Below are 56,672 nucleotides of genomic sequence, written 5' to 3' on the forward strand. Positions count from 1 at the left end.
TTTAAAGAAAGCGTAATAGCTCACTAGTCGAGTCGGCCTGCGCGGAAGATGTAACGGGGCTCAAACCATGCACCGAAGCTACGGGTGTCATCTTAGGATGACGCGGTAGAGGAGCGTTCTGTAAGCCTGTGAAGGTGAGTTGAGAAGCTTGCTGGAGGTATCAGAAGTGCGAATGCTGACATGAGTAACGACAATGCGAGTGAAAAACTCGCACGCCGAAAGACCAAGGTTTCCTGCGCAACGTTAATCGACGCAGGGTTAGTCGGTCCCTAAGGCGAGGCTGAAAAGCGTAGTCGATGGAAAACAGGTTAATATTCCTGTACTTCCAGTTATTGCGATGGAGGGACGGAGAAGGTTAGGCCAGCCTGGCGTTGGTTGTCCAGGTTTAAGGTGGTAGGCTGAAATCTTAGGCAAATCCGGGATTTCAAGGCCGAGAGCTGATGACGAGTTGCCGTTAGGCGACGAAGTGGTTGATACCATGCTTCCAAGAAAAGCTCCTAAGCTTCAGATAACTGGGAACCGTACCCCAAACCGACACAGGTGGTTAGGTAGAGAATACCAAGGCGCTTGAGAGAACTCGGGTGAAGGAACTAGGCAAAATGGCACCGTAACTTCGGGAGAAGGTGCGCCGGCGAGGGTGAAGGACTTGCTCCGTAAGCCCATGCCGGTCGAAGATACCAGGCCGCTGCGACTGTTTATTAAAAACACAGCACTCTGCAAACACGAAAGTGGACGTATAGGGTGTGACGCCTGCCCGGTGCCGGAAGGTTAATTGATGGGGTTAGCGCAAGCGAAGCTCTTGATCGAAGCCCCGGTAAACGGCGGCCGTAACTATAACGGTCCTAAGGTAGCGAAATTCCTTGTCGGGTAAGTTCCGACCTGCACGAATGGCGTAACGATGGCGGCGCTGTCTCCACCCGAGACTCAGTGAAATTGAAATCGCTGTGAAGATGCAGTGTATCCGCGGCTAGACGGAAAGACCCCGTGAACCTTTACTATAGCTTTGCACTGGACTTTGAATTTGCTTGTGTAGGATAGGTGGGAGGCTTTGAAGTGGGGACGCCAGTTCTCATGGAGCCATCCTTGAAATACCACCCTGGCAACTTTGAGGTTCTAACTCAGGTCCGTTATCCGGATCGAGGACAGTGTATGGTGGGTAGTTTGACTGGGGCGGTCTCCTCCCAAAGAGTAACGGAGGAGTACGAAGGTGCGCTCAGACCGGTCGGAAATCGGTCGTAGAGTATAAAGGCAAAAGCGCGCTTGACTGCGAGACAAACACGTCGAGCAGGTACGAAAGTAGGTCTTAGTGATCCGGTGGTTCTGTATGGAAGGGCCATCGCTCAACGGATAAAAGGTACTCCGGGGATAACAGGCTGATACCGCCCAAGAGTTCATATCGACGGCGGTGTTTGGCACCTCGATGTCGGCTCATCACATCCTGGGGCTGAAGCCGGTCCCAAGGGTATGGCTGTTCGCCATTTAAAGTGGTACGCGAGCTGGGTTTAGAACGTCGTGAGACAGTTCGGTCCCTATCTGCCGTGGACGTTTGAGATTTGAGAGGGGCTGCTCCTAGTACGAGAGGACCGGAGTGGACGAACCTCTGGTGTTCCGGTTGTCACGCCAGTGGCATTGCCGGGTAGCTATGTTCGGAAGAGATAACCGCTGAAAGCATCTAAGCGGGAAACTTGCCTCAAGATGAGATCTCACTGGGATCTTGAATCCCCTGAAGGGCCGTCGAAGACTACGACGTTGATAGGTTGGGTGTGTAAGCGCTGTGAGGCGTTGAGCTAACCAATACTAATTGCCCGTGAGGCTTGACCATATAACACCCAAGCAATTTGCGCACGAAAGCCAAATTGCGGTGGTGAAGACGAAAGAACCGAAAGTTCGCAACATCACAAATATCGCATATCCGAATTCGCTGGGCTGTCCATCTGGACATTCTGGCAACAGAATTTCTTGACGACCATAGAGCATTGGAACCACCTGATCCCATCCCGAACTCAGCAGTGAAACGATGCATCGCCGATGGTAGTGTGGGGTTTCCCCATGTGAGAGTAGGTCATCGTCAAGATTCATTTCGCAAAACCCCTATCTGCGCATGCAGGTAGGGGTTTTGTCTTTGTGGCGCAAAAATTTCCGGGCATACGCGATCCCTTGTGGGAGCGGGCGCGCCCGCGAAACAGGCGACGCGGTGTATGGCACCGGCTTCGCCGGTGTTCGCGGCAAGCGTGCGCGACGCCTCGACTCGCCCGCCCCCACAACACCCACAACTCCCACAATTCGAGCCAGAACACTAGAATAGGCCCACGCACCTATCCAGAAGCGCTATATGCCCAATCCTGTCGAACCTGAAACCCTGGCCCAGTTGCCGCTGGACGAGCTTGTCGCCTGCCATGAATGCGACCTGCTGCTGCGCAAACCCGTGCTTCAGCATGATGAGAAAGCCCAATGCCCGCGCTGCGGCTACGAGCTCTACGCCCACCGGCACAATGTGGTCAACCGCAGCCTTGCCCTGGTACTCACCGCTTTGCTGCTGTTTGTGCCAGCCAATTTCCTGCCGATCATGCAGCTGCACCTGCTTGGCCAGACATCGGACGATACCGTCTGGAGTGGCGTGCTGGGCCTGTACAACTCGGAAATGCGTGGTGTGGCCGTGGTGGTGTTCCTCTGCAGCATGGCCATACCCCTGGCAAAACTGCTCTGCCAGTTGTTCGTGCTGTTGAGCATCCGCCTGAACATCGGGCGTAACTTCGGCCTGCTGTTCTACCGCATCTATCACCACTTGCGTGACTGGGGCATGCTCGAGGTCTATTTCATGGGCGTGCTGGTGGCCATCGTCAAGCTGGTGGACCTGGCTGAACTGACCGTGGGCCTGGGGCTGTTCTGCTTCATCAGCCTGTTATTGATTCAGGTGTGGCTCGAAGTGGTGATGTCACCGCACCAGATCTGGAGTGCGCTATCAGGGGAGGACCTGCATGCGGGCGATTGATGCAGGCATTCTTGTCTGCAATGAATGTCATGAGCTGAACAGGCAACAGCCAGACAGCACTTCACAAACCTGTACACGCTGCGGTGCCATCGTGCATGCCCGTCGGCCGAACAGCATCGCGCGTACCTGGGCGCTGCTGATTGCCGCGTCGATCCTGTACATCCCGGCCAACATGCTGCCGATCATGACCGTGAGCACCCTGGGCCAAGGCAGCCCCGACACGATCATGTCCGGCGTCATCACCTTGCTCAAGCATGGCATGGTGCCCATTGCTGCCGTGGTGTTCATTGCCAGTATCCTGGTGCCCACGTTCAAGCTGGTGGGCATTGGCTTGCTGTTGTACTCGGTTCAGCGTCGGCAACCGCTTTCGGCGCGGCAGCGGATATTGATGTACCGCTTCATCGAATTCATAGGGCGCTGGTCCATGCTCGATATCTTCGTCATCGCCATTTTGGTGGCGGTGGTGAATTTCGGCCGAATAGCCAGTGTCGAAGCCAATCTGGGCGCTGTCGCCTTTGCAACTGTGGTGATCCTCACAATGCTTGCCGCTTTAACTTTCGATCCCCGACTGATTTGGGATAACACGGAGTCGGATGACGACCATGAGTGACCTGCCAACGGCTAAAACCCGCCCAGCCTCGAACTGGTCGGCCATCTGGATCCTGCCTTTGATCGCCTTGATGATTGGTGGCTGGCTTGCGTGGCAGGCTTACCGTGATGCCGGTGTGGAAATTGAAGTCCGCTTCGAGTCGGGCGAGGGCATCGTCGCCAACAAGACCGAGGTTATCTACAAGGGCATGCCGGTTGGCAAGGTCGTAAGCCTGGTGCTCGACGCCAAGGGTGATAACCAGGGGGTGATCGCCACCATCGAGATGAACAAGGCTGCCGAGCCTCATCTGACCAAAGGTACGCGTTTCTGGCTGGTGAAGCCGAGCGTCAGCCTGGCAGGTATTTCCGGCCTTGAAACACTGGTGTCAGGCAACTACATCGCCGTCAGCCCGGGGGAAGGGGAGCGCACCAAGCGCTTTACCGCCTTGAAAGTGGCGCCGCCGCTGTCGGACACCGAGCCGGGCCTGCACCTGACCCTTAAAGCCGAACGGCTGGGCTCGCTCAACCGCGACAGCCCGGTGTTCTACAAGCAGATCCAGGTTGGCCGGGTTAAAAGCTACCGCCTGTCCGAGGACCAGAGCACCGTCGAGATCAAAGTCTTCATCGAGCCGGCCTATGCCAGCCTGGTGCGCAAGCACACGCGTTTCTGGAACGCCAGCGGCGTCAGCATCGATGCCTCGCTTTCGGGCGTGAAAGTGCGTAGCGAGTCGCTGTCGAGCATTGTCGCCGGTGGTATCGCCTTTGCCACGCCGGAGCACCGCAAGGACAGCCCACCCACCGACTCGAACCTGCCGTTCCGTCTGTATGAGGACTTCGACGCGGCCCAGGCCGGTATCCGGGTAAAGGTGAAGCTGAGCGATTACGAGGGCCTGCAGGCGGGCCGTACACCAGTCATGTACAAGGGCATCCAGGTGGGCTCGCTGAAAGCCCTGACGATGGCTGACAACCTGGCCAGTGCATCGGCCGAGCTGACGCTGGACCCGCTGGCCGAGGATTATCTGGTCGAGGGCACGCAGTTCTGGGTGGTCAAGCCGTCGATTTCCCTGGCGGGTATCACCGGCCTGGAAGCGCTGGTCAAAGGTAACTACATCGCCATTCGCCCCGGTGAGAAGGGAGCGCGGCCCGAGCGTGAGTTCGAGGCCCGCGCCAAGGCGCCGCCGCTCGACCTCAAGGCGCCGGGCCTGCACATGGTGTTGTTCGCCGACACCCTGGGCTCGCTGGAGGTCGGTAGCCCGGTGATGTACCGCCAGGTGAAGGTGGGTAGCGTGCAGAGCTACCAGTTCGCCCGCCACAGCAACCGCATCCTGATCGGTGTGCATATCGAGAAGGAATACGAAAAACTGGTCAATGGTTCGTCGCGCTTCTGGAACGTCAGTGGTATCACCCTGACGGGCGGCCTGTCGGGCATCAAGATCAAGAGTGAATCACTGCAAACCTTGATGGCAGGTGGTATCGCATTCGACACGCCGCGGCCCGATGTGCAGCTCAAACGCCACATTCCACGCTTCCGTCTGCATGACAGCCAGGAGGCGGCCAACCGCGCAGGGACGTTGATCACCATTCGCGTGGACCGTGCCGATGGCCTTAAGCCGGGCACGGCGATTCGCTTCCGCGGCCTGGATGTGGGCAGCATCGAGAGTGTCGACCTGACCGATGACCTGCAGGCGGTGCTGCTGCGGGCGCGCATTACCGAAGCGGCGGAGCGTATCGCCCGCGTCGGTACGCAGTTCTGGGTGGTCAAGCCAGCCTTTGGCCTGGTGCGCACGCAGAACCTCGACACCCTGGTGGGTGGGCAGTACCTGGAAGTGCAGCCAGCAGCCAAGGACCGCGGCCCGCAGCGCGATTTCATCGCCTTGGCCGACGCTCCGCAGGTGGCTGGGCCGGAAGTCGGCCTGCCGTTGACGCTAAGCGCCCCGCGCCGTGGCTCGATCAAGCCGGGTGTACCGGTGACCTACCGTGAGGTTGCGGTGGGCAAGGTGACGGGCTTCGAGCTGGGCCAGAGCGCTGACCGCGTGTTGATCCATATCCTGATCGAACCGCGCTATGCGGCCCTGGTGCGCAGCGGCAGCCGCTTCTGGAACAGCAGCGGCTTCGGTTTCGACTGGGGGCTGGTCAAGGGGGTTACGGTGCGTACCGAGTCGGTGGAGACCATGATCGACGGCGGTATCGCCTTCGCCACGCCGGACGGCGAGCAGATGGGCAACCCGGCACGGCCGCAGCAGACCTTTGCCTTGTTCGACAAGGCCGAGGATGAATGGCTGCAGTGGGCGCCGAAGATTCAGATTGCCAAGTGATGTGGAGGCAGGGCTGCCAAGTGCAGCCTTGCGCTTTTCCGCAGGAGCAGCCTTGTGCTGCGAATGGACTGCGTAGCAGCCCCGACAATGTCCGCTGCCAGCTGAAGCCTGGGGCTGCTATGCAGCCCATTCGCAGCACAAGGCTGCTCCTACAAAAAGCCGATCGTAATCAACTGGGCGGGATGCTTGCACAAATCGCAGGCAACAAAAAACCGACCCTAGGGTCGGTTTTTCGACTAGCGCGTCGCTTAGGCAGCTGCAGCTTCTTTCAGCGCCTTGATGTGGCCATTCAGACGGCCTTTGTGACGAGCAGCCTTGTTCTTGTGGATGATGCCCTTGTCGGCCATACGGTCGATTACAGGCACAGCCAGAACGTAAGCGGCTTGCGCTTTTTCGGCGTCTTTTGCGTCGATGGCTTTGACTACATTCTTGATGTAGGTGCGGACCATGGAACGCAGGCTGGCGTTGTGGCTGCGACGCTTCTCAGCCTGTTTTGCACGTTTCTTGGCGGAAGGTGTGTTGGCCACCGTCGAGCTCCTCGAAAGACTTTAGGTAAATAGCAAACAAAATAGGCCGCGAATCATGCCGATCAGTCGAACGGATGTCAAGGCCACCTGCAAGGTTCCGCCGAGCGGTGCGCCAACAAGAGGGAAATATTCCTTTCTGCTGCGCGACCTGTAAACTCGGGAATTTTTGGCTCCCCTGCGAAGGCGCGGGAGTATCGCACATTCGGACGCTGTCTGGCAGCGTCCTCTGCCCTTGGCGTGAATCTTTTCGATGAACCTGCTCAAATCCCTGGCTGCGGTAAGCTCGATCACCATGATTTCGCGGGTGCTGGGCTTTGTCCGCGACACCATCCTGGCGCGTGTTTTCGGCGCCGGCATCGCCACCGATGCCTTCTTCATCGCCTTCAAACTGCCCAACCTGCTGCGGCGCATCTTTGCCGAGGGCGCTTTTTCCCAGGCCTTCGTGCCGATCCTGGCCGAATACAAGACCCAGCAAGGCGAGGAGGCGACCCGCACCTTCGTTGCCTATGTCAGCGGTCTGCTGACCCTGGTTCTGGCGCTGGTGACCGCCGTTGGCATCCTGGCGGCGCCCTGGGTGGTGTGGGCGACCGCGCCGGGCTTTGTCGACAGCGCCGAAAAATACGAGCTGACCACCGCCCTGTTGCGGGTGACTTTTCCTTATATATTGCTGATCTCGCTGTCCTCCCTGGCCGGGGCGATCCTCAATACCTGGAACCGTTTCTCGGTGCCGGCCTTTACCCCGACCCTGCTGAACGTGGCGATGATCGCCTTCGCCGTGCTGCTCACGCCGTATTTCGACCCGCCGATCATGGCCCTGGCCTGGGGCGTGCTGGCCGGTGGCCTGGCGCAGTTGCTGTACCAGCTGCCAGCGTTGAAGAAGATCGGCATGCTCGTGCTGCCACGCCTGAACCTGCGCGATGCCGGCGTGTGGCGGGTACTCAAGCAGATGTTGCCGGCGATCCTCGGGGTGTCGGTGAGCCAGATCTCGCTGATCATCAACACCATCTTTGCCTCCTTCCTGGTAGCTGGCTCGGTGTCGTGGATGTACTACGCCGACCGCCTCATGGAGCTGCCTTCCGGCGTGCTGGGCGTTGCCTTGGGTACCATACTGCTGCCGACCCTGGCCAAGACCTACGCCAACAAGGACCGCGAAGAATACTCGCGGATCCTCGACTGGGGCCTGCGCCTGTGCTTCCTGCTGGTGCTGCCCTGCACCCTGGCCCTGGCCATCCTCGCCGAGCCATTGACCGTGGCGCTGTTCCAATACGGCAAGTTCACTGCCGTCGACGCAGCCATGACCCAGCGGGCGCTGATTGCCTATTCCGTGGGCTTGCTGGCGATCATTCTGGTCAAGGTACTGGCACCCGGCTTCTATGCGCAGCAGAATATCCGTACACCGGTGAAGATCGCGGTATTCACCCTGGTCTGCACCCAACTGTTCAACCTGGCCCTGATTGGTCCGCTCGCGCATGCCGGCCTGGCCCTGGCGATCAGCCTGGGGGCCTGCCTTAACGCCGGCCTGCTGTTCTGGAAGCTGCGCAGCCAACAGTTGTTCCAGCCGCAGCCAGGCTGGGCGATGTTCCTGCTCAAGCTGGTGCTGGCAGTGGGGCTGATGTCGGCGGTGCTGCTGGCCGGCATGCATTACCTGCCGGCCTGGGAGCAGGGCAACATGCTTGAGCGCCTGGTGCGTCTGGGGGCTCTGGTGCTGGCAGGCGTCGTGACCTATTTTGGCTGCCTGTACCTGTGCGGCTTCCGGCCTCGGCATTTCGCCCGCAAGGCCTTGCACTGAGGCATCGGGCGGGTCAGGCGTCGGTTTTTCGCATTCCACGCCGCCCTTGGGCGCTGCTGCCTGTCACCGGCGCCCGGGTGTGGTTATAATCGGCCACTTTATGAGCAAGAAGCGCGTTATGCAGCTGGTTCGAGGTCTTCACAACCTGCGCCCCGAGCACCGGGGCTGTGTCGCCACCATTGGCAACTTCGACGGGGTTCACCGCGGCCACCAGGCGATCCTGGCGCGCCTGCGCGAGCGCGGCCAGGCCTTGGGCCTGCCGACCTGCGTGGTGATCTTCGAACCGCAACCACGCGAGTACTTCGCCCCCGACACCGCACCGGCCCGCCTGGCCCGCCTGCGCGACAAGATCGAGCTGCTGGCGGCCGAAGGCATCGACCGGGTGCTGTGCCTGGCGTTCAACCAGCGCCTGAGCAAGCTCAGCGCCGACGCCTTCGTCAAGGCCATCCTGGTCGACGGCCTGGGTGTACGCCACCTCGAAGTGGGCGATGACTTCCGCTTCGGCTGCGACCGCGCCGGCGACTTCGCCTTCCTGGTCGAGGCCGGCAAGCAGTACGGCTTTACCGTCGAGGCCGCCAACACGGTGATTCAGGATGGCCTGCGGGTCAGCAGCACCGAAGTGCGCAAGGCCCTGTCCGAAGGTAACTTCGAGCTGGCCGAGCACCTGTTGGGCCGCCCGTACCGCATCAGCGGTCGCGTGCTGCATGGCCAGAAGCTGGCCCGCCAGCTCGGCACACCTACTGCCAACATCCAGCTCAAGCGCCGCCGCGTGCCGCTGTCCGGGGTCTACCTGGCCAGCATCGAAATCGACGGCAAGGCCTGGCCGGGTGTCGGCAATATCGGCGTGCGCCCCACCGTTGCCGGTGACGGGCGCCCGCACCTGGAAATTCATCTGCTGGACTATGCCGGCGACCTGTATGGCCGGCGCCTGACGGTGGAGTTCCACCACAAGCTGCGTGAAGAGCAGCGATTCGCCTCCCTGGAGGCGCTGAAGTCGGCGATCGATGCGGATATCGCCGCCGCACGTGCACATTGGCACGCTCAACCGCTAACGAAGAGCCTGAAATGACCGACTACAAAGCCACGCTTAACCTTCCGGACACCGCCTTCCCCATGAAGGCCGGCCTGCCTCAGCGCGAACCGCAGATCCTGCAGCGCTGGGACAGCATTGGCCTGTACCAGAAGCTGCGCGAAATTGGCAAGGATCGTCCCAAGTTCGTCCTGCACGACGGCCCGCCCTATGCCAACGGCAAGATTCACATCGGTCATGCGCTGAACAAGATCCTCAAGGACATGATCGTCCGTTCCAAGACCCTGGCCGGCTTCGATGCGCCGTACGTGCCGGGCTGGGACTGCCATGGCCTGCCGATCGAGCACAAGGTCGAGGTCACCCACGGCAAGCACCTGTCCGCCGACCGCACCCGTGAGCTGTGCCGCGAATACGCCGCCGAGCAGATCGAAGGGCAGAAGACCGAGTTCATCCGCCTGGGCGTGCTGGGTGACTGGGACAACCCGTACAAGACCATGAACTTCGCCAACGAGGCCGGCGAAATCCGCGCCCTGGCCGAAATGGTCAAGCAAGGCTTCGTGTTCAAGGGCCTGAAGCCGGTGAACTGGTGCTTCGATTGCGGTTCGGCCCTGGCCGAGGCCGAAGTCGAGTACGCCGACAAGAAATCGCAGACCATCGACGTTGCCTTCCCGGTTGCCGATGAGGCCAAGCTGGCCGCTGCCTTCGGCCTGGCTTCGCTGGCCAAGCCGGCCGCCATCGTGATCTGGACCACCACCCCGTGGACCATCCCGGCCAACCAGGCGCTGAACATCCACCCAGAGTTCAAGTACGCTCTGGTCGATACCGGCGAGCGCCTGCTGGTGCTGGCCGAAGAGCTGGTCGAGTCGTGCCTCAAGCGCTACAGCCTGGAAGGCTCGGTCATCGCCACCGCCCAGGGTTCGGCGCTGGAACTGATCAACTTCCGTCACCCGTTCTACGACCGCCTGTCGCCAGTCTATCTGGCCGACTACGTCGAACTGGGCGCCGGTACCGGCGTGGTGCACTCCTCGCCAGCCTACGGTGAAGACGACTTCGTCACCTGCAAGCGCTACGGCATGGTCAACGACGACATCCTCACCCCGGTGCAGAGCAACGGCGTGTACGTCGAGTCGCTGCCATTCTTCGGCGGCCAGTTCATCTGGAAGGCCAACCCGGCCATCGTCGAGAAGCTGAGCGAAGTCGGCGCGCTGATGCACACCGAAACCATCAGCCACAGCTACATGCACTGCTGGCGCCACAAGACCCCGCTGATCTACCGCGCTACCGCGCAGTGGTTCGTGGGTATGGACAAGCAGCCGACCACTGGCGAGCCGCTGCGTGAGCGCGCGCTGAAAGCCATCGAGGACACCAAGTTCGTCCCGGCCTGGGGCCAGGCGCGCCTGCATTCGATGATCGCCAATCGCCCGGACTGGTGCATCTCGCGTCAGCGCAACTGGGGCGTGCCGATCCCGTTCTTCCTGCACAAGCAGACCGGCGAGCTGCACCCGCGCACCGTCGAGCTGATGGAAGCCGTGGCCAAGCGCGTCGAACAGGAAGGCATCGAGGCCTGGTTCAAGCTGGACGCCGCCGAACTGCTGGGCGCTGAAGCCGAGCAGTACGACAAGATCACCGACACCCTGGACGTGTGGTTCGATTCGGGTACCACCCACTGGCACGTGCTGCGTGGTTCGCACGACATCGGCCACGCCACCGGCCCGCGTGCCGACCTGTACCTGGAAGGTTCCGACCAGCACCGCGGCTGGTTCCACTCGTCCTTGCTGACCGGTTGCGCCATCGACGGCCACGCGCCGTACCGCGAGCTGCTGACCCACGGCTTCACCGTGGACGAGAACGGCCGCAAGATGTCCAAGTCGCTGGGCAACACCATCGAGCCGGAGAAGGTCAACAACACCCTGGGTGCCGACATCCTGCGCCTGTGGGTAGCTGCCACCGACTACTCCGGTGAAATGGCCGTTTCCGAGCAGATCCTGCAGCGCAGCGCCGACGCCTACCGCCGTATCCGCAACACTGCACGCTTCCTGCTGTCCAACCTGTCCGGCTTCGACCCGGCCCGCGACCTGCTGGCCCCGGAAGACATGCTGGCGCTGGACCGCTGGGCGGTGGACCGCACCCTGCTGCTGCAACGCGAGCTGGAAGAGCACTACAGCGAGTACCGTTTCTGGAACGTCTACTCCAAGGTTCACAACTTCTGCGTGCAGGAGCTGGGCGGCTTCTACCTCGACATCATCAAGGACCGCCAGTACACCACCGGCGCCAACAGTGTCGCCCGCCGTTCCTGCCAGACCGCGCTCTACCACATCAGCGAAGCGCTGGTGCGCTGGATCGCGCCAATCCTGGCGTTCACCGCTGACGAAATCTGGCAGTACCTGCCGGGCGAGCGTAACGAGTCGGTAATGCTCAACGGCTGGTACGAAGGCCTGAGCGAGCTGCCGGAAGGCAGCGAACTGGACCGCGCCTACTGGGACCGCGTGATGGCCGTCAAGGCATCGGTCAACAAGGAGCTGGAAAACCAGCGTACCGCCAAGGTCATCGGCGGCAACCTGCAGGCCGAAGTCACCCTGTACGCCGACGAAGGCCTGAGCGCCGACCTGGGCAAGCTGGGCGACGAACTGCGTTTCGTGCTGATCACCTCGGCCGCCAGCGTAGTGCCATTCGCACAGGCACCGGCCGAAGCCGTGGCCACCGAAGTCGAAGGCCTCAAGTTGCAAGTGGTCAAGTCCGGCCATGCCAAGTGCGGCCGCTGCTGGCACTTCCGCGCCGACGTCGGCAGCCACCCGGAGCACCCGGAAATCTGCGGCCGTTGCGTCGACAACCTGAGCGGCTCCGGCGAGGTGCGCCACTATGCCTAACCCTGCAGCGGGGCGCTTCGGGCGCCTTGCATGGCTTTGGCTGAGCCTGGTGGTACTGGTCCTCGACCAGGCCACCAAGCTGTATTTCAACAACGCCCTGACCATGTACCAGCAGATTGTCGTCATCCCTGACTACTTCAGCTGGACCCTGGCCTACAACACTGGCGCGGCCTTCAGCTTCCTGGCGGAAAGCTCCGGCTGGCAGCGCTGGCTGTTCGCCCTGATCGCCGTGGTGGTCAGTGCCGTGCTGGTGGTGTGGCTCAAGCGCCTGGGGCGCAACGAGACCTGGCTGGCCGTCGCGCTGGCGCTGGTGCTGGGTGGCGCGATCGGCAACCTGTACGACCGCGTCGTGCTCGGCCATGTGGTCGACTTCATCCTGGTGCACTGGCAGAACCGCCATTACTTCCCGGCCTTCAACCTGGCCGACAGTGCCATCACCGTTGGTGCGGTGATGCTGGCGCTGGATATGTTCAAGAGCAAGAAGTCCGAGGATCCGGCCCATGACTGACACCCGTATCGGCCAGAACACCGAAGTCACCCTGCACTTCGCGCTGCACCTGGAAAACGGCGACACCGTAGACAGCACGTTCGACAAGGCCCCAGCCACCTTCAAGGTCGGCGATGGCAACCTGCTGCCAGGTTTTGAGAACGCCCTGTTTGGCTTCAAGGGCGGTGACAAGCGCACCGTCGTGGTGGCCCCGGAGAACGCCTTCGGCCAGCCCAACCCGCAGAACGTACAAGTCATGCCGCGGTCCCAGTTCGAGGGCATGGAGTTGTCCGAAGGGCTGTTGATCATCTTCAACGACGCCGCCAACACCGAGCTGCCGGGTGTGGTCAAAGCGTTCGATGACGACCAGGTGACCATCGACTTCAATCACCCATTGGCTGGCAAGACCCTGACCTTCGAGGTGGAGATCCTCGAGGTGAAGGCCCTGTAAGCCTGGAGCCGAGCATGCAAATCAAACTCGCCAACCCTCGCGGCTTCTGCGCGGGGGTCGACCGGGCGATCGAGATCGTCAACCGTGCGCTGGAAGTCTTCGGCCCGCCGATCTATGTGCGTCACGAAGTGGTGCACAACAAGTTCGTGGTGGAAGACCTGCGCAACCGTGGCGCCATCTTCGTCGAAGAGCTGGACCAGGTACCGGACGATGTCATCGTCATCTTCAGTGCCCACGGTGTTTCCCAGGCCGTGCGCCAGGAAGCCGCCGGCCGTGGCCTGAAAGTGTTCGATGCCACCTGCCCGCTGGTGACCAAGGTGCACATCGAAGTGGCCAAGTACAGCCGCGACGGCCGTGAGTGCATTCTCATCGGCCACGAGGGGCACCCGGAAGTCGAAGGCACCATGGGCCAGTATGACGCCAGCAACGGTGGCGCCATCTACCTCGTCGAAGACGAGGAGGATGTTGCCAAGCTGCAGGTGAAAGACCCGGACCACCTGGCATTCGTCACCCAGACCACGCTGTCGATGGACGACACCAGCCGCGTCATCGACGCCCTGCGTGCACGCTTCCCGAACATCGGCGGCCCGCGCAAGGACGACATCTGCTATGCCACCCAGAACCGCCAGGACGCGGTCAAGCAACTGGCGGATGAGTGCGACGTGGTACTGGTGGTCGGCAGCCCGAACAGCTCCAACTCCAACCGCCTGCGCGAGCTGGCCGAGCGCATGGGCACCCCGGCCTACCTGATCGACGGTGCCGAGGACCTGCAACGTGGCTGGTTCGACCAGGCGGCGCGGATCGGCATCACTGCCGGTGCTTCGGCCCCCGAAGTGCTGGTGCGTGGCGTGATCGAGCAGCTCAAGGCCTGGGGCGCCACCGGCGCTGAAGAGCTGGATGGGCGCGAAGAGAACATCACCTTCTCCATGCCCAAAGAGCTACGGGTTCGGTCGCTGATCTGACGCGGCCCGCACCTGGGGGTTGTTTTATGTGGGAGCGGCCTTGTGTCGCGAAGGGGCCGCAAAGCGGCCCCGGCAATATCAGCTCCAACGTTGAAATCCTGGGGCTGCTTTGCAGCCCTTTCGCGACACAAGGCCGCTCCCACAACGACCGCGCATGCTAGCTGAAAGTGCATTGGGAGTTTTTTGGCTCTCCCGTGAGTACCCTGACCCTGCCAGTGGATGCCATCACCACTTGATACTGGCTGGTTGCAGTCAAGCGCTCGCAAACCTCCATCGTTGAAGCAAGCCAATTTTGGTTTTGCCCCAGCGGCACCCCTTGCGCACTGAATTTCAGCTGCACACCGCGATTACTCGTAATTTTCAGCGGCCGTGAAAGACGCTGCTCGCGCAGCACCTGCTGGTTATGCTCCAGCACCACCCGCCAACCATTCCCCCAATTACCGTCCAACGCCTGCACCAGTACCGGCTGGCTTTGCAGCACGGCATGACTGCGCGCACTGCGCAGCGCCTGCGCCAGGTCACGGGCGGCCGCCGCCCTGTGTAGGTCATCGCTCAACCTGGCGTAGGCCGGGATGCCGAGCTGCGTCAGCAATACGGCCACCGCCAAGGCCGACAACATTTGAATCAGTGTTACACCTCGTTGCTTCACCGTGCATTCCTCCCTGGAAGTGCTTGGCTGTAGCTTCACGGTCATTGGACAAGCGGTCCAGTCGCCCGGGTTCAAGGTAATTGCGGGAAAAGTCGCAGGAGGTGCAGGGATGCACGCAAGACAATGGGGCATGACGCTTCTGGAAGTGCTGTTGGCAATGCTGGTCGTGGCTGTGGGCATGTTTGCAGCGGCAGGCCTGCAAGTGCAGGCATTGCAGGCTACCGACAGCGCGCGCCGCGAAGGGCAGGCGGCGCTGGCAACGCACAGTGAGCGTGAACGGAGTGGGCGGTGAGGCGCCTCCAGGGTGGCTTCGGCTTGCTTGAGCTGACGCTGGCGCTGTCCATCGGGTTGATGTTGCTGGCGGCGGCCAGCCAGCTCTTTGCCTCTGCTCACCAGGCTTGGCGCCTGCAGAGTACAGCAGTGCGCATGCAGGATGAGGCGCGGCTGGCATTGCTGCGCATGGCGCAGGATATCCGTATGGCAGGCATGTTTGGTTGCCTGCGGATAGCGCCTGGCGACTTCAAGGCGTCGAGCGCACAGCTGGCTTTCGCCCGCCCGCTGGAAGTTGATACCAGCACCCTGAGCCTGGTGGTGGCGGAGTTGCCCGGGCGGGCTGGCAAGAGTAACTGGCTTTTGCAGACGGACTGTATCGAGAAGGTGGTCGTGCAAGCAGAGCGCGATGAGCGATACCCGTTGGCGTACCCCATCAGCAAGTACGTTTATCAGCTTCAGGGCAATGTGCTGAAGTTCAAGCGAGGAACAAGCTTTCAGCCGTTGGTGGAGAATGTGCGAGCGGCGCGTTTCGAACGTGTGCAAACGTCGCAGGGAGAGCGGGTGGATATCGCCCTTACGTTATACGAGCCCACGCTCCGGCTCGAACAACATCATGAACTGAGCGTGGCGTTGCGCAACCCGGTACCGGGGCCATGAAGCGTCAACGCGGTGTCGTGTTGCTGTTGGCGCTGGTGTTGAGCCTGCTGCTAGGTGTGCTGACGGCCTCGGCCCTGCGCGAAGCCGTGGTTGAAACACGCATGGCCGGCGACATGCACGATGGCCTGCTGGCATTTGAAGAGGCTGAGGCCACCTTGCAGGCAGGGGCGAGCGAGCTTGATCGGGCACCCCCTGATCCATGCACAGCGTGCCTTCCGCCAACCCGACCGCACGATCTGCTGGGGCAGTGGCAGCACACGAAATCCGGTTACTTTCATATACAGCACCTGGGGCCAACCACTCGTGCCGCGCACATGTCGGAAGGGCAGCAGGTCACCCTGTTCCGGATAACTGCCGTCAGCAGGCAAACCCAGTCACGGCATGTGCTGGAAGCGGTCTACGCCGTGGCCGGCGACACAACCCGGCGCATCACCTGGCGGCAAAGATTGCGAGGAGACTGACATGCAGCAAGGCTTGAGCCTGATCGAGTTGTTGATTGTGCTGGCCGTGACCGGCATTCTGGCAGCCATTGCCTACCCCAGTTACAGCGACCAGCTACGGCGAGCCGCGCGCAGCGAAGTGGTTGGCCTGCTGCATGATGCCGCCCTGCGCCTGGAGCGCCACCGCGTACGCACTGGCCAATACGCCGAGGGCGACCCGGCCTTGCCCGACGGTACCCGCTATTACAGCCTGCAGGCCCGGCGCGACAGCGACACCTTCACGCTGCGCGCCCGGCGGCTGCCGAACGGGCTGATGGCGCAGGACCGCTGTGGCGATTTCCAGCTCGACCAGGCCGGCGTGCAGCGCAATCCGGGGGCCGTTGCCGGCAGCGAGCACTGCTGGGGAAGCTGAAGGTTGAATGATGCTCGATGCATCGCGGATTTACTTCAGGTGTTGGATCGACAGATGAGCAAGCAAGTAGTGGTGGTCGGCGGCGGGGTGATCGGCCTGCTGACGGCATTCAACCTGGCGGCGAAGGTCGGGCAGGTGGTGGTGTGTGATCAGGGTGAAGTCGGCCGCGAGTCGTCCTGGGCCGGCGGTGGCATCGTCTCGCCGCTGTACCCGTGGCGCTACAGCCCGGCCGTGACCGCCTTGGCACACTGGTCGCAAGACTTTTATCCACAGCTGGGCGAGCGCTTGTTCGCCAGCACCGGCGTCGACCCCGAAGTGCACACCACCGGCCTGTACTGGCTCGACCTGGACGACGAGGCCGAAGCGCTAGCCTGGGCCGAGCACGAGCAGCGGCCGCTGAGTGCCGTGGATATCTCGGCGGCCTATGACGCGGTGCCGGTGCTGGGCCCGGGCTTCAAACGTGCCATCTACATGGCTGGTGTGGCCAACGTGCGCAACCCGCGCCTGGTGAAGTCGCTCAAGGCGGCATTGCTGGCGTTGCCCAACGTGACCTTGCGTGAGCACTGCCAGGTTACCGGCTTCGCCCAGCAGGAGGGGCGCGTGACTGGTGTGCAGATGGCAGACGGCGTGCTGGCGGCGGATGAAGTGGTGCTCAGTGCCGGCGCCTGGAGTGGCGACCTGCTGCGCACGCTTGGCCTTGAGCTGCCCGTGGAGCCGGTGAAGGGCCAGATGATTTTGTTCAAGTGTGCCGAAGATTTCCTGCCGAGCATGGTGCTGGCCAAGGGGCGCTATGCGATCCCGCGGCGTGACGGGCATATTCTGGTGGGTAGCACGCTGGAGCATGCCGGGTATGACAAGACGCCGACCGAGGATGCATTGCAGAGCCTGAAGGCGTCGGCGGTGGAGCTGTTGCCTGAGCTCGAGGGGGCCACGGTGGTGGCGCATTGGGCCGGGCTGCGGCCGGGGTCTCCGGAAGGTATTCCGTACATCGGGCCGGTGCCGGGGCATGCGGGGTTGTGGCTGAACTGCGGGCATTACCGCAACGGGCTGGTGCTGGCGCCGGCTTCGTGCCAGCTGTTTACCGACCTGCTTACCGGGGCAGCGCCGATCATTGACCCGGCGCCGTATGCGCCAGCCGGGCGGCTGGGCTGAGGGCCTCTTCGCGGGTAAACCCGCTCCCACAGGTGCATCACTGGTTTCGAAAACTGTGCGATCCCTGTGGGAGCGGGTTTACCCGCGAAAGGGCCGGAGCGGCCAGTAGATATTTCAGCCGGTAATCGGAGCCTGCAGGTGCCGGCTTGGGTAATGCTGCTCATACACCTTGCACACCCGCAGTACCTGCTCATCGGCAAAGCGCCCGGCCACCACCTGCAGCCCCACCGGCAACCCCTCGCGGGTGAACCCGCACGGTACCGAAGCCGCCGGCTGCTGGGTCAGGTTGAAGGGATAGCTGAACGGCGTCCATTCCATCCACTGCGTCATCCCCGACCCCGGCGGCACATTGTGCCCGGCCTCGAATGCCACCAGCGGTAGCATCGGCGATACCAGCACGTCATGTCGCTGGTGGAAGGCATTCATCTTCGCGATCAACTCTGCGCGTGCCTCCAGGGCCTGGGTGTATTCGCCAAGGCTGATTCGCGCACCCTGTTCGGCAATCCAGCGCAGCCCTGGGTCAAGCAGCGCCCGCTGTTCATCGCTGAATGCACTGGCCAACCGCGCCGCCCCGGCAAACCACAGGGTATTGAACGTCTCCAGCGGGTCACTGAACCCTGGGTCGACTTCCTCAACCTGTGCGCCCAGCCGTGCCAGGCGCTGCACGGCCTGGGCCACCAGTGCCTGGACCTGTGGGTCGACCTGCACGTAACCGAAGTTGGCACTGTAGGCGATACGCAGGCCGCTCAGGTCCTGTTCCTGGCCCAGCCACGGCGCCTGCCTGGGTGCGCCGGCCAACCCATCACGGGCATCGGGGCGGGCTACGCAGTCGAGCATCAGTACCGAATCGTCGACGGTGCGCGTCATCGGCCCCAGGTGCGACAGCACGGTCATAGCACTGGCCGGCCATTGCGGTACGTAGCCGAAGGTCGGCTTGATGCCGAAGGTGCCGGTAAAGGCGCAAGGGATGCGAATCGAGCCGCCGGCGTCGCTGCCCTGGTGAAGCACGCCCAGGTTCAACGCGGCTGCCGCCGCAGCGCCACCGGACGAGCCGCCGGCGGTCAGCCGGGTATCCCAGGGGTTGCGGGTGATGCCGTACAGCGGGTTGTCGGTCACCCCCTTCCAACCGAACTCTGGCGTGGTGGTCTTGCCCACCAGCACAGCGCCGGCTTCGCGCATGAAGGCTGTGAAGGGCGCATCGACTGCCCACGGGCCGGCGCCCGAGGTGGTGCGCGAGCCCTTGCGTGTGGGCATGCCACGGGTCAGGGTCAGATCCTTGATCGAGGCGGGTACGCCATCCAGCCGGCCGCAGGGCTCGCCACGCTGCCAGCGCTGTTCGCTGGCGCGGGCGGCGAGGCGGGCACCTTCGCCGTCGACATGGCAATAGGCGTTGACTGCCGGGTTGTGCAGGTCGATGCGCGCCAGCACATCGTCGATCACCTCGACCGGTGACAGTTGGCGGAACTGGTACAACTCGAGCAGTTCGACGGCGGTGAACTCGCCAATCGCGGTTTTCTGGGTCATCTCAACGGGCTCCCGGGTTGGCGGCCTGGAACATGGCGCGCAGCAGCACGTCGCAGCCATCGGCCAGGTCCTGTGGCGCGGCATTTTCGATTTCGTTGTGGCTGATGCCGCCTTCGCAGGGCACGAAGATCATCCCGGCCGGGCCCAGTTCGGCGAGGAAGATCGCGTCGTGGCCGGCGCCGCTGACGATATCCATGTGGCTCAGGCCCAGCTCACGCGCGCCTTGGCGCACGGCGTCCACGCACTGCTCGGCGAAGTACAGCGGTGGGAAGTCGGCGGTTGGCGTCAGCTCGTAACTCAACCCGTGCCTTGCCGTGCTGGTTTCAATGGCCGCGCGTACTTCGCTGACCATGGTGGCGAGGTGCTCGGGGTCGAGGTGGCGCAGGTCGATGGTCATCTGCACCTGGCCGGGGATGACATTGCGCGAGCCCGGGTGCAGGCTTAGGCAGCCGACGGTGCCGCAGGCATGCGGCTGGTGGGCGTGGGCCACGCGGTTGACCGCAGCCACCACCTCGGCGGCACCGACCAGGGCATCCTTGCGCAGGTGCATCGGAGTGGGGCCGGCATGGGCCTCGACGCCGGTCAGTACCAGGTCGAACCACTTCTGCCCCAGGCAGCCTTGGACCACGCCAATGGTGGTGCGCTGGTCTTCCAGCACCGGGCCTTGTTCGATATGCGCCTCGAAGTAGGCACCGACGGCATGCCCGGTGGGCACGCGTGGGCCGGCGTAACCGATGCGCTGGAGTTCCGCGCCTACCGACAGGCCCTGGTCGTCGACCTTGGCCAGGGTCTCCTGCAGGCCGAACTTACCGGCGAACACCCCCGAGCCCATCATGCACGGCGGGAAGCGCGAGCCTTCCTCGTTGGTCCATACCACCACTTCCAGCGGGGCTTCGGTGGTCAGGTCCAGGTCGTTCAGGGTGCGCAACACCTCGAGGCCGGCCATGACCCCGTAGCAGCCGTCGAACTTGCCACCGGTGGGTTGGGTGTCGATGTGGCTGCCGGTCATCACTGGCGGCAGGGCCGGGTTGCGCCCGGGGCGGCGGGCGAAGATGTTGCCGATGGCGTCGATGCTGACCGTGCAGCCGGCGTCTTCGCACCAGCGCACGAACAGGTCACGGGCCTGGCGGTCGAGGTCGGTCAGGGCCAGGCGGCATACGCCACCTTTGGCGGTGGCGCCGAGCCGTGCCAGGTCCATCAGCGATTGCCAGAGGCGTTCGCGGTTGACCAGCGGGCCCTGGCCGAGCAGGTGCTGCGAGGGATCGATGCGGGTGTTCATGGTTCATCTCTCCTGAAATGACTGGGTTGCTTGTACTGGCCTCTTCGCGGGCTTGCCCGCTCCCACAGGGACATCACTGCCTTCAGGTGTGGGAGCGGGTTTACCCGCGAAGAGGCCAGTACAGGTAAACGAGGCCTGTATCAGGCACTCAGGGCCAGGTAACGGTTCTTGATGCTCGGGTCCTCGCGGAACTGCGCCGCACTGCCCTGGTAGGCGACGCGGCCCTGTTCCAGCACGTAGTGGCGGTCGGCGAGGGCGTCGCAGACCATCAGGTTCTGCTCCACCAGCAGAATCGACAGGCCTTCGTCCTTGATCCGCCGCAGAATCCTCACCAGTTCGTCGACGATCACCGGGGCCAGGCCTTCGGTGGGCTCGTCAAGGATCAGCAGCTTGGGGCCGTTGAGCAGGGCGCGGGCGATGGCCAGCATCTGCTGCTCGCCGCCGGACAGGGCGAAACCGCCGTTGCGGCGCCGTTCCTTCAGCCGCGGGAACATGCTGTACACGTCTTCCAGCTGCCAGCGGCTGTCCTTGCGAACGGCAATCCTCAGGTTCTCTTCCACACTGAGCTGGCGAAAGATGCCGCGGTGCTCCGGCACCAGGGCAATGCCGAGCCGGGCGATATCGAAGATTTCGCGGCCGACCAACTGCTGGCCGTTGAAGCTGATCTGCCCCTGCCGTGGGCGGACGATGCCGAGGATGCTGCGCAGGGTAGTGGTCTTGCCGGCGCCATTGCGCCCCAGCAGGGTCACCAGTTCGCCAGCTTCGACCTTGAGCGAGACGCCTTCGAGCACATGGCTCTTGTCGTAGTAGGAATGGATCGAATCGACGTTGAGCATCAGGCGGCCTCTCCAAGGTAGGCGGTGCGGACACGCTCGTCGTTGCGCACCTGTTCAGGGGTACCCTCGACCAGGATCTGGCCGTGGCTCATCACCGTGATGCGCTGGCTGATCGACATGACGATACTCATGTTGTGCTCGATCAGCAGCACGGTGTGGTCGCGGCCGAGGTCGCTGATCAGATCGGTCATCACCGGTATGTCGTCGATGCCCATGCCCGAAGTGGGTTCGTCGAGCATCAGCAGGGTGGGTTTGGCGCAGATCGACATACCCACCTCCAGCACCCGTTGCTGGCCGTGCGACAGCTCGCCGGCCAGGGTCTCGGCGCGGGCGGCAAGCTTCAGGCGCTCCAGCACCTGGTCGGCGGTGTCCCAATGGCTGCGCTTGTGCTCGACGCTGCGCCAGAAGTTCAGCGCACCCAGGCCATCGCGGCCCTGGGCGGCCAGGCGCAGGTTCTCGCGCACCGACAGGTTCTGGAACAGGCTGGTGAGCTGGAACGAACGGGCCATGCCCAGCGCCACGCGCCCGTGGGACGGCTTGCGGATGATGTCCTGGCCGTTGAACAGGATCTTGCCCGCAGTGGCCTGGCGCTCGCCGGTCAGGCAGTGGAACAGGCTGGTCTTGCCGGCGCCGTTGGGGCCGATGATGGTGTGGATGGAGCCGGCGCGAACCTTGAGGTCGACACCCGCAACCGCCTTGAACGGCCCGTAGGCCAGCTCCAGCTGGCGGGTTTCCAGGAGGTAGTCGCTCATCACAGGGTCTCCTTGGTCTTGGCCTGGGGTTTGTCATTGGCATTGCGGTTAGCCAGCAGGCGCTTGCCCAGTTCGGCCAGGCCGCCCCACAGCCCGCCACGCATGAACACCACCACCAGGATCAGGATCACCCCCAGCAGCATCAGCCAGCGCGGCCACAGCTCCGACAGCACATCGCCCAGCAGCACGATGGCGCCGGCCCCCAGCAGCGAGCCGAACAGCGAGCCGGTGCCGCCGACGATGGTCATGATCAGGATGTTCTCGCTCATCATCAGGTCGATGTTCGACAGCGGCGCAAAGTGCAGCAGCATGGCGTACAGCGCCCCGGCGATACCGGTGATGGCGCCCGACAGCATGAACACCAGGATCTTGAAGTGGCGGGTGTCGTAGCCGATGGCTGCGGCGCGGGTCTCGTTTTCGCGGATCGCCAGCAGGGTGCTGCCGAATGGCGAGCGGATCACCCGCAGGGCGCCGGCAAAGATCAGCAGGAACAGCACCGCGACGAACACATAGAAGTGCCGTGGGTCGGCCAGGTCGACCAGCACATGGCCGGCGATTTCGATGTTGGGCCGGGGCACATCGAGCAGGCCGTTGTCACCGCCGGTCCAGCCGCTGAGGGTGTAGGCCAGAAAGTAGGCCATCTGGCTGAAGGCCAGGGTCAGCATGACGAAGTAGATACCCGTGCGGCGGATCGCCAGGGCGCCTACCAGCAGCGCCAGGAAGGCACCGAACACGGCTGCGCCAAGTAGCGCGGCGAACATGCCCCACTGCAGGTGGATCATCAGCAGCGCCGCGCCATAGGCGCCTACGCCAAAGAAGATGCCCTGGCCGAACGACAGCAGGCCGGTGTAGCCGAGCAGCAGGTTGCAGGCCAGCGCCGCCAGGGCAAAGATCAGGATCTCGGTGGCCAGGGTGGCCGATGGCAGCAGCAGCGGCAGTGCCACCAGGCTGGCGACCACCAGCAACAGCAGGGCCGGGGCGCGGCCCTTGGCGACCGGCAAAGGGTTTTTCTCACTCATCTCAAGCTCTCCCGAACAGGCCATAGGGGCGGACCAGGATCACTGCGGCCATGGCGCCGTAGATCATCAGGCTGGCGCCTTGCGGCCAGAGGCTGGTCATCATGCTTTGCACCACACCCACCAGCAGGCCGCCGACCAGGGCACCGCCGAACGAGCCCATGCCGCCGATCACCACCACCACGAAGGCGATGCCGAGGATTTCCGGGCCGACGAAGGGCTGGGCGCCACGCAGCGGTGCGAACAGCACGCCCGCCACGCCGGCCAGGCCCACGCCCAGGGCGAAGGTCAGGGAGAACAGGCGGAAGATGTTGGTGCCCAGCAGCGACACGGTTTCGGTGCTTTCGCTGCCGGCCCGCACCAGGGCGCCGAAGCGGGTGCGCTCCAGCAGCAGCCACAGGCCAAGGCCGATCAGCGCGGCGAAACCGATCAGGAACAGCCGGTAGTAGGGGTAGATGAAGTCACCGATGATCAGCACCCCGCGCAACTCCGGCGGCACGGCAATGTTCTTGCCCACCGGGCCCCAGATCAGTACCGAGGCTTCCTGGATGATCAGCGCGATACCGAGGGTGACGAGGATCTGGAAGGTGTGGGGCAGGTGGTAGATGCGCTTGATCAACAGGCGCTCGACCGCCCAGGCCAGCGCCGCCACCACCAGTGGTGCGATCAGCAGGGCCAGCCAGAAGTTGCCGGTAATGGCGACGGCGGTGTAGCACAGGTAGGCGCCCAGCAAGAAGAACGCGCCGTGGGCGAAGTTGACGAAGTTGAGCAGGCCGAAAATGATCGTCAGGCCCACGGCGATGAGGAAGTAGATCATCCCCAGGCCCAGGCCGTTGAGCAGTTGGAACAGGTACAAATCGAGCATGAGCGTGCCCTCGACAGCGCGCGTTGCGGCTGCCTGTACGAGTGTTTGTGACTGACGCCGTGGCTTCAGGCCAGGGCGCAACCGGTGTGGTCGACTTCGACGAACGAGCGGCCCGAGCTGATGACTTCGGCCAGGTCGTCCTCGTCGCGCATCTGCCCCTGGGGCTTGCCGCGCAGCAAGTAGTAATCCTTGAGCACCTGGTGGTCGCCCGGGCGGATCAGTTCTTCGCCGGTAGGGCCCTGGAAGCGCATGCCCTGCAACGCCGCGGATACGGCGGCGCCATCAAGGCTGCCGGCCTTGATGATGGCTTCGAGCATGACCTTGGTGCCTATGTAGTCGGCCGCCAGCGGGTAGTTGGGGTTGATGCCATAGGCCTTGCGGGTGGCAGCGACCAGCTGCTTGTTCAGAGGGGTATCGACCTGGTGCCAGTACTGTGCGCCCAGGTACACGCCTTCGAGCACGTCGCTGCCCAGCTCCTGGAACTGGTCGAGGCCGGCGGACCACACAATCAGCACTTTCATGCGCTCCTTGATGCCGAAGTTCACTGCCTGGCGCAGGGCGTTGGACGCCTGGCTGCCGAAGTTGAGCAGCACCAGCACGTCGGGCCTGGCGGCGATGGCGTTGGTCAGGTAGCCGGAAAACTCCTGCTCCTGCAGCGAGTGGTAGCTGTTGCCGATGTGTTCCACGCCGAGCTCGGCGAACACCTTGCGGGCGTTGTCCAGCAGGGCATCGCCGAACACGTATTGCGGGGTGATGGTGTACCAGCGCTTGGCCTGTGGCAGCTGACGGATCATCGGCACCAGCGTTTCGCGGATGGCGCCGTAGGTGGGCACCGACCAGCGGAAGGTCGAGGCATTGCAGTCCTTGCCGGTGATTTCGTCGGCGCCGACCGGGGTCATGAACACGCCACCGGCCTTGTGGATTTCCTTCGACACCGCCAGAGCCGAGGACGACAGCGTGCAGCCCTGGAAGAAGCGGGCGCCATCCTGGCCGATGGCTTCCTGCACCTTGCGCACCGCCTTGCCGGCGTTGCCTTCGGTATCGATGACCTTGTACTTGAGCGGGTGGCCGAGCAGTTGCGGGTATTCGGCGATGGCCAGGCGCGAGCCCATGTCGGCGTACTTGCCGTAGCTGGCGAAGGCGCCAGACATGGACTTGAGCCCATAGAAGGTCAATGGTTGGTCGGCGAATGCCCGGTGCGCCCCCAGGGGGAGGCTCCCTAAGGCACCCAGGGCAAGGCCTGCCTTGAGCAGGGTACGTCTTTGCATGAGTAACTCCTTGGTTGTGGTTATTAGGCAGGAGTGGCAATGACAAAGCGGGTACGGCCGGGCCTGTGTGCAGGCCTCTTTCCCGGCGGATCAGTGGTGGTGTTCGAACTCCAGCAGGAAGTTGCGGGCAACCTCGCCTTCCAGCGCGGTCATGTGGTGTTCGGCGTCGCACATGTGTTCGTGCATCAGCCGGCGTACGGCGGGCTCGTCGCTGGCGCGCAGGGCGATGAGCAATTGCTTGTGGTAGGCGATGTTGGCAGCGGCGAACTGCTGGCGCTTGGGCAGGTATGCCTTTTTCAGCACCACCAGGTCGCGCAGCAGGTCGTTGAGGAACACCGCCATGAAACGCAGCAACGGGTTGGGGCAGCGGTCGGCCAGCAGGGTGTGGAATTCCAGCTCTGCCAGGCGCTGTTCGCGCTGGCCTTCCTCGCTGTCTTCCGGGGCGCTGCAGAAATCGATGTTGGCCTGCAGCGCGGCGTAGTCGGCTTCGCTCAGCTTGCCCATGACCGATACCGCCAGCTCCACCTCGATGACCTTGCGCAGCTGGTAAACCTGTTCGCCGTCCAGGTGCTGGAAATGCAGGTAGTTACGCAGCGCGCGGCTGGCAGGTTCAGTGCCCACTTCATTGAGGTAGGCGCCGCCGCTCGGGCCGGTGCGGGTGCTGACCAGGCCCTCGACCTCCAGGGCCTTGAGCGCTTCGCGGGCGGTACCCTTGGAGCATTCGAAATGTTCCATCAGCTCACGCTCGGTGGGCAGGCGGTCGCCGGGGTGCAGCGCTTCGGTGACGATCGAGCGTTTTACCGATTCGACGATCACATCGGACAGCTTCTGGCGTTTGCGTTTGGGTTTGAGCATTTCTCTATTTTTCATATTTATGCGGATAAATAGGATTTAGCGAGTTTTGCCGAGGTGGGTCAATGCTGGCGGCGGGGGTGGGGTCGCAAATGGTGCGAAAGGGTCGGGGAGGGATAAGTGAAGTCAGGATTCACCACACAACCTGTGGGAGCGGCTTTAGCCGCGAACACCGGCGCAGCCGGTGCCATGCACCGCGTTGGATTCTTCGCGGCTAAAGCCGCTCCCACAGGGTACGCGGGGCCATCTCCCACAGGGTACTGTGTTCAGTTCTGGCGGCCTGGGCCCTGTTGCAGGTGTGCCTGGCTGCAATACCACTCGTTGCCCTGCTGCAGCGCCCGGTCATTGGGCAGGTGCACGCCACAATGGGCGCAGCGCACCATCTTCAGCGGCGCATCCAGCTTGGCCTCGGGGTGCGACTGTTGGCTGGCTTTGAACTTGCGCCACAGCCAGAACGCGGCGGCGATCAGGGCGATCCAGAAAAGTAGGCGAACCATGGTGTCCAGCTTGTCGGTTGAAGAAGCCGACAGTCTAGGACGCGGCCAATAAAAAAGGGAGGCCCAAGGCCTCCCTTTCATGTACCGCTGCGTATCAGTCGAACAGACCAAAGGTCATGTAGCTGAACCAGGAGCGGTCCTTCTCGGCTTCCTTCGGCCCTTCCGGCACGATCGGATCACCGTTCTCGTCCGTCGGCAGCAGCTCACGCGGCATCTCGTCGCGTGCGTCCTGGAACTGCTTGACCACGTCCTGGTTGGCGCGGGTTTCGCCCGGCGGCAGCGGGGTGTCGGTTTCGATCAGGCCCAGGGTGGCCTTGGACAGCCAGCCACGGCCGTCAGACTCGGTCTGCTTGGGCTGGAACTCGCCATCGACCAGGCTCGGGTGGTCCGGGTAGTTGAGCTTGAGGGTTTCCAGGCTGGTGGCGGCCAGTTCGTCCAGGTGCATCTTCTGGTACGCCTCGACCATCACCGCCAGGCCGTCGCCGACCGATGGGGTTTCCTGGAAGTTCTCCACCACGTAGCGGCCACGGTTGGCAGCGGCTACATAGGCCTGGCGGCTCAGGTAGTAGTCGGCCACATGGATTTCGTACGAGGCCAGCAGGTTGCGCAGGTAGATCATGCGCTGCTTGGCGTCTGGCGCGTAGCGGCTGTTGGGGAAGCGGCTGGTCAGCTGGGCGAACTCGTTGTACGAGTCGCGTGCGGCACCCGGGTCACGCTTGGTCATGTCCAGCGGCAGGAAGCGCGCCACCAGGCCACGGTCCTGGTCGAACGAAGTCAGGCCCTTGAGGTAGTAGGCGTAGTCGACGTTCGGGTGCTGCGGGTGCAGGCGGATGAAGCGCTCGGCGGCCGACTTGGCAGCCTCGGGCTCGGCGTTCTTGTAGTTGGCGTAGATCAGCTCGAGCTGCGCCTGGTCGGCATAGCGGCCGAACGGGTAGCGCGACTCCAGGGCCTTGAGCTTGTTCACGGCACTGGTGTAGCTGGAATTGTCCAGGTCAGCTTGCGCCTGCTGGTACAGCTCGGCCTCGCTGAGGTTCTCGTCAATCACTTCTTTATTGGAGGAACAGGCCGCGGTGAGCCCGAGGATGGCGATCAGCAGCAGGTGTTTCACTTGCATGGCGGCTTGCGTCCCTTTGACGGCCGCTGTCTTGGGCGGTGCCGTCCTGTTATGATGAGCGCCCCGGCCAACCCCGGGACAAAAGAAGTCGTATTTAACCACAAGCTCGCAGCCGAAACCAAAGGCTGTGCGCCCGCCGAATCGAGCATGTCCGAGATCATTCAACTTAGCGCAGAGGTGCCGTCCGAACTGGGCGGTCAACGCCTCGACCAGGTCGCCGCCCAATTGTTCGCCGAGTACTCGCGTTCCCGGCTGACTTCGTGGATCAAAGAAGGCCGCCTGACGGTCGATGGTGCCGTGGTGCGCCCTCGAGACCTCGTCTATGGTGGCTCGCAACTTGTCCTGGAGGCCGAGCAAGAGGCCCAGGGCGAGTGGGTCGCCGAAGATATCGAGCTGGATATCGTCTACGAAGACGACCATATCATGGTGATCAACAAGCCTGCCGGGCTGGTTGTGCACCCGGCCGCCGGGCATGCCAGCGGGACATTGCTCAATGCACTGCTGCACCACGTGCCTGACATCGTCAACGTACCGCGCGCCGGTATCGTCCACCGCCTGGACAAGGACACCACCGGCCTGATGGTAGTGGCCAAGACCTTGCAGGCGCAGACCCGGCTGGTCGAGCAGATGCAGGCGCGCAAGGTCAGCCGCATCTATGAGTGCATCGTGATTGGCGTGGTCACTGCCGGCGGCAAGATCGATGCCCCGATCGGCCGCCACGGCGGCATGCGCCAGCGCATGGCGGTCACCGACGGCGGCAAGCCGGCGGTCAGCCACTACCGTGTGCTCAAGCGCTTCCGCTCGCACACCCACGTGCGGGTCAAGCTGGAAACCGGCCGTACCCACCAGATTCGCGTGCACATGGCTCACGTTGGCTTCCCGTTGGTCGGCGACCAGACCTACGGCGGGCGCTTCCGCATTCCGCCGGCCGCCAGCCCGACCATGGTCGAGGCGGTGAAAACCTTCCCGCGCCAGGCACTGCATGCACGCTTCCTGGCATTGGCTCACCCGATTACCGGTGAAGTCATGAAGTGGGAATCGCCGCTGCCGGATGACTTCGTCTGGTTGCTGTCGCTGCTGAACCAGGACCGCGAGAGCTTTATCGGATGAGTGGCCTGACGCAGTCGCTGCTGTTCCCCGACTGGCCTGCTCCGGCCTCGGTGCGCGCCTGTGTCACCACCCGCCAGGGCGGTATCAGCCTGCCGCCCTATGAAACCTTCAACCTTGGTGACCATGTAGGGGACGACCCTGCCGCGGTGGCCGAGAACCGCCGTCGCCTGAGCGACGAATTCGCCATCCAGCCGGCCTGGCTCAAGCAGGTGCACGGGCTGGTGGTGGCGGATGCCAATCCGGCCGTGGTGGCCGAGGCTGATGCCAGCTGGACCGACCAGCCTGGCATCGCCTGCACCGTGATGACTGCCGATTGCCTGCCTGTGCTGTTCTGCGACCGGGCCGGTACCCGCGTGGCGGCGGCGCATGCTGGCTGGCGTGGGCTGGCCGGTGGTGTGCTGGAAGCCACCCTGGATCGCTTGGCACTGCCGCCCGAAGAGGTACTGGTGTGGTTGGGGCCGGCGATTGGCCCGCAGGCCTTCGAAGTGGGGCTGGAAGTGCGTGACGCCTTTACGGCGGCGCACCCGGAAGCGGGCAGGGCGTTTGTCGATGGTGCCCGGCCGGGCAAGCTGATGGCCGACATCTATGAGCTGGCGCGTATCCGTTTGGCGGCGCGTGGGGTGACTGCTGTTCATGGCGGTGGCTTGTGCACGGTCAGCGATGAGCGGTTCTTCTCCTATCGGCGTACCCCGCAGGGTGGGCGTTTTGCTTCCCTGGTGTGGCTGGAACCGCGCTAGCCCTGTACCGGCCTCTTCGCGGGTAAACCCGCTCCCACAGGCTAATCACAGGCCTTGAGAGCGGTGCAGGACCTGTGGGAGCGGGTTCACCCGCGAATGGCCCGGCGCCAACCCAACAGGTTGACTTCGGTCAACCCCGCTACGCTTGAATCTTCCAGAATCAGCCTTATCTATAAGGTCATCTCAGGCAGGTTTCTTCATAAACAGGCGCTGTCCATCGCTCCGACCTGCCCTTTAAAGGAAGGTACCCCATGCGAATAGACCGTTTGACCAGCAAGCTGCAGCTTGCATTATCCGATGCCCAATCCCTGGCCGTTGGCATGGACCACCCCGCCATCGAGCCCGTGCACCTGTTGCAGGCACTGCTCGAACAGCAGGGCGGTTCGATCAAGCCGCTGCTGATGCAGGTGGGCTTCGACATCAACAGCCTGCGCCAGGCGCTGGTGAAAGAACTCGACCAGCTGCCGAAAATCCAGAACCCCACCGGCGACGTGAACATGTCGCAGGACCTGGCGCGCCTGCTCAACCAGGCCGACCGCCTGGCCCAGCAGAAGGGCGACCAGTTCATTTCCAGCGAGCTGGTGCTGCTGGCCGCCATGGACGAGAACAGCAAGCTCGGCAAGCTGTTGCTGGGCCAGGGCGTGAGCAAGAAAGCCCTGGAAAACGCCATCAACAACCTGCGTGGCGGCGCGGCCGTCAACGACGCCAATGCCGAGGAATCGCGCCAGGCGCTGGACAAGTACACCGTCGACCTGACCAAGCGTGCCGAAGAAGGCAAGCTGGACCCGGTGATCGGCCGTGACGACGAAATCCGCCGTACCGTGCAGGTGCTGCAACGCCGTACCAAGAACAACCCGGTGCTGATCGGTGAGCCAGGCGTAGGTAAAACCGCCATCGCCGAAGGCCTGGCCCAGCGCATCATCAATGGTGAAGTGCCTGACGGCCTGAAGGGCAAGCGCCTGCTGGCGCTGGACATGGGCGCGCTGATTGCCGGTGCCAAGTACCGTGGTGAGTTCGAAGAGCGCCTCAAAGGCCTGCTGAACGAGCTGTCCAAGCAGGAAGGGCAGATCATCCTGTTCATCGACGAACTGCACACCATGGTCGGCGCCGGCAAAGGCGAGGGCGCCATGGACGCTGGCAACATGCTCAAGCCGGCCCTGGCCCGTGGCGAGCTGCACTGCGTTGGTGCCACCACGCTGAACGAGTACCGCCAGTTCATCGAGAAGGACGCAGCCCTGGAGCGCCGCTTCCAGAAGGTGCTGGTCGAAGAGCCGAGCGAGGAAGACACCATTGCCATCCTGCGTGGCCTGAAAGAGCGCTATGAAGTGCACCACAAGGTGGCCATCACCGACGGCGCCATCATCGCTGCGGCCAAGCTCAGCCACCGCTACATCACCGACCGCCAGCTGCCGGACAAGGCCATCGACCTGATCGACGAAGCAGCCAGCCGCATCCGCATGGAGATCGACTCCAAGCCGGAAGTGCTCGACCGCCTCGACCGCCGCCTGATCCAGCTGAAGGTGGAATCGCAGGCGCTGAAGAAGGAAGAAGACGAAGCGGCGAAAAAACGCCTGGAGAAGCTGACCGAGGAAATCGAGCGGCTGGAGCGTGAATACGCCGACCTGGAAGAAATCTGGGCCTCCGAGAAGGCCGAGGTGCAAGGCTCGGCGCAGATCCAGCAAAAGATCGAACAGGCCCGCCAGGAGCTGGAAACCGCCCGTCGCAAAGGCGACCTGAGCCGCATGGCCGAGCTGCAGTACGGGGTGATCCCGGACCTGGAGCGCAGCCTGCAGATGGTCGACCAGCACGGCAAGACCGAGAACCAGTTGCTGCGCAACAAGGTCACCGAGGAAGAAATTGCCGAAGTGGTGTCGAAGTGGACCGGTATTCCGGTGGCCAAGATGCTCGAAGGCGAGCGTGAAAAGCTGCTGAAGATGGAAGAGCTGCTGCACCAGCGCGTGATCGGCCAGAGCGAGGCGGTAACCGCCGTGGCCAACGCCGTGCGCCGTTCGCGTGCCGGGCTGTCCGACCCGAACCGGCCGAGTGGTTCGTTCATGTTCCTTGGCCCGACCGGGGTGGGCAAGACCGAGCTGTGCAAGGCGCTGGCCGAGTTCCTGTTCGACACCGAAGAGGCGATGGTGCGTATCGACATGTCCGAGTTCATGGAGAAGCATTCCGTGGCTCGCCTGATCGGCGCCCCACCAGGCTATGTCGGGTATGAAGAGGGCGGTTACCTGACCGAGGCGGTACGGCGCAAGCCATACTCGGTGGTGCTGCTGGACGAGGTGGAGAAGGCCCACCCGGATGTGTTCAACGTGCTGCTGCAGGTGCTGGAAGACGGCCGCCTGACCGACAGCCACGGGCGCACCGTGGACTTCCGCAACACCGTGATCGTGATGACCTCCAACCTGGGCTCGGCGCAGATCCAGGAACTGGTGGGTGACCGCGAGGCACAGCGTGCGGCGGTGATGGATGCGGTGGGTTCGCACTTCCGTCCGGAGTTCATCAACCGTATCGACGAAGTGGTGGTGTTCGAGCCGCTGGGCCGCGAGCAGATTGCCGGCATTACCGAAATCCAGCTGGGCCGCCTGCGCAGCCGCCTGCTGGAACGCGAACTGTCGCTGAGCCTGAGCCCGGAGGCGTTGGACAAGCTGATTGCCGTGGGTTACGACCCGGTGTACGGCGCACGGCCGCTGAAGCGGGCGATCCAGCGCTGGATCGAAAACCCGTTGGCGCAGTTGATCCTGGCAGGCAAGTTCATGCCGGGGACGGCGATTACCGCCAAGGTGGAAGGCGACGAAATCGTCTTTGGCTGATTTGTTGCACCATGAGCCCCGCATCTGCGGGGCTTTTTTTTGCCTGTGCCGGCCCCTTCGCGGGTAAACCCGCTCCCACAGGATTACCTACCGCTCAAAGGCCTGTGCAGTACCTGTGGGAGCGGGTTTACCCGCGAAGAGGCCGGCACCGCCCCAGCAAATCCGGGTCTTTCCAGCCTTCCTGGATAACCTGCTGAAATTTTTGAAATTTTTGCTTGCATCTAAAAACGAGTGCCCCTAATATACGCCGCGTTGTCAGGCACTAAGCGAATCACCAGCAACATCAGTGACCGCAAAACAACTTACAAATCAGTAAGTTGAATGAAAAAAAGTGGTTGACAAGCAAAACGAAGAATGTAGAATAGCCGGCCTCAGCAGCTGCAACGCGAAAGCGGATAGCCAAAGAGACCGAAGCTAACACAAGCTTCGAAGCTGTAAAGATGTACCGAAGTTCAGTTCCGCGATAGCTCAGTCGGTAGAGCAAATGACTGTTAATCATTGGGTCCCTGGTTCGAGTCCAGGTCGCGGAGCCAATCTCGGGGTGTAGCGCAGTCCGGTAGCGCGCCTGCTTTGGGAGCAGGATGTCAGGAGTTCGAATCCCCTCACCCCGACCATTTTCCGGGTCGTTAGCTCAGTTGGTAGAGCAGTTGGCTTTTAACCAATTGGTCGTAGGTTCGAATCCTACACGACCCACCATGTAAAAAGGGCATCTCAAGCGAGATGCCCTTTTTCTTTAAGTATCACGGGGTGTAGCGCAGTCCGGTAGCGCGCCTGCTTTGGGAGCAGGATGTCAGGAGTTCGAATCCCCTCACCCCGACCATTTTCCGGGTCGTTAGCTCAGTTGGTAGAGCAGTTGGCTTTTAACCAATTGGTCGTAGGTTCGAATCCTACACGACCCACCATGAAAAAAAGGGCATCTCCAATGAGATGCCCTTTTTTTGCCTGCTCCGCACAGCAACACAACCCCTTGTAGGAGCAGCCTTGTGCTGCGAAGGGGTCGGTACGACAAAAGATTTTCTGTGGCGCTAATGGCCTCTTCGCAGCACAAGGCTGCTCCTACAGGGCAGTGCCGTGCCTGTAGGAGCAAGTGCCTGTCAGTGCAATTTCAGGCGCGGCTCGGTACCCCGGCCAATCTTGCTACCCAGCATCATCAACGCCGTGCGGAAGAACCCATACAACGCCATCTGGTGCATCCGGTACAGCGACACATAGAACATCCGCGCCAGCCAGCCCTCCAGCTTCACGCTGCCCATCAGGTTACCCATCAGGTTGCCCACCGCCGAGAAGCGCGACAGCGACACCAGCGAACCGTAGTCCTTGTACTCATAGGTCGGCAGCGGCTTGTTCTCCAGCCGCGCCTTCAAACTCTGCGCCAGCATCGAAGCCTGCTGGTGCGCCGCCTGGGCGCGTGGCGGCACGTTGCGGTCGCTACCTGGTTGCGGGCAGGCGGCGCAGTCACCGAAGGCAAAGATGTTGTCGTCGCGGGTGGTCTGCAGGGTAGGGCGCACCACCAGCTGGTTGATGCGGTTGGTTTCCAGGCCATCGATGTCCTTGAGGAAACCCGGCGCACGGATACCTGCCGCCCACACCTTCAGGCTGGCCTGGATCACTTCACCGTCTTTGGTTTTCAGGCCATCCTCGGTCACTTCACTGACGGCGGCGTTGGTCATCACCTTCACCCCGAGTTTTTCCAGGGTCTTGTGCACCGGCACGCTGATGCGCTCTGGCAGCGCCGGCAAAACGCGCGGGCCCGCCTCGATAATGGTGATGTGCATGTCCTTGGGCTGGATGCGGTCCAGGCCATAGGCCGCCAGTTCGTGGGCCGCGTGGTGCAGTTCGGCTGCCAGTTCCACACCGGTGGCACCGGCACCGACGATGGCCACGCTGATTTTCTCGCTGGCCACATCACCGGCATGGGCACGCAGGTAGTGGTTGAGCAACTGCTGGTGGAAACGCTCGGCCTGCTTGCGGGTGTCGAGGAACAGGCAGTGCTGCGCCGCGCCCAGGGTGCCGAAGTCGTTGGTGTTGGAACCCACGGCAATGACCAGCGTGTCGTAGCCCAGGGTGCGCGCAGGCAGCAGCTCGCGGCCCTCTTCATCGAGGGTGGCGGCCAGTTGAATCTGTTTGCCTTCACGGTCCAGGCCGCTCATGCGCCCCAGCTGGAAGTTGAAGTGGTTCCACTTGGCCTGGGCCACGTAGTTCAGTTCGTCTTCCGAGGAGTTCAGCGAGCCGGCGGCCACTTCGTGCAGCAGCGGTTTCCAGATGTGCGTGAGGTTGGCGTCGACCAGGGTGATTTCGGCCTGCTTGCGCTTGCCCAGGCTTTTACCCAGGCGGGTCGCCAGTTCCAGGCCGCCGGCGCCGCCGCCGACAATCACGATGCGATGAGTCATGGGGATATCTCATAAGGTTTACGGAATTCGTGGCCCCGGGGGCCGGCCGCAAACTGCACGAGGGGAGGGCGAGCGCGAAGCAGCTCATAGCACCAGTCCACTGAGCAGGCGGCTGATGAGACCCAACCCGATGGTCACGGCCACCACCAGCACAAGGAGCAGCCACGGCCGGAAGGGCCTGCGCTCGACTTGGTGCTGGGGGGCTCGCAGATACTCATCGACACGACGCTGATCTTCCGGATTCAGGCGGCTGGTCATGGTGGGGCCTCGTCAGGTAGACGTTTGTGACTGCGTAAACGCTACAGCGTTCACGCAAGCGCTTGAAACAAATGATAAGGCTTTCTATCTCTGGCGCCGAGTGTACGCCATCGCAAACACTCGCTGCAGTGGATCAAAGACTGATGCCCACGTCGAAAACAATGCTGCGGCCCAGGTTGCCACGCAGGAAGTCTGGCGCGTCGGGGTGGGCGAACAGCACCCGGGCAAAGGTCGGCCCAACCAGCGACAGCGAGCGCCAGCCCTGGCGCAGGTATTCGGTGGGCGGCGGGAAGTGGGTATTGAGGTCGAGTACTTCGCGCTTGAGGCTGGCGAAGGCGATGATGTCCAGCTCGTTCAGCTCCAGCCCGCGCTCCCGGTAGTTGTGCGCCTTCTTGCGCAAGGTCGGCGCCAGGCGCCCCAGCAGCTCGGTGGCACTGATGCGCCGCGGGCGCGCTTCGCGGCGTACCAGCTGCGCCAGGGAAAACGCACTGCGCCGACGTTGCAGTTCTTCGCGCCATTCATCGTTGAGCCGGCGGCCCTCGTCGAGCACGAAAAACACCTCGAAAGCCGCGTCGCGGAACAGCACGTCGGGTGGTTCCTGCCCGGCCGGGGTGAAGTCCTCGCTGCGGTAGGGGATGTTCAGCCCCTGTAACAGGCGTTGGCACACCCAACGCTCCCGCTCCCACTTGCGGGCGTTGGAGAGAAAGGCATTGGCTTGCTCCGCCTGGATGGTAAGCAGGCGCAGGTAGTCTGAGTCATCCATGCAGACAAGCTTAGCCGCTAATCGATGACGATAAGATGCTGTTTGTGCGCAGAAATCAGCTCAGCACCGGCCATTGCTGCACCACCCCCAGCAGATGCACCAGGCCAAACCCCAGGCAGATCAGCGAACTGACCACGATGAAACGCCGCGAACGCCCGGTGCCCGCCAGCAACAGGGGCCCCAACAGGCCACGCACCAGGTACACCAAGGTGATCAGGCAGATGGCCGGTAGCAACAGGGGCAGCCGGCCGATGGCCCCGGCAGCTGACAGCGCATAGGCCGACCAGGCCAGCAGCACGCAGGCGATGGCTGCCGTGATCAGCCCCGGGTACCAGCGGCCCTTTTCGGCAGCCACGGCCATGCGCTCACCGGCGCCGAACAACCGGTACCAGCGCGGCCCGACGGCGATGATGGCCAGGTGAAGTACGCCGATGATGGCGTTGAGGGCTGCTGCCAGCAGCAGGGCGAGGTTGATTCCTTCCGGCATGAGCAATGCTTCCTGCATCGTATGAAGGCGCCAGCCTAGCGCAACCGAATGAAACGGAGAATGGGTGTAGACTCGCTTTATCCACATGGCTGCAAGGGGCATTCGTCAGGTGATCAGCGCGCAGGTGTTGTCCGGCACCACCCTTACGCTTGGCTGGCTGGGTTATGTGCCGTTGCTGGTCTGGGCGGTCAGCCGGGTTGGCTGGGTTGAGCTGTTCACTGACCGGCGCCGCCAGCATCTGCTGTTTGGCACGGTGTTCTGCCTGTTTGCGCTGTGGCTGGTGCGGCGCGATTTCGATACCGGGGTGTCGTACCACTTCATCGGCATGACGGCGGTCACGCTGCTGCTGGACTGGCCACTGGCGGTACTGGGTGGGTTCATGGCCCAGCTCGGCTTGCTGGTGCTGGGGCGCCAGGACCTGGCGGCGCTGGGGGTGAATGGCTTGTTGCTGGTTGGCCTGCCGGTGCTGATAGCGGAGGCGTGCGCGATAGCGGTCGAGCGCGCCCAGCCGCGAAACCTGTTTGTGTATATCTTCTGTTCAGGGTTCTTCCCGGCGGCACTGACGGTGCTGGCCTGCCTGTCAGTCGGGCTGGGGCTGTTGTGGCTGGACGGGCGCTTCGCCATGCCGGAGTGGCTCAGCGACTTTGTCGGCTACCTGTGGCTGATGATGTTCCCCGAAGCGTTCATCAACGGCACGGTGATCAGTGCGCTGGTGGTGTTTTGCCCGGAGTGGCTGGAAACCTTCAACCGCACGCGGTATCTGCAGGCGCCGTGGAAGGAGGATGAGCGGTGATTGTGTGGGAGATTACCTAGCCCTTTGGGCTGCGCTGTCGCACAGGGAACAATGTTCGAGAGCTTTCACAGTCCCTTGTGGGAGCGGGCGTGCCCGCGAACACCGGCGGAGCCGGTGCCATACACCGCGTTGGCCGTTTCGCGGGCACGCCCGCTCCCACAAAATTCTGCTAAATCAATGATTTATGTGTTGTTCTATGAGGGCGGGCATGCCCGCGAATAGGCCCGCACAGCCACCTTGCTATCGGCTCAATGCCGCGGCTCCAGGTCCCCTGAATACAGCTCATCCTCGGAGTCTTCCGCCCCCGGAATCTTGTGCTCCTCAGCCGCCCAGGCCCCCAGGTCGATCAGCTTGCAGCGGTCCGAACAGAACGGCCGGAACGGGCTTTTCTCGTGCCATTCCACAGGTGCGCCACAGGTCGGGCAATCGACGGTCAATGGCTGGCTCATGGCTGGCCTCCTCGTAAAGTCAGGTAAAAGTGGTGCAGGCGGTCAATCTGCTCATGCAGCGCGGCAAGGTCGCCGTCATTGACCACCACATCATCGGCATGGCGCAGGCGCTCCTCGCGGGCCAGCTGGGCCTTGAGAATGGCCTGCACCTGCTCGGCGCTGGTGTTGTCACGTGCCAGGGTACGCGCCACCTGCAGCTCCTGCGGCGCATCGATCACCAGCACCCGCTGGGTTTTCTGGTGCTGCCCCGACTCGATCAGCAGCGGCGACACATACACCGCATAGGGCGACTGCGCCTTGGCCAGGTAGCTGAAAATTTCCTGCCCGATCAGCGGGTGCAGCAATTGCTCCAGCCATTTGCGCTGCGCCGGGTCGGCGAAGATCAGCTGGCGCAGGGCGGCACGATCGAGTTGGCCGTCCGCCTGCAGCACGCCGGCACCGAAGCGCTCGACGATGCTGGCCAGGGCCGGGCGGCCAGGCTCGACCACCCAGCGCGCCGCCTGGTCGGCATCGACCAGATGCACGCCAAGCTCGACGAAACGCTCGGCAGCGGCGCTCTTGCCGCTACCAATGCCGCCGGTCAGGCCGAGAATCCAGGGAGTAAAGGCCGCAGTGGTCATCAGAATCCAAGCAGTTGTGTGTATGAAGCGTATATTTCATCACCCCAGAGCACGGCAATCCACCCCGCAATCGCCAGATAAGGGCCGAACGGGATCGCCGTACCCATCGCATGCCGGCGCAGACGCAGCAGGCACAGCCCCGCCAGCGCCCCCACCACTGACGACAGCAGCAGGGTCAACGGCAACACCTGCCAGCCCCCCCAGGCCCCGATCAGCGCCATCAGTTTGAAGTCGCCATAGCCCATGCCTTCCTTGCCGGTAACCAGCTTGAACAGCCAGTACACCGTCCACAGGCTGAGGTACCCGGCCACCGCGCCCCACAGCGCACTGGTCAGCGGAATGTAGAGCCCGAAGGCGTTGACGATCAGCCCCAGCCACAGCGTCGGCAGCACCAGCGCATCCGGCAGCAATTGGTGCTCGGCATCGATCAGGCTCAGGGCCAGCAGGCACCAGGTCAGCGGCAGTGCCAGCAAGGCCTCGGGCGAAGCACCAAAGCGCCAGGCCACCACCAGCGACAGCAGCGCGCTGGCCACCTCCACCAACGGGTAGCGCGGGCTGATGCGGGTTTTGCAGGCTGAGCAACGCCCGCGCAAGGCCAGGTAGCTGATGACCGGAATATTCTCCCACGCGCGAATCCGATGCGCGCAATGCGGGCAGCGCGAGGCGGGTAGCCACAGGTCGAAACGCTCGTGCGGCGTGATCGGCAATTCCAGCATTTCCTGCGCCTCACGCTGCCATTGCCGCTCCAGCATGATCGGCAGGCGGTACACCAGCACATTGAGAAAGCTGCCCACCAGCAGGCCGAGCACGCCGGCCAGGGTGAGGAAGTACGCCGGCTGCTCAGCCAGTAAAGTCCATAGAGTCATGTTCAGATCAAGCTACCCAACTGGAAGATCGGCAGGTACATCGCCACCACCAGGCCGCCCACCAGCAGGCCCAGGACCAGCACGATGGCCGGCTCCAGCAGGCTGGTCAACTGGTCCAGCGCCTGGCTGACCTGTTCCTCGTAATGGCTGGCGGCTTTTTCCAGCATCTGGTCCAGCGTGCCACTGGATTCCCCAATGGCCGTCAGTTGCACCAACAGCGGTGGAAACAGCGGCTCAGCGGCCATCGCCTGGTGCAGCCCCTGCCCATTGGCCATGCCTTGGCGCAGCCGCAACACCGCCTGTTGATGCAGGTCGCCGCCACTGACCCTGGCCACCGTGCCCAGCGCATCCAGCAACGGCACCCCGGCGGCGTAGGACGTCGCCAGGCTACGCGCAAACCGCGCCAGCGCCGCCTGCCCCAGCAGCGTGCCGAACACCGGCAAGCCCAGCACCCGGCGAGATATCCACAGGCGCGCTGGCGCGTGCTGCCGGTAGAGCTGGCGCATGGCAAAACCCAGTACCACGCCCATCACCAGCAACAGCGGCGCAAACCGGCTCAGCCCTGTGGACAAGTCGATCACCCATTGGGTGAAAGCCGGCAACGCCGCGCCCATGCCAGAGAACATACTCTCGAATTTCGGAATCACTTCCAGCAACAAAATCGCCGACACCCCCAGCCCCGTCAGCAACAGCAGCAGCGGGTAGATCATCGCCTTGCGCACCTTCTTGTGCAGCACCCGACGCTGCTCCAGCATGCCCGCCAACTGTTCCAGTTGCCGGTCGAGCGTGCCGGACTGCTCACCCACCCGCACCAGGTTGCAGTACAACGCATCGAACCAACCCGGGTGGCGCTGCAACGCATCCGCCAGCCCCAGGCCCGAGGCCACATCCTGTTTCAATCTCTCCAGCAATGCCGCCAGCGCCGCATCGCAGCCACTGCGCCCCATCACCTCGAACGCCTGCAGCAGCGGCACCCCGGCCTTGAGCAAGGTCGCCAGCTGCCGGCTGAACCCCGCCGGGTCGGCCTTCTCCCGCCGTTTCGGCAAACTGAACGCCAGCCCGCCGGCAGGCCGCAAGCTGGCTACCCTGATGCCCTGGCGGATCAGCCCGGCACGCACATAGGCCGGGCTGTGCCCGGGCGTTTGGCCGCTGACCGGCATACCGTTGGCGTCGGTGCCGTACCAGGTGTAGAGGCGTGTAGATGGGGTCATGCAAAGGTCCTTTTTCTGCCCGTGCGACAAGCCTGGAAACAGCTTGCCGCGTCCATGCAAGGGCGCGCGTCCGTGATGCTCACTAGAGTAGTTCAGCGAAGACGACGCCCAAGCGGGCAGGGGTGACAAAAGGTGTCTGTTCAGGCCTACTGCGCCGCTGCCAGCCGGGGTCGAGCCTGACCTCAACGAGTACGCGTATCAAAAAGGAAAACGTTCATGAAAGGGCAACGCGGTATCACCCTGATCGAACTGATGATCGTCGTCGCGATCATCGGCATTCTGGCGACCATCGCCTTACCGATGTACACCAACCACCAGTCACGCTCCAAGGCCGCGGCCGGGTTGCTGGAGATCAGCGCGCTGAAGACGGCGATGGACCTGCGGTTGAATGACGGCAAGGATGTGGCGGATGTGGCCGCGCTGGGTGGCCAGCCGGCGACGGCGCACTGTGCGATCACGGCTAGTGGCAAGGCGGCGGATGGCAGCGGGAGCATCGTTTGCACGCTGGTGGATGCGCCGGCCACTGTGCTGGGCAAGGCACTGACCCTGACGCGTTCGGCTACCGGGTGGGCGTGTACGACCGACATCGAGGAAGACCTGGCGCCGAAGGGGTGCAAGGCGCCTTGAGGGTAGGGCAATAAGTCAGGGGAAACAGGGGTTTGCGTAACGGGTGCGAGCAATGGTACGTTGCGCTACACGCCGGTGTAGCTCAGTCGGTAGAGCAGCGCACTCGTAACGCGAAGGTCGCAGGTTCGATTCCTGTCTCCGGCACCAGAATCAGTTGGCCTATGGCGATTTCTCGCTACCTGGCACCAATAGAAGCCCGCCTTGCGCGGGCTTTTTTGTTCCCGCTTTTTTCCCCATGGATCTGCGTGTTTTTGACTTCATGGTTCGCAGTTTTCCACTTAGGGTTGCACGCCTTTTTAGATAATGGTTAGCTGTGGTTCAGGTTTTTGCCAGTGTTTACTGGGTGAGAACCGAAATTTTTCTAGATAATGTTTTTCCCGTTTAGAGATAATTTTGAGATGCCCCAGTTTTCTCACCACGACCTGCAGCTACTGAACCCGTCCTTCGACTCGCCGCTGGTTGACGTTCTGGCCGAGCTCGAGTTTCTGCGCCGGCTGAGGCTGGAAGGGGACACTCCACCTCAGGTGTTCTTTCAGTTGAAGGCGCTGTTCCACACCCTGGAGAGCTTGGGGTCTGCTCGAATCGAGGGCAACCACACCACGCTGGCCGACTACATCGACAGCAAGGTCGAAGGGAAAGCCCAGAGCACCGACCAGTTGATGGAAATTGCCAACATCGAGAAGGCGATGGATTACATCGAAGAAGTGATCGAGCCCGGTGCAGACCTGACAGAGCATACGATTCGAGAACTGCACGCCATGACCGTACTTGGGTTGCAGCGTGAGGGCGATAAAACGCCAGGCGCCTACCGGGAAGGGGCGGTCAGGATCGCCCAGGCGGAGCATCTACCTCCGGAAGGTGTGCTGGTGCCGCAGTACATGCAGGAATTGGTCAGTTTCATCAATCGCGACGATTCCCCTAAATACGCGCTGATGAAGGTCGCCCTGGCGCACCACCGTTTCGGTTGGATTCACCCATTCGGCAATGGCAATGGGCGGGTGGTAAGGCTGCTTACCTACGCGCTGTTGATGAAGTACGGCTTCAACGTGAACACGGGTGGTCGGGTACTCAACCCCACAGCGGTGTTCTGCAATGACCGGGACAAGTACTACACCATGCTGGGGCTTGCTGATACTGGCACCACAGCAGGGCTGGAGGCATGGTGTACCTATGTGCTGCAGGGCATCCGTGATGAGTTGGAGAAGGTGGACAAGCTCACCGACTATGGCTACCTCACGAAGTGCATTCTGTTACCGGCGGTGAGTTTTGCACGCAGCCGGGAGTGGATCACCGAGACCGAGGAGCAGATTCTGGTCAGCGTCATAAAGATGAAGGTCGTGAAGTCGAGTGACATTGCCGAGGCACTCCCCACGCTCACGGCTAACCAGCGGACTTATCAGATCAAGAACCTGGTAGAGCAAGGCATGCTTCTGCCAATCAACCCAGGTTCGAGGCAATACACCATTGGCTTTTCCAACAATTATCTGGTGCGTGGCGTCATCAAGGCACTGAGGGAGCAGGGGTTCATTCCAGAGCCTCTCGACAGGCCGTGAATGATTGCAAGATCGGCACTAATTCAGCTTGAAGTCGCCTCGTGAACATTAAGGCCCGAATGTGAGCGCGATGCTCGAATGTTCCCGCCTTTTGTAGGAGCGGCCTTGTGTCGCGAAAGGGCCGCAAGGCGGCCCCGGCAATTCTTGCGCCACCGCTGAACTGTGCCCTGCAACGCAGTTCCCCCTCCCCACGAGTTCTTTTCAAGATACTTCGGAGCAGCTTTTCAAAGCATGCACAGCCGGGCAGTCGGACAGGTATCGCTACCCGGAAAATTACCCCGTACCTGTATGAGCAACTGTCTCGCTCAAATTCTAAAAGCTAGCGCGATCCCTGTGGGAGCGGGCAAGCCCGCGAAGGGCTGCAAAGCAGCCCCAACCCAGCCGGCAAACGTTAACTGAACGGCATTAGTGCTTGCCCGCAAACCGGGCGAAGCCCGTGCCATGCACCGAAATACTGACCAGCCGTAGGCGCGTAGATAAAACAGTGCCAATGCAGTTTTCACCTGCAACCCTGTGATTCGAGCCCTGAAAGCCACGGCAATTATTTTGGCGGTTCTCCCCAAGCGGATAGCTCGCATGTTCACTACCCATTGATGGACACCTATTCCAGTACACCGCTTTGTAAGCGTCTGGTGAACTCATCTTTACCATTAGCCATTGCTGTCGACGTTGGTTGATCCCGTTACCATAGGATCACTTAACCAGAGTAGATCAAGCTATGCCAAGGTTGTCATTCGCCATCCGAGTGTTGTTCGCCTTTTGCCTTTTGATCGCGACCGCCAATCACGTCCGAGCAGATATTCTGCATGGGTTGTTCTGGGACTACGGCTATGGGGACAGTGCCTATTGGGCTAGCCGCGTTTTCTGGGGGGGCTGACTTTTTTTGACCCGCTGGCGGCAGTGCTCCTTTTCATAAAACCAAGGATGGGAATTATCCTCACAGCGACAATTATTTTGGCTGACGTGGCTCATAACACCTATTACGTCGCACTGAAACAGCAGTGGCCGGCGCCGTTCTATCTATCGCAAGTAGCTTTTCTTATTGCGGTGTTTCTACTCTCACCTATCGTCTGGAGGCGGGAACAGTCCGGCGAAGTCACCGTTTGAACGCCAGCATTCAAAGAGAATTGTGCTCGCCCATCATTTTTCATCCCCATCGTAACCACTCTCTCCCTATACTACGGCTGCTAGGCTCTGTACGAAAAGAGATGTCGCAAACAGCGCATGGAACAAGCCAGCGAGACTATGGCGGCGTAGCTTTTCGCGAGCTTGTCAAAACGAGTTACGATTCGACGGTTCTCTTTCAGCCAGCCAAACATGCGCTCGATGATGTTGCTCTGCCGATACTTGGGGCGATCAAACAGTCTGGGTAAGCCAGGCGTGGGCTTGCGCTTCATCGAGCGCATCGGGATGACGGGTTGCATTCGATATTGGTCGCAGTAGCGGCGCAGCGCTTCGGCGTCGTAGCCCTTGTCGGCAAGCAACCACTTGCAGCGTTTTCGCGGGCGGCCACGTTGGCTCGACGGGATGCTGACTTCGTCCAGCAACGATGTCCCGTTGGCGTCGCAGAGCATGTGAACTTTGGTTGTCAGGCCACCGCGATTGCGGCCTAGAGCGTGATCGGCTGGCTCGTCAGGCCCCCTTTTCTCCTGGCGCCAGAAGAGGCTCGGGTTGCGCGTACAGCGGTTGAATCGATCCTCCAAGTTTGCAAATCGATCAAGCCTTGCTCATTAAGTCTCAGGTGCAAGCGTTTGAGCATCTGATCGAATGTGTCCTGGTTTTGCCAACCCCGGAATCGTTGATACACCGTTGACCATGGGCCGAAGCGTTTCGGCATATCTCGCCACGCACCGCTCGAGCAGAGTATCCAGAGCACGCCATCAAGCATCAGGCGGTCGCTCAGGCGGGGCCGCCCCGGCCATGGGATTCAGTGAGGAGATCGGCGACCACAGTCCAGGCCTCATCCGAAAGTTCGTAACGCTTTTCCATCACAGAATGCCTTTCCGTAGATGGCCGGGAACCCTACAGAATTTCAGCTTCCGAAGCGCGCCGATTGGGCTTCTCGGGATTTCGTACAGAGCCTAGGACAATCAGGACTTCGAGTCGGCAACTTTCCCCCGGCACCGCGAGCATTTCGCTAGCCATAGCCTTCGAGGAGTCCGACGCGGAGGCCTTCTGATGAGAGCTATCGACTACCTCCGCGACTGCGGGTTGCGTAGTGTTGCGCGCGCTCTCCTGCCTTTCAAATGCCCCAACAGAGACAACGTAACTCATAAACATCCTGCTGTGATAGTGTTCGTGCAATCTGCAGTGGCCTTGGGCTACTAGCGCCTCCGTTAACCTCCTGTCAGACATAAGACGAGAAATGTCCACACCTACTCAAATAGCTCGATACATTCCGCTCAACGCCCCCGAAACCGCCAACCTAGATGATGAAAGGACTCTGCTTCCGTTGGCTGTATACCAGAGCCTAGCAGGTTTCATCACTAAGGCCCTGCATACAGCCAGTGATCAAAGGGACAGTGTGAAGGTTAATGAGGTTCGTAGCCATAACGCGGTATCGATTGATGGCGAGCGTGGCACTGGCAAGACTTCAGTGTTGGTGAATTTGCGTAAGTATCTTAAAAGTGCACATGAGAGTATCTTGAAGGATATCCATATCCTTGATCCGGTTGATCCGACTTTGCTGGAAGAGCATGAATCACTTTTTCTACATATAATAGTGGCGGCGGTGATTTCGGATGAGGATGTAAAGAAGTCTCAATGTGTTAATCCTGAAGGTTACAAGCAGTTGAATCAAGCGTTGGACAAGCTTGCTCATGCACTGGAGTGTATCGATGTGCAAAAAGAGGAGCGCGGAATGGACAAGCTGCGCGCGCTTTTTGGGAACAAGCATTTGGCCGATCGGGTTCAGGATTTCTTCAGGTCGGTACTAAATTTACTGGGGAAAAAGCTGTTGGTACTGCCGATTGATGATGTTGATATATCACTCAATCGAGCCTTTGAAAATCTGGAAATAGTTCGTCGCTACCTAACCACTCCTTATGTGTTGCCCATCGTCAGTGGAGACCGCGGACTGTACCGTGAAGTGACGTGGCGTGATTTTCACGGTCGTTTAACCGAAGACTCAAGTCACAACACTGAACAGGCATACAACACTGCCATTGAACTTGCCAACGAGTACCAGCGCAAGGTGCTACCATTGCCACGCCGGCTGGTTATGCCTCCGGTGAGTAAGTACCTGAATGATCGGGAAATATCTCTGGGTTTACCAGCCATCATTTCCCTGCCCAATTTCCATGCTTGGTTGAACATCTTCCTGACTGGACCCGTCAATGGCCGCGAAGGCAGCGACCTGACTCTGCCCATCCCGTCGTTGCGAGCTTTGACCCAGCTTGTAAATAGCTGCTCAGACCTTATACAAGTTCTGCCACAAGCTATCCGCTCGGCAGAGAACCCCTTGCAGGTAATGCGTGTCTGGCAGATGCCAACTGTACATCCAGATTTGATTAAAGAGTTTCATGCCGAGCACCAAAGACTAAATAGGGAAAAGAAGAGGGAGTTCGGCCCGGCATACAGAATATTTGCAGAGCAGCCTCGTGAACAGGCAGGTCTTCTAATCGGCGCACTGGATCAAACGGTGTCCGCCAGTTGGGAACGCACCCTGAGTGATTATTTCCAATACGAGCCGCAGGCTGGCGCCGTATATTTGGTACTCCAAGCCTATCAGTACTGGCAGGGGTTGGCGAATAGTGGCGAAGAGGAGCGCAGGGGTAGTATTTTTGATACTCCACTCTTTCAGCCGCTGCAGCATGATGCGACTGGGTTGGAGCAGTTTGTCAAGGTTATAGACTTTTCTGAATGGAAAGCGCACTTGGGTGATAGATTGCCAGACAGCTGGCTGTCCAGACTAGACTCCCACAAAGCGTTGCTTTCATATCCAGTGCCTGAGGTCGGTATAAACTCGGCAAAGGATTGGAAATATTGGGAGGTGATTTCCGGCGTCCAGGCAGCTGATGAGGTGAAAAGTAAAGCCAGTTTTTTTACTGTCACTACTGACCCAGCATAACTATTACACAAATGCTAAGCGCAGCATGATGCTGAATATTGGTCGTGTTTTCGAATTGCTGATTACTAGCCTTGTCGGACCGGTTAGTTTGCAAATCCTTCAAGATATTGTACAGGACGCACCGTTCCATTCCACTAGCGCCTTGGCACCTACTAAAACCCTCAGCTTAGGCTTCGATGAGGATGATGAACCTATGGAGAGCGGATTGGATGATGTGTTGGAGGGATTGAATCCGCAGCTCGAACAGTTACAAAAAGAAATTGCGAAATGGCGCGCCCGCCATCAACTTGATCAGGTGCGGTTCTCGCCGTGGCTGGTTTATAAGGTGTTCAACAAGGTTTTCAGCCAGATCGCCGGATTTAGGAATGTGCCAAACGGCATGAAGGACATCAGTACTGCACTGGATAAGGTGGGTATGGTGTTCTACGCCACTTGGTCGGCTTTTGGCAGCTTTGAAAAGGGACGGTTATTTGGTCTGCCGGATGTAGTTGCTACCGTCAATCTGAACTCGCCGCACAATTTCGAACAAAATGACCATTTTAAGGTGAATGTGTTGCCTTTTGCGCCGACCAAAGGTCAGCGAGGTCAAGATACTCCCGATTCGATTGCTAAGCGCGAATATGGTGCCAGCACCCGCACAGCAAGTTATTTCCTTGCAGATCATCCAATCAGACTTTGGCTAGATGAAATTTTAGAAATTTCGTGGCCCAAAGAGTCCAGGAAAATTAGTGCAAAAGAATGGCTGTGTGGTCAGTTGGGCGTCGAGCCGCCAGAGCGCCTGACTCTGAAATTTCTAGAGAAAGTGTTGCGTGAAAGAACGGAGGACGAACGCCGGAATGTCATTTCTGAAATGACTCAGCAATATCCTAATGCCAGTGAACTGAGGTCACTGGAGAAGGTGCACAAAGTCTTGCAGGATAATCAAAGCTGATGTTGAACCGTTCTCTTACCGAAAATGCCACCGGCGGCTTCTATGGAAGCGAGCGGCTCGCGGTACGATTGTGGACTGAGTTGGTCACTCCACAGCAGGGCATAGCACAAGACCGATGGCATGGATTGCAAAATGACTGCTATCAGCTGCTAGTGGACACGCTGGACACGCGCTATCCCGGCCGTTATCGCCTGAACGATGTGCGCCGACTTATGGACCGAATGTGTGATGCGAGGCTGTTTGTCGGGCCGGAGTTGCCCTGGCTTGACGGCTTGTTCGGCCAACTGATGCTCCGCAATGGTGACATGATTTGCTATCGCGAGGCCGAGGTCCAAGCCTATGCACGACTAGCGGCGGAGCTGGACCCGACGCTGCTGGTGGCATGGCATCTGAGTGGCTGGCTGAGGGAGAGTTCACCCACACAGGGGAGAGACATATGCCGCGTCGTATCAGCGCAGGCTCCCTTCTTTGCACCCCCGCCCAACCTAGCTTTGCCGCATGCCGAAGGCCATGTCCACCTGGGGGGGATTGCCGCCGATAGTCTCGTTCTGGGTGACTGTTTGCTGAAACCTGAAGGTTTAAGCTGGGCAAGAAACAAACAGTCCGATTGGGTCACGCAGCTGAAGCGTATGCGACAGCTACTGATACTTTTGTTGGAATCCCCACATCGAGAAGGTTGGCCGGTGGAGATTTCAGCGCTACTTAATGACCCGATGGCGAACCAAGAGAGGCTGCCAGATTGGACGCTGTTGGCAGCGAGCCAGACTTCGGCACCAGTGGGGTCTCCTTTATGGGTATGTAGCCAATTTGCCCAGGCCATGATTCGCGGTTGTGCCAACCGCTGGCTCTGGCTGCAGCTATACCTCTGCAGCTTGTATCGTGACGCCCAGCTCGTTCCGCAGTGGCGTGTTGCTGTTCTGTGCTGGCTGCAGACGCTCAATGATTTGCGTCGACGGCTGATCATGGATGGCCAAGGCTTAACTCGTTTCGTTGAACACTATTTTCAGGCCCCTTTGAGGCGCGGCGTCCGGCCTGACTTGCATGAAAATGTGCGCCGGCTACTGGTGGCGAAGGGGGATGTGGCGGAGGTCAAAGCGATGCCGGGGGCATTTTCTCCGAAGGCCGTAGCCAAGCTTTCCGCTGCAGTTGCCAGACAGAGCAAGCAGCATGGAGCCATGCCACCTTATATTTTTGGTGAGCATGAGGTCAGCATCGAGGGGGCCACTGGGCCGTACCTGCAGTCGTTGGAGCGCTGGCAGTTCTGTGGCCATTTCTCTCGCTCTCAAGGGCAAAAGCGGGCTTTCGGTAAAGAACCGAGAGCAGATTTGGAAAAGCACTGGAAAATAGCTGATGAATTGCTTGCTAGTTTGTCTCGGCAGTCGGGTTGGAACCAACCAGAGTTTCTGGGCGGCCGCCTAAATCAAAATTTCCGTTTCCAGCCCGCACGCTGGTTTCGCGGATTAGACGTGGCTGGTGACGAAAATGACCTACGTATCGAGTGGTTTGCGCCTATGTTGCGCTGGTTGCGTCGGGGTTTTGTGTCGCGCCCCGACGGCGAGCACGCCAGCAGTGGCTTTCATCTGAGCATCCACGCAGGCGAGGACTACGCACATCCTTTGTCTGGTATGCGTCATGTCGACGAAACGGTACGCTTTTGTGAAATGCGCGATGGTGACCGACTAGGGCATGCCCTAGCTCTTGGGATTGAACCTGCACAGTGGGTTGAGCGACAGGGCGAGATGATGCTCCCTCTAGATGAGCATCTGGACAATCTGGTTTGGCTTTGGCACTACGCCACGACACTCAGTGGCCGTTTGCCTCTGGCACAACAGGTGCTGCCTATCATTGAGCGTCGTATTGCGCGTATCTTCCCCTTCACACTTTGGCTTGAGCCACCTGAACTGGATAGAAATTACCAAGTAGACGGGAAGCCACGGGCTCGTCTAGAGTCGGTGCCTCCTTCGGAGCTTTATCGTGCCTGGTGCCTACGCCGTAACTGTCACCATCTTTGGCAAAAACTGCACGATGATGAGCCAAGAAGTGAGCGGGAACTGTGCGCGGTGCCGGATGCCGTAATGATAAACAGACTGTCAGATACAGCGGCGCGTATTTACCGTTACCGCCACCAACATTTGGCGGCATCGAGCAAGCTTCCATTGGTGGTAATAAGAATAGGCAGTGAGTGGGACGGGCAGGCGCTATATGGAGAGCATGCCAACCCGGTGCGTGAAATTATCGATGACGTAGATACGGTCCCGGAATTAGAATTCATGCATGCCCTGCAGGATTACCTGCTAGATCAATATGACCAGATGGGGCTGATCATCGAGACCAATCCTACGTCGAATGTTTACATAGCTCGACTTGAGAGCCATAGCGAGCACCCGATCTTTCGCTGGAGTCCGCCAGATGAGTCAGTGCTAGAAACTGGCGGTAGGTATAACAAATTTGGTTTGCGGCGTGGGGCGATTAGGGTTTTGGTCAATACCGATGATCCGGGAATTATGCCAACTACCTTGAGAACAGAGTTTTCATTGTTGCGCGAGGCTGCCATCGCGCTAGGGGTGGCTAGGACAGTGGCGGAAGAGTGGTTGGATAAATTAAGGCGCTATGGAGTTGAACAATTCCATAGAAATCATGTCGCTGTATTCGAAAGGGAGAGCGATGACATCGATTTTTAGCAAAAAATAGTTTTGGGTTGGCTGTTTGGTTAAGATGTAGCAATGCATTTTGCTTTGTCTATTAACTGAGCTTCATGTCTTTATGAAGTTGATGGTTGCAACTGGTAAATGGTTCAAGGATTTACTTTTTATCGTGTAACGTAGTCTGGGTAGTTGGCGTCGCTCGATTGAGCCATTCGGGAGGGGGAGATCAAAAGCTTGTACCGTCCGTCTCAAAGACCGGCAGCTGTCCGTTTCATTCATAGGAAAGTCATGGTCTTAGGCGGGCAAAAGGGAGTGCTTGGAGTTGATGTGTAAAATGCTTGGGGTTCGCAGTTTCGGGCCTCGCGCCCTATGCTCTGTACGAAATCCCGCGAAACCGAATCGCGGCCCCTCGACCGCTGAGATTTTGTAGAGTCCCTCGCCATCAATGGAAAGGAATTCTGTGATGGCAAAGCGTTACGAACTCTCGGATGATGCCTGGACTGCGGTTGCCGATCTCTTCACTGAAACCCATGGTCGGGGGCGGCCCCACCTGAGTGATCGGCTGATGCTCGATGGCGTGCTCTGGGTGCTCTGCTTGGGTACTGCGTGGCGAGATATGCGGGAGCGATTTGGCCTGTGGTCAACGGTGTATAAACGGTTTCGGGGCTAGCGAAACCAAGGGACGTTCGATCAGATGCTCAAACGCTTGCACCCGAGATTAAATGAGCAAGGCTTAATCGATCTGCAAACCTGGAGGATCGACCCAACCGCTGTACGCATAACCCGAGCCGCACCGGGAAAAAAGGGGACCTGACGAGCCTGCCGATCACGTTTTAGGCCGCAGTCGTGGTGGCCTGAAAACCAAAGTCCACATGCTCTGCGACGCCAACGGGACACCGTTGCGCTTCCTCCTCTCTGGTGGTCAAGCCAGTGACATCAGCTACACCCAACCCCTGTTGGATGAAATCTGCATTCCCTCGAGCCAACGTGGCCGCCCGCGTAAACGCTGCAAATGGTTGTTTGCCGACAAGGGCTATGACGCCGAAGCGCTCCGGCGCTACTGCGACCAGTATCGAATGCAACCCGTCATCCCGATGCGCTCGATGAAGCGCAAACCCAAGCCTGGCTTACCCAGGCTGTTTGATCGGCCCAAGTACCGACAGCGCAATATCATCGAACGCATGTTTGGCTGGCTGAAAGAGAACCACCGCATCGTGACACGCTTCGACAAGCTAGTGAAAAGCTATTTCGCCATGGTCTCGCTGGCTTGTTCCATGCGGTGTTTGCGACATTTCTTATCGTACAGAGCCTAAGGGTCCCTGATGGCCATCTTCCTACGAAACGCGCAGGCCTTTCCGACTCTTGGAAACTTGCGAAAACAGCCACTCGGGAATAAAGTCTCCCCGTCACCGAAGCATCGGTGATGCGACCTTGGCCGGTCGGAATCGAAAGGCGCATCAGCGCCCAGTCTTCATCGCAGGCGCTTTTTTTGTGCCCGCGATGTCGCGTCATGGCGGTGGTGCGCGGGACACCTTCGGGTGTGCCGGGCTCCTTTCGTCCCGGTCGGCCAACCCGCGTACTGCTGCCACCTTAACTTGCTTGGCCGCGAGCGGTGGCAGTTCCATCACGAAAGGAACTCATGCATGACCACCGTAAATCCGCTAAAGATCCTCGTATCCGTTCTCCACCGTCGTACCTCGGCGGCCTTCAACGATCTCACCCCCAGTCAATCTCGCTTTGTCTCTGCAGCAAGGGAGGCACGCCATGACTGACCAAGAACGCCTATCCACCATCCAAAGCTACGCCTGGACTCTCGAACTGCTAGGCGAGGCCCTGGTCCAGCACGACGAAATGCTGGAGTGCGAACACAACCCCCGCCTGAGTTTTCGTAACACGGCCGGTATCCATCAGGCGATCCGGATCATCAGTCGTTTGGCCAGTGAGCAGTGTGGGAAGGTGATGGAGCGAAACGGCCAGGACCCTGTTGGTTAGGCAGGATCATTGATGAATGGCGGGCCAGATATCACCCTTGCGGCTGGCCCTCTGCTAAAGGCCTCCTGGTGGTGTATTCCTGTCGGGTAGGGTTATGGGGCTGCTGCGCAGCCCATCGCAGGCAAGCCAGCTCCTACAGGGACCGCGCTAGTCCCTCCAGCACGACGAAATGCTGGAGTGCGAACACAACCCGCGCCTGAGTTTTCGCAACACGGCCGGTATCCATCAGGCGATCCGGATCATCAGCCGTTTGGCCAGTGAGCAGTGTGGAAAGGTCATGGAACGAAGCGGCCAGGACCCTGAGCGTTAGGCAAGATCATTGATGAATGGCGGGCCAGATATCACCCTTGCGGCTGGCCCTCTGCTAAAGGCCTCCTGGTGGTGTATTCCTGTCGGGTAGGGTTATGGGGCTGCTGCGCAGCCCATCGCAGGCAAGCCAGCTCCTACAGGGACCGCGCTAGTCCCTCCAGCACGGCGAAATGCTGGAATGCGAACACAACCCGCGCCTGAGCTTTTCGCAACACGGCCGGTATCCATCAGGCGATCCGGATCATCAGCCGTTTGGCCAGTGAGCAGTGTGGGAAGGTGATGGAGCGAAGCAGCCAGGCCCCTGAGCGTTAGGCAAGATCCCGTTGTTGCGTGTAATCGCCATGCCGTCGTCAGCCCCGTACCGAATCGGAGGCTGGCAGGCTGCTGTGAGGCGCTTTGGCACGCCTTGCCTGCTCGTCTTGCCCAAGCAAGAAGAACGCCGCACCAGCCGACAACACGGTGAAGCCGATCAGCACCAGCACCAAGGTGCCGAAGCCGTCCAGATACGCGGCCTGCAGCAGCATGGGGTCAACGCCCTGAAGCTGGCTCAGGTCGCCCATCACCAGGCGCTGCGCCAGTTCGCTGTAATCGTCGGCAGGCAGTACGCGCCCGAGACTGTTACCTACCAACGCGGTGAGCAGGGCGATGGTGATCGCCAGGGCGACACCTTCGCCCGCTACCCGGGTGGTGTTGAAGATGCCGGCGGCCATGCCTGCTTGCTCTTTGGGGATCACGCTAACCGCCAGCCCGTCCATCAGGCCCCAAGGGAAACCGGTGCCGATACCAATCACCAGCATTGCCAGCACCAGTTGCTGGTAATCGCCAATAGCGGCATGGGCCAACAGGTACAACCCCGCAGCCGCCACCAGGAAGCCTGCAGCCGACAGCACGCCAGCACTTACCCAGCGGGTCAACCAGGCGGCCAGCAGCGGGACCACCAGCATCGGCGCCGACAGTGCCAGCATGATCAGGCCGCTGTGCATCGGGGCGATGCCTTCTACGCCGATCAAGCGAAACGGAAGCAGTACGATCAGCACGATGTAGCAATAACAGGTGCCGATCGGCAGAATCTGCACCCCGACAAAGCGCGGGTATTTCAGCAGGCTCAGCTCAAGCATCGGCTGCCTGGCGCGCAGCTCGATGGTCACGAACGCCAGCAAGCTCAGTGCCGCGCCGCCGAACAGGCCCAGGATCAGCGGGGAGCGCCAGCCGGCCTGCGGCCCCAGGATGATCGCAGTGGTAAACAGTGCGAGCATGCTCGAGAAGGCAAGCACACCGGGCAGGTCCAGCTTGGGCGCTTTGGGGTTATAACTTTCGCGCATCCGTGACAACGCCGCCAGCAGCGAGATCGCAGCAAGGACCGCGGTGCTGACGAAGATCGAGCGCCAGCCGAACTGTTCGATCAGCAGGCCGCTGACCATCGGTCCGAACGCCAGGCCCAGCCCGAACGTGGTGCCAAGCAGGCTGAACGCGCGCGTGCGGGCCTGGTCCTCGAACTCTTGGGCCAAGGCGGCGGAACCGCTGGCCAGGGCAGCGGCGGCGGCAACGCCTTGCACCGCCCGTAGGGCATCAAGCCAGACGATGCTGTAGACGTTCGCCAGCAGGATGCTGACGATGACGAACAGGGCCAGGCCCAGCGTGAACAGGCGCTTTCGCCCGTAAATGTCCGACAGGGTTCCGGCTGCCATCAGCAGGCTGCCGAAACTGAGCATGAAGGCGTTGGTGATCCAGGTAAGCGAGGACGGCTCGGCATCGAAGGCCTTGCCGATGGCCGGCGTGGCCACGGCGCCACCGGTGAAACTCAGCGGCAGCACCAGGGCGGCCAGGCAGATGGCTGCCAGAACATAGTAACGGCCCGCGTGCGGGGTGTGATCAGTAGCCTGATCCATTGCGCTATCCCTCCTGTTGTAGCTCCGTGTGCGTTAAATCTATAGTGGCCGCAATGTTGGATAAACAGGCTGGAACTCCACTCATAATGGACAAAAGGGAAGTAATGCCATGGAAAGCCTGAACGGCATCCTCGCCTTCGTGAAAACCGCCGAGTCGTTGAGCTTCGTCAGCGCGGCGCGGGCGATGGGTATTTCCGCATCGGCGGTCGGCAAGAACGTTGCCCGCCTGGAGAGTTCGTTGAAGGTGCGGCTGTTCCAGCGCAGTACGCGCAAGGTCAGCCTGACGGCGGAAGGCCAACTGTTCTATGAGCGCTGCCGGCGCATCCTCGACGACCTGCAGGATGCGGAGGCCATGCTGTCCCATGCGATACAGGCCCCGCGTGGTCGCTTGCGGGTCAGCCTCCCGACCATCGGCTACCGTTTTCTGCTGCCGTTGATGCCGGCTTTTCGCAAGGCATACCCTGAAATCGAACTGGAAATGGACTTCAACGACCACCTGGTCGACCTGATCGACGATGGCTTCGATGTGGTGATCCGCAGTGGTGGGCTAGCCGATTCAAAATTGATGTCGCGCAAGCTCGGGCCGTTCCGCTTTGTCCTGTGCGCAGCGCCTACCTACCTGGCACGCAAGGGGCGGCCCCAGACGCTAGCCGACCTGGAGCGACACGACTGCCTGCGCTATCGCTTCGTCACGACCGGCAAGATCATGGACTGGAGCCTCGGCGCCGATCCCGAGATTACCCAGTTGCGCTTACCCACGGTGCTGACGCTGAACAACATGGAGGCAATGCTGATGGCTGCGGTGGACGGCCATGGTATCGCCTACATGCCGGACTTTCTGGTACGTGAATCGGTCAGGACTGGCGCACTGGAAAGCCTGCTTGATGCGCATACCTCCGACCAGGGCCAGTTCTGGGCACTGTGGCAATCGAGCCGCCACCTGTCGCCGAAGATCCGTGTGTTCGTCGACTTCATCGCCGAGCGTTTGTTCAAGGCGTAAATTGCCCGGCGCCTCCAACGATCTCCACAACACATAACTCATTGAGTTGGCAGTGACCTAGTGGGAGCGGGCGTGTCGAGGCGTCGAACCGCCGCGAACACCGGCGCAGCCGGTGCCAGGCACCGCGTTGGATTTTTCGCGGGCACGCCCGCTCCCACACGGTACGCGGACCGCTTGCGAGCGCTTCACAAATGAAGCAACCCCAACGCCCCGATCAAGGCAGGCGGCATTACCAGCGCCCCCAGGCGCAGGAAGTCCAAGGCACCGACGTGTTCGCCTTCACGGCGAACGGCAACCAGCCAGAGCAAAGTGGCCAGGGAGCCGGTAATCGACAGGTTCGGCCCGAGGTCGACGCCAATCAGCAGCGCCGCAGTGGTTCTCGCGGGTAAGTCGACAATATGGCCAACGGAGCCTGCGATCAGGCCGGTCGGCAGGTTGTTCATCAGGTTACCGGCGATCGCCGCGACCACGCCGGCGCTCCAGCTCGCCTGGTGCTCGGAGCTGCGCGCCAGCGCGGCCAAGCCATGGGCCAGATGCTCGATCACACCCGTCTGTGCCACTGCTTCCACCAGCACGAACAGGCCCGCCACCAACGGCAGTACGCCCCATGCCACGCCTTTGAGCACCGGCATCGGGTTGCGCCGTTGGCGCAGGTGGATCAGCCCGGCCGTGGCGATGCCGGCGCAGAAGGTGGGTAAGCCGAGCTGCCGGTCCAGGGCGGAGGTCAGCAGCAACAGTACACCTGTCAGCACGATACCCAGCGCGCACAAGCGTGCACCGCTGGACAGCGGTTGCACGTCAATGGCCGTTGCCAGGGGCTGGCGGATCTGCTTGCGCTGGGCCAGCCGAAGTACCAGGTAGGTCAGGCCGATGGCGGCCAGCGATGGCAAGGTGAATTGCCGCAGCCACTCCAGCAACGGCGGCATCTGGCTGCCGAACACTACCAGGTTGGCCGGGTTGGAAATGGGCAGGACAAAACTGGCGGCATTGGCGATGAAGGCACAGATGAACAGATAGGGCAGCGGCTCGGCCTTGGCCGCCCTGCAGGCGGCGTACACCGCTGGGGTCAGCACCACAGCCGTGGCATCGTTGGAGAGGAACACCGTTACCAGTACCCCCACCAGGAATACCAGGTCGAACAGGCGCTGGCCGGAGCCCCGGGCATGCTGCACCGCGTACATGGCCAGCCAGTCGAACAGCCCTTCCTGGCGTGCCAGTTCGGCCAGCACCATCATACCGATCAGAAACAAGTACACATCGCCACCCTCGGCGACAGCGGCGAGGGCTGTGTGTAGTGGCACCAGGCCAAACACGGTCAGCAACAAAGCGGCGCCGACCGCCCAGATATACTCCGGCACCCGCCAGGGGCGCAGGATTACCCCGCCGGTCGCCACGGCGGCGACGGTCCAGATGAGCGAGGATGGATCAAATACGGGCATGCAGTTTACTCAGGTGAATGAATGACTTGGCGCGGCATGGCCGTGCCGGCCTTTGGGGGGCGTGCAGCACGCTATATCTTGTCAAAGTGATTGGGCTGAGCTGACTGTTGCCGACTTGGATGTC

The 56,672-nt window shown here is 61.2% G+C and carries 48 protein-coding genes, 6 tRNA genes, 2 rRNA genes and 2 pseudogenes (2 of these 58 running past the window's edge); 34 read left to right on the forward strand and 24 right to left on the reverse strand.

The window, feature by feature from the left end:
* The 5 genes from A4C63_RS00870 to A4C63_RS00890 form a co-directional block, all read left to right on the forward strand.
* Positions 1–1,822 (forward strand): 23S ribosomal RNA (locus A4C63_RS00870) (it extends 1,071 nt beyond the left edge of the window).
* Positions 1,823–1,958: 136 nt separating this feature from the next.
* A 5S ribosomal RNA gene (gene rrf / locus A4C63_RS00875) occupies positions 1,959–2,074 on the forward strand.
* Positions 2,075–2,332: 258 nt separating this feature from the next.
* On the forward strand, positions 2,333–2,992 hold the full coding sequence (locus A4C63_RS00880; RefSeq protein ID WP_063911130.1) for a paraquat-inducible protein A: 660 nt from the start codon (positions 2,333–2,335) through the stop codon (positions 2,990–2,992).
* Positions 2,979–3,602, forward strand: coding sequence for a paraquat-inducible protein A (locus tag A4C63_RS00885; RefSeq protein ID WP_015268842.1), 624 nt, complete (start codon positions 2,979–2,981; stop codon positions 3,600–3,602). The genes A4C63_RS00880 and A4C63_RS00885 overlap by 14 nt, the downstream gene beginning before the upstream one ends.
* Entirely contained in the window at positions 3,595–5,895 is a 2,301-nt protein-coding gene (locus tag A4C63_RS00890; protein WP_063911131.1) for a PqiB family protein, read from the forward strand. Before A4C63_RS00885 ends, A4C63_RS00890 begins: the two co-directional genes overlap by 8 nt.
* Positions 5,896–6,143: 248 nt before the next feature.
* Here the strand turns inward: A4C63_RS00890 and rpsT are convergent, their stop codons facing one another.
* On the reverse strand, positions 6,144–6,422 hold the full coding sequence (rpsT, locus tag A4C63_RS00895) for a 30S ribosomal protein S20 (RefSeq protein WP_003247625.1): 279 nt from the start codon (positions 6,420–6,422) through the stop codon (positions 6,144–6,146).
* Positions 6,423–6,672: 250 nt separating this feature from the next.
* Between rpsT and murJ the strand changes: the two genes are divergently transcribed.
* The 6 genes from murJ to ispH all read left to right on the forward strand — a co-directional run bounded on the left by murJ (position 6,673) and on the right by ispH (position 14,008).
* Positions 6,673–8,211, forward strand: coding sequence for a murein biosynthesis integral membrane protein MurJ (gene murJ / locus A4C63_RS00900; protein ID WP_063911132.1), 1,539 nt, complete (start codon positions 6,673–6,675; stop codon positions 8,209–8,211).
* Between the two features lie 118 nt (positions 8,212–8,329).
* Positions 8,330–9,280, forward strand: coding sequence for a bifunctional riboflavin kinase/FAD synthetase (gene ribF / locus A4C63_RS00905; RefSeq protein ID WP_025337594.1), 951 nt, complete (start codon positions 8,330–8,332; stop codon positions 9,278–9,280).
* Complete coding sequence (gene ileS / locus A4C63_RS00910) at positions 9,277–12,108, forward strand: isoleucine--tRNA ligase (RefSeq protein ID WP_063911133.1); 2,832 nt, start codon at positions 9,277–9,279, stop codon at positions 12,106–12,108. Before ribF ends, ileS begins: the two co-directional genes overlap by 4 nt.
* Positions 12,101–12,616: a signal peptidase II gene (lspA, locus tag A4C63_RS00915; RefSeq protein ID WP_063911134.1), complete on the forward strand. Its 516-nt coding sequence runs from the start codon at positions 12,101–12,103 to the stop codon at positions 12,614–12,616. Before ileS ends, lspA begins: the two co-directional genes overlap by 8 nt.
* The gene (gene fkpB, locus A4C63_RS00920) at positions 12,609–13,046 is read left to right on the forward strand and encodes an FKBP-type peptidyl-prolyl cis-trans isomerase (protein ID WP_003258215.1); all 438 of its coding nucleotides are present in this window, start codon (positions 12,609–12,611) and stop codon (positions 13,044–13,046) included. The genes lspA and fkpB overlap by 8 nt, the downstream gene beginning before the upstream one ends.
* Positions 13,047–13,060: 14 nt before the next feature.
* Entirely contained in the window at positions 13,061–14,008 is a 948-nt protein-coding gene (ispH, locus tag A4C63_RS00925) for a 4-hydroxy-3-methylbut-2-enyl diphosphate reductase (protein ID WP_063911135.1), read from the forward strand.
* Between the two features lie 157 nt (positions 14,009–14,165).
* On the opposite strand, the gene A4C63_RS00930 is transcribed toward ispH, so the two are convergent.
* Entirely contained in the window at positions 14,166–14,657 is a 492-nt protein-coding gene (locus A4C63_RS00930; protein WP_063911739.1) for a GspH/FimT family pseudopilin, read from the reverse strand.
* 109 nt (positions 14,658–14,766) lie between these two features.
* Here A4C63_RS00930 and A4C63_RS00935 point away from each other — a divergent pair, with 109 nt between their 5' ends.
* Genes A4C63_RS00935 through thiO form a run of 5 tightly spaced genes read left to right on the forward strand, consistent with a single transcriptional unit; the run spans position 14,767 to position 17,591 of the window.
* Positions 14,767–14,949 (forward strand): prepilin-type N-terminal cleavage/methylation domain-containing protein, encoded by a 183-nt coding sequence (locus A4C63_RS00935; RefSeq protein ID WP_063911136.1) that lies wholly within the window; start codon positions 14,767–14,769, stop codon positions 14,947–14,949.
* Positions 14,946–15,587, forward strand: a complete 642-nt coding sequence (locus A4C63_RS00940; RefSeq protein ID WP_063911137.1) for a PilW family protein — start codon at positions 14,946–14,948, stop codon at positions 15,585–15,587. Before A4C63_RS00935 ends, A4C63_RS00940 begins: the two co-directional genes overlap by 4 nt.
* The gene (locus A4C63_RS00945) at positions 15,584–16,048 is read left to right on the forward strand and encodes a hypothetical protein (protein WP_063911138.1); all 465 of its coding nucleotides are present in this window, start codon (positions 15,584–15,586) and stop codon (positions 16,046–16,048) included. The genes A4C63_RS00940 and A4C63_RS00945 overlap by 4 nt, the downstream gene beginning before the upstream one ends.
* Before the next feature lies 1 nt (position 16,049).
* Positions 16,050–16,439 (forward strand): type IV pilin protein, encoded by a 390-nt coding sequence (locus A4C63_RS00950; protein ID WP_063911139.1) that lies wholly within the window; start codon positions 16,050–16,052, stop codon positions 16,437–16,439.
* 54 nt (positions 16,440–16,493) lie between these two features.
* Positions 16,494–17,591 carry a glycine oxidase ThiO gene (gene thiO / locus A4C63_RS00955; protein ID WP_063911140.1) on the forward strand — a complete coding sequence of 366 codons (1,098 nt, stop codon included), beginning with the start codon at positions 16,494–16,496 and terminating at the stop codon, positions 17,589–17,591.
* 114 nt (positions 17,592–17,705) lie between these two features.
* Here the strand turns inward: thiO and A4C63_RS00960 are convergent, their stop codons facing one another.
* The 10 genes from A4C63_RS00960 to A4C63_RS01005 all read right to left on the reverse strand — a co-directional run bounded on the left by A4C63_RS00960 (position 17,706) and on the right by A4C63_RS01005 (position 27,594).
* A complete protein-coding gene (locus A4C63_RS00960) occupies positions 17,706–19,115 on the reverse strand; it encodes an amidase (protein ID WP_063911141.1) in 1,410 nt (469 codons plus the stop codon).
* Position 19,116: 1 nt separating this feature from the next.
* Positions 19,117–20,394, reverse strand: a complete 1,278-nt coding sequence (locus tag A4C63_RS00965) for a Zn-dependent hydrolase (RefSeq protein WP_063911142.1) — start codon at positions 20,392–20,394, stop codon at positions 19,117–19,119.
* 140 nt (positions 20,395–20,534) lie between these two features.
* Positions 20,535–21,230 carry an ABC transporter ATP-binding protein gene (locus tag A4C63_RS00970; protein WP_047934069.1) on the reverse strand — a complete coding sequence of 232 codons (696 nt, stop codon included), beginning with the start codon at positions 21,228–21,230 and terminating at the stop codon, positions 20,535–20,537.
* Positions 21,230–21,982 (reverse strand): ABC transporter ATP-binding protein, encoded by a 753-nt coding sequence (locus A4C63_RS00975; RefSeq protein ID WP_039614950.1) that lies wholly within the window; start codon positions 21,980–21,982, stop codon positions 21,230–21,232. The genes A4C63_RS00970 and A4C63_RS00975 overlap by 1 nt, the downstream gene beginning before the upstream one ends.
* On the reverse strand, positions 21,982–23,001 hold the full coding sequence (locus A4C63_RS00980) for a branched-chain amino acid ABC transporter permease (protein ID WP_039614951.1): 1,020 nt from the start codon (positions 22,999–23,001) through the stop codon (positions 21,982–21,984). The genes A4C63_RS00975 and A4C63_RS00980 overlap by 1 nt, the downstream gene beginning before the upstream one ends.
* Before the next feature lies 1 nt (position 23,002).
* A complete protein-coding gene (locus A4C63_RS00985) occupies positions 23,003–23,863 on the reverse strand; it encodes a branched-chain amino acid ABC transporter permease (RefSeq protein WP_063911143.1) in 861 nt (286 codons plus the stop codon).
* Between the two features lie 65 nt (positions 23,864–23,928).
* Positions 23,929–25,131: an ABC transporter substrate-binding protein gene (locus A4C63_RS00990; RefSeq protein WP_063911144.1), complete on the reverse strand. Its 1,203-nt coding sequence runs from the start codon at positions 25,129–25,131 to the stop codon at positions 23,929–23,931.
* Positions 25,132–25,221: 90 nt separating this feature from the next.
* A complete protein-coding gene (locus A4C63_RS00995) occupies positions 25,222–25,986 on the reverse strand; it encodes a FadR/GntR family transcriptional regulator (RefSeq protein WP_207835496.1) in 765 nt (254 codons plus the stop codon).
* Positions 25,987–26,249: 263 nt separating this feature from the next.
* On the reverse strand, positions 26,250–26,480 hold the full coding sequence (locus tag A4C63_RS01000; protein ID WP_046617024.1) for a PP0621 family protein: 231 nt from the start codon (positions 26,478–26,480) through the stop codon (positions 26,250–26,252).
* A gap of 94 nt (positions 26,481–26,574) precedes the next feature.
* Positions 26,575–27,594 (reverse strand): outer membrane protein assembly factor BamD, encoded by a 1,020-nt coding sequence (locus A4C63_RS01005; RefSeq protein WP_063911146.1) that lies wholly within the window; start codon positions 27,592–27,594, stop codon positions 26,575–26,577.
* Between the two features lie 147 nt (positions 27,595–27,741).
* Here A4C63_RS01005 and rluD point away from each other — a divergent pair, with 147 nt between their 5' ends.
* The 8 genes from rluD to A4C63_RS01045 all read left to right on the forward strand — a co-directional run bounded on the left by rluD (position 27,742) and on the right by A4C63_RS01045 (position 33,159).
* Positions 27,742–28,704, forward strand: coding sequence for a 23S rRNA pseudouridine(1911/1915/1917) synthase RluD (gene rluD / locus A4C63_RS01010; protein ID WP_063911740.1), 963 nt, complete (start codon positions 27,742–27,744; stop codon positions 28,702–28,704).
* Positions 28,701–29,441 carry a peptidoglycan editing factor PgeF gene (gene pgeF / locus A4C63_RS01015; RefSeq protein WP_063911147.1) on the forward strand — a complete coding sequence of 247 codons (741 nt, stop codon included), beginning with the start codon at positions 28,701–28,703 and terminating at the stop codon, positions 29,439–29,441. Before rluD ends, pgeF begins: the two co-directional genes overlap by 4 nt.
* A 251-nt stretch (positions 29,442–29,692) precedes the next feature.
* On the forward strand, positions 29,693–32,257 hold the full coding sequence (clpB, locus tag A4C63_RS01020) for an ATP-dependent chaperone ClpB (protein WP_063911148.1): 2,565 nt from the start codon (positions 29,693–29,695) through the stop codon (positions 32,255–32,257).
* Between the two features lie 457 nt (positions 32,258–32,714).
* A tRNA-Asn gene (locus A4C63_RS01025) sits at positions 32,715–32,790 on the forward strand.
* 4 nt (positions 32,791–32,794) lie between these two features.
* A tRNA-Pro gene (locus A4C63_RS01030) sits at positions 32,795–32,871 on the forward strand.
* A gap of 6 nt (positions 32,872–32,877) precedes the next feature.
* Positions 32,878–32,953 (forward strand) — tRNA-Lys (locus A4C63_RS01035).
* 47 nt (positions 32,954–33,000) lie between these two features.
* Positions 33,001–33,077: transfer RNA gene (locus A4C63_RS01040), tRNA-Pro, on the forward strand.
* Between the two features lie 6 nt (positions 33,078–33,083).
* Positions 33,084–33,159 (forward strand) — tRNA-Lys (locus A4C63_RS01045).
* Positions 33,160–33,351: 192 nt separating this feature from the next.
* Here A4C63_RS01045 and A4C63_RS01050 read toward each other — a convergent pair.
* From A4C63_RS01050 to A4C63_RS01065, 4 genes are all read right to left on the reverse strand, one after another.
* Entirely contained in the window at positions 33,352–34,647 is a 1,296-nt protein-coding gene (locus A4C63_RS01050) for an NAD(P)/FAD-dependent oxidoreductase (protein WP_063911149.1), read from the reverse strand.
* A gap of 84 nt (positions 34,648–34,731) precedes the next feature.
* Positions 34,732–34,905, reverse strand: a complete 174-nt coding sequence (locus A4C63_RS01055) for a DUF3094 family protein (RefSeq protein ID WP_013970765.1) — start codon at positions 34,903–34,905, stop codon at positions 34,732–34,734.
* A gap of 133 nt (positions 34,906–35,038) precedes the next feature.
* A complete protein-coding gene (locus A4C63_RS01060) occupies positions 35,039–35,668 on the reverse strand; it encodes a DUF1780 domain-containing protein (RefSeq protein ID WP_013970766.1) in 630 nt (209 codons plus the stop codon).
* Positions 35,669–35,723: 55 nt separating this feature from the next.
* Complete coding sequence (locus A4C63_RS01065) at positions 35,724–36,155, reverse strand: hypothetical protein (RefSeq protein ID WP_063911150.1); 432 nt, start codon at positions 36,153–36,155, stop codon at positions 35,724–35,726.
* Between the two features lie 85 nt (positions 36,156–36,240).
* Here A4C63_RS01065 and A4C63_RS01070 point away from each other — a divergent pair, with 85 nt between their 5' ends.
* Complete coding sequence (locus A4C63_RS01070; RefSeq protein ID WP_063911151.1) at positions 36,241–36,948, forward strand: energy-coupling factor ABC transporter permease; 708 nt, start codon at positions 36,241–36,243, stop codon at positions 36,946–36,948.
* Positions 36,949–37,196: 248 nt separating this feature from the next.
* Here A4C63_RS01070 and yacG read toward each other — a convergent pair whose 3' ends face one another.
* From yacG to A4C63_RS01090, 4 genes are read right to left on the reverse strand one after another with little or no spacing between them, the layout of a single operon-like run.
* Entirely contained in the window at positions 37,197–37,397 is a 201-nt protein-coding gene (yacG, locus tag A4C63_RS01075; protein ID WP_063911152.1) for a DNA gyrase inhibitor YacG, read from the reverse strand.
* Positions 37,394–38,017, reverse strand: coding sequence for a dephospho-CoA kinase (gene coaE, locus A4C63_RS01080; protein WP_063911153.1), 624 nt, complete (start codon positions 38,015–38,017; stop codon positions 37,394–37,396). Before coaE ends, yacG begins: the two co-directional genes overlap by 4 nt.
* Positions 38,017–38,883, reverse strand: a complete 867-nt coding sequence (locus A4C63_RS01085) for an A24 family peptidase (protein WP_063911154.1) — start codon at positions 38,881–38,883, stop codon at positions 38,017–38,019. The genes coaE and A4C63_RS01085 overlap by 1 nt, the downstream gene beginning before the upstream one ends.
* Positions 38,884–38,885: 2 nt before the next feature.
* Complete coding sequence (locus A4C63_RS01090) at positions 38,886–40,094, reverse strand: type II secretion system F family protein (RefSeq protein ID WP_063911155.1); 1,209 nt, start codon at positions 40,092–40,094, stop codon at positions 38,886–38,888.
* A gap of 216 nt (positions 40,095–40,310) precedes the next feature.
* Here A4C63_RS01090 and A4C63_RS01095 point away from each other — a divergent pair, with 216 nt between their 5' ends.
* The 3 genes from A4C63_RS01095 to A4C63_RS01105 all read left to right on the forward strand — a co-directional run bounded on the left by A4C63_RS01095 (position 40,311) and on the right by A4C63_RS01105 (position 42,274).
* Positions 40,311–40,721, forward strand: coding sequence for a pilin (locus A4C63_RS01095; protein ID WP_046616195.1), 411 nt, complete (start codon positions 40,311–40,313; stop codon positions 40,719–40,721).
* A gap of 71 nt (positions 40,722–40,792) precedes the next feature.
* Positions 40,793–40,868 (forward strand) — tRNA-Thr (locus tag A4C63_RS01100).
* 251 nt (positions 40,869–41,119) lie between these two features.
* Complete coding sequence (locus A4C63_RS01105) at positions 41,120–42,274, forward strand: Fic family protein (RefSeq protein WP_063911741.1); 1,155 nt, start codon at positions 41,120–41,122, stop codon at positions 42,272–42,274.
* A 1,187-nt stretch (positions 42,275–43,461) separates the two neighbouring features.
* On the opposite strand, the pseudogene A4C63_RS25145 reads toward A4C63_RS01105, so the two are convergent.
* Positions 43,462–44,263, reverse strand: a pseudogene (locus A4C63_RS25145) (IS5 family transposase).
* A gap of 376 nt (positions 44,264–44,639) precedes the next feature.
* Between A4C63_RS25145 and A4C63_RS01120 the strand changes: the two are divergent.
* From A4C63_RS01120 to A4C63_RS01145, 5 genes and pseudogenes are all read left to right on the forward strand, one after another.
* Entirely contained in the window at positions 44,640–46,343 is a 1,704-nt protein-coding gene (locus A4C63_RS01120; protein WP_156510839.1) for a hypothetical protein, read from the forward strand.
* A gap of 25 nt (positions 46,344–46,368) precedes the next feature.
* Positions 46,369–47,274, forward strand: a complete 906-nt coding sequence (locus A4C63_RS01125; protein ID WP_063911158.1) for a hypothetical protein — start codon at positions 46,369–46,371, stop codon at positions 47,272–47,274.
* A complete protein-coding gene (gene rdrB / locus A4C63_RS01130) occupies positions 47,274–49,955 on the forward strand; it encodes an antiviral RADAR system adenosine deaminase RdrB (RefSeq protein WP_063911159.1) in 2,682 nt (893 codons plus the stop codon). The genes A4C63_RS01125 and rdrB overlap by 1 nt, the downstream gene beginning before the upstream one ends.
* 427 nt (positions 49,956–50,382) lie before the next feature.
* Positions 50,383–51,232 (forward strand): annotated as a pseudogene (locus A4C63_RS25150) (IS5 family transposase).
* A 451-nt stretch (positions 51,233–51,683) separates the two neighbouring features.
* Complete coding sequence (locus tag A4C63_RS01145; RefSeq protein WP_063911161.1) at positions 51,684–51,911, forward strand: hypothetical protein; 228 nt, start codon at positions 51,684–51,686, stop codon at positions 51,909–51,911.
* Positions 51,912–52,570: 659 nt separating this feature from the next.
* On the opposite strand, the gene A4C63_RS01150 is transcribed toward A4C63_RS01145, so the two are convergent.
* Positions 52,571–54,109 carry an MFS transporter gene (locus tag A4C63_RS01150; RefSeq protein WP_063911162.1) on the reverse strand — a complete coding sequence of 513 codons (1,539 nt, stop codon included), beginning with the start codon at positions 54,107–54,109 and terminating at the stop codon, positions 52,571–52,573.
* Positions 54,110–54,218: 109 nt separating this feature from the next.
* On the opposite strand from A4C63_RS01150, the gene A4C63_RS01155 reads away from it, so the two are divergent.
* Positions 54,219–55,109, forward strand: coding sequence for a LysR substrate-binding domain-containing protein (locus tag A4C63_RS01155; protein ID WP_015268872.1), 891 nt, complete (start codon positions 54,219–54,221; stop codon positions 55,107–55,109).
* A gap of 185 nt (positions 55,110–55,294) precedes the next feature.
* Here the strand turns inward: A4C63_RS01155 and A4C63_RS01160 are convergent, their stop codons facing one another.
* Positions 55,295–56,548 (reverse strand): arsenic transporter, encoded by a 1,254-nt coding sequence (locus tag A4C63_RS01160; RefSeq protein ID WP_063911163.1) that lies wholly within the window; start codon positions 56,546–56,548, stop codon positions 55,295–55,297.
* Between the two features lie 71 nt (positions 56,549–56,619).
* Positions 56,620–56,672, reverse strand: partial view of an MFS transporter gene (locus tag A4C63_RS01165; RefSeq protein ID WP_063911164.1) — the final stretch only. 1,222 nt of this gene lie beyond the right edge of the window; the window shows 53 of its 1,275 coding nt (coding positions 1,223–1,275); its start codon lies off the right edge, out of view — the gene reads right to left on this strand; its stop codon occupies positions 56,620–56,622.

The sequence above is a fragment of the Pseudomonas sp. p21 genome (assembly GCF_001642705.1).
Classification (GTDB): Bacteria; Pseudomonadota; Gammaproteobacteria; order Pseudomonadales; family Pseudomonadaceae; genus Aquipseudomonas.

Coding starts and splice junctions, on each gene's coding strand:
- clpB (WP_063911148.1), top strand. CDS start 29,693: ATGCGAATAGACCGTTTGACCAGCAAGCTGCAGCTTGCATTATCCGAT.
- A4C63_RS00975 (WP_039614950.1), bottom strand. CDS start 21,982: ATGAGCGACTACCTCCTGGAAACCCGCCAGCTGGAGCTGGCCTACGGG.
- A4C63_RS00935 (WP_063911136.1), top strand. CDS start 14,767: ATGCACGCAAGACAATGGGGCATGACGCTTCTGGAAGTGCTGTTGGCA.
- A4C63_RS00950 (WP_063911139.1), top strand. CDS start 16,050: ATGCAGCAAGGCTTGAGCCTGATCGAGTTGTTGATTGTGCTGGCCGTG.
- A4C63_RS00970 (WP_047934069.1), bottom strand. CDS start 21,230: ATGCTCAACGTCGATTCGATCCATTCCTACTACGACAAGAGCCATGTG.
- A4C63_RS01065 (WP_063911150.1), bottom strand. CDS start 36,155: ATGCCGGAAGGAATCAACCTCGCCCTGCTGCTGGCAGCAGCCCTCAAC.
- A4C63_RS01105 (WP_063911741.1), top strand. CDS start 41,120: ATGCCCCAGTTTTCTCACCACGACCTGCAGCTACTGAACCCGTCCTTC.
- pgeF (WP_063911147.1), top strand. CDS start 28,701: ATGAGTGGCCTGACGCAGTCGCTGCTGTTCCCCGACTGGCCTGCTCCG.
- ileS (WP_063911133.1), top strand. CDS start 9,277: ATGACCGACTACAAAGCCACGCTTAACCTTCCGGACACCGCCTTCCCC.
- rluD (WP_063911740.1), top strand. CDS start 27,742: ATGTCCGAGATCATTCAACTTAGCGCAGAGGTGCCGTCCGAACTGGGC.
- A4C63_RS01160 (WP_063911163.1), bottom strand. CDS start 56,548: ATGCCCGTATTTGATCCATCCTCGCTCATCTGGACCGTCGCCGCCGTG.
- A4C63_RS01090 (WP_063911155.1), bottom strand. CDS start 40,094: ATGACCCCATCTACACGCCTCTACACCTGGTACGGCACCGACGCCAAC.
- A4C63_RS00890 (WP_063911131.1), top strand. CDS start 3,595: ATGAGTGACCTGCCAACGGCTAAAACCCGCCCAGCCTCGAACTGGTCG.
- A4C63_RS00960 (WP_063911141.1), bottom strand. CDS start 19,115: ATGACCCAGAAAACCGCGATTGGCGAGTTCACCGCCGTCGAACTGCTC.
- A4C63_RS01085 (WP_063911154.1), bottom strand. CDS start 38,883: ATGACTCTATGGACTTTACTGGCTGAGCAGCCGGCGTACTTCCTCACC.
- murJ (WP_063911132.1), top strand. CDS start 6,673: ATGAACCTGCTCAAATCCCTGGCTGCGGTAAGCTCGATCACCATGATT.
- A4C63_RS01060 (WP_013970766.1), bottom strand. CDS start 35,668: ATGGATGACTCAGACTACCTGCGCCTGCTTACCATCCAGGCGGAGCAA.
- A4C63_RS00945 (WP_063911138.1), top strand. CDS start 15,584: ATGAAGCGTCAACGCGGTGTCGTGTTGCTGTTGGCGCTGGTGTTGAGC.
- A4C63_RS00985 (WP_063911143.1), bottom strand. CDS start 23,863: ATGCTCGATTTGTACCTGTTCCAACTGCTCAACGGCCTGGGCCTGGGG.
- A4C63_RS00880 (WP_063911130.1), top strand. CDS start 2,333: ATGCCCAATCCTGTCGAACCTGAAACCCTGGCCCAGTTGCCGCTGGAC.
- rdrB (WP_063911159.1), top strand. CDS start 47,274: ATGTTGAACCGTTCTCTTACCGAAAATGCCACCGGCGGCTTCTATGGA.
- A4C63_RS00995 (WP_207835496.1), bottom strand. CDS start 25,986: ATGCTCAAACCCAAACGCAAACGCCAGAAGCTGTCCGATGTGATCGTC.
- yacG (WP_063911152.1), bottom strand. CDS start 37,397: ATGAGCCAGCCATTGACCGTCGATTGCCCGACCTGTGGCGCACCTGTG.
- A4C63_RS01000 (WP_046617024.1), bottom strand. CDS start 26,480: ATGGTTCGCCTACTTTTCTGGATCGCCCTGATCGCCGCCGCGTTCTGG.
- A4C63_RS01055 (WP_013970765.1), bottom strand. CDS start 34,905: ATGACCAGCCGCCTGAATCCGGAAGATCAGCGTCGTGTCGATGAGTAT.
- A4C63_RS00990 (WP_063911144.1), bottom strand. CDS start 25,131: ATGCAAAGACGTACCCTGCTCAAGGCAGGCCTTGCCCTGGGTGCCTTA.
- A4C63_RS01155 (WP_015268872.1), top strand. CDS start 54,219: ATGGAAAGCCTGAACGGCATCCTCGCCTTCGTGAAAACCGCCGAGTCG.
- thiO (WP_063911140.1), top strand. CDS start 16,494: ATGAGCAAGCAAGTAGTGGTGGTCGGCGGCGGGGTGATCGGCCTGCTG.
- A4C63_RS01125 (WP_063911158.1), top strand. CDS start 46,369: ATGATGCTGAATATTGGTCGTGTTTTCGAATTGCTGATTACTAGCCTT.
- A4C63_RS01150 (WP_063911162.1), bottom strand. CDS start 54,109: ATGGATCAGGCTACTGATCACACCCCGCACGCGGGCCGTTACTATGTT.
- coaE (WP_063911153.1), bottom strand. CDS start 38,017: ATGACCACTGCGGCCTTTACTCCCTGGATTCTCGGCCTGACCGGCGGC.
- A4C63_RS01145 (WP_063911161.1), top strand. CDS start 51,684: ATGACTGACCAAGAACGCCTATCCACCATCCAAAGCTACGCCTGGACT.
- lspA (WP_063911134.1), top strand. CDS start 12,101: ATGCCTAACCCTGCAGCGGGGCGCTTCGGGCGCCTTGCATGGCTTTGG.
- A4C63_RS00885 (WP_015268842.1), top strand. CDS start 2,979: ATGCGGGCGATTGATGCAGGCATTCTTGTCTGCAATGAATGTCATGAG.
- A4C63_RS00965 (WP_063911142.1), bottom strand. CDS start 20,394: ATGAACACCCGCATCGATCCCTCGCAGCACCTGCTCGGCCAGGGCCCG.
- ribF (WP_025337594.1), top strand. CDS start 8,330: ATGCAGCTGGTTCGAGGTCTTCACAACCTGCGCCCCGAGCACCGGGGC.
- A4C63_RS00980 (WP_039614951.1), bottom strand. CDS start 23,001: ATGAGTGAGAAAAACCCTTTGCCGGTCGCCAAGGGCCGCGCCCCGGCC.
- fkpB (WP_003258215.1), top strand. CDS start 12,609: ATGACTGACACCCGTATCGGCCAGAACACCGAAGTCACCCTGCACTTC.
- A4C63_RS01005 (WP_063911146.1), bottom strand. CDS start 27,594: ATGCAAGTGAAACACCTGCTGCTGATCGCCATCCTCGGGCTCACCGCG.
- A4C63_RS01070 (WP_063911151.1), top strand. CDS start 36,241: ATGGCTGCAAGGGGCATTCGTCAGGTGATCAGCGCGCAGGTGTTGTCC.
- A4C63_RS01120 (WP_156510839.1), top strand. CDS start 44,640: ATGTCCACACCTACTCAAATAGCTCGATACATTCCGCTCAACGCCCCC.
- A4C63_RS01095 (WP_046616195.1), top strand. CDS start 40,311: ATGAAAGGGCAACGCGGTATCACCCTGATCGAACTGATGATCGTCGTC.
- ispH (WP_063911135.1), top strand. CDS start 13,061: ATGCAAATCAAACTCGCCAACCCTCGCGGCTTCTGCGCGGGGGTCGAC.
- A4C63_RS01050 (WP_063911149.1), bottom strand. CDS start 34,647: ATGACTCATCGCATCGTGATTGTCGGCGGCGGCGCCGGCGGCCTGGAA.